This window comes from Terrisporobacter mayombei (assembly GCF_020748465.1).
GTDB classification, from domain to species: domain Bacteria; phylum Bacillota; class Clostridia; order Peptostreptococcales; family Peptostreptococcaceae; genus Terrisporobacter; species Terrisporobacter mayombei.
The window spans coordinates 115,344-173,014 of sequence record NZ_JAHZMP010000005.1; the positions used below are offsets into that span (position 1 = coordinate 115,344).

A 57,671-nucleotide genomic window follows, 5' to 3' on the forward strand; every position below is an offset into this window, starting at 1 on the left:
CTATCATCAAACAGAACAGGTAAAGCAAGATATCCTTTATACGGACTTTAAATAACATTTATAAGAAATAATAAATAAAAGACTTAGTGCTCTTCTATTAATAAAACTAGGAGATAAGTACAGTAAGCACAAAATAGTAGTAAATATACTGTACTTATTTGTGTAAGCGCAAGCATAAGTTCAAATTTAAGCACAGGTTAAGAATTAGTAAGGGCAGTATTTTAACTAAGGTTGTGCTTAGTGTTTCTATATATATATATGCATTTAATTAATTATTATAAAAAATATAGAAAAAAATAGTCGCCTATGTGTATGCGTGCACTTATAGGCAATTTTGCATTAATGCACAACACAAAAGCACAAAATATAAAATAGAAATTTGGAGGGTAAATTATGGATATGGTAATGTAAGACATACTTTATAATTTGCATACAATTGTAGACATGGTAGGAATATAAAACTTATTACTCCATATTTAGGGACTTTTTGCACAACCTGCCGGGGTCACTTGACCACGGCACGTCACTGACTTGGTCTTGCTAATACTTATTCAAAGAGTCAATTTTTTGACGCTTACGTTGGAATAGTAGAAAAATATTTCATGTATAGACATTAAAAAAAGGATGTCTATTTTAATGATTCAAAAAATCATTTTGAGACACCCTCTACTAATTAGATATGGCAGGACGGCGTATCCTTTATCTCTGTTTACTACTTTATTTCTTCCATCTCATATTCGCTACGCGGGCCAAACTTCACTTTCCGACATATTCATCGTTTCCCAGCTTTTTTTCTGAGACACGCAGTGGATCGGTTGCTAATACGGTCCTCAAAAAACATTTGTTAAAAAATTATCCTAAGAACATAGGAACTGAACAAGAAACATGGGTACTACACATTATGTGCGCACATAATACGATATAATTCTTTATGCAAATCCCATCTTTAGTATTATAATGATTAACAAATATACACCAGCTACATTTAAATAATAAAGAGACACATATTAAGTTCCATGAACTTCATAAAACGACTTCATCATTTTCCTATGACAACTTAGTTTGACTATAAGTATTAGCGATATTATTATCATCATATTTCATTAAAAGAAAACATATCCTTTACTTTTTAACACTTATCTTCATTCCTGTTGATTTTTAACTATTATTTTTATGTATTAAAATAATGGTACAAATTTATATCTTATTGATTTACCATGAATATCCATTTAGTATTCACTCTTGATACTCTCCATTTATTGGATTTTGTTTTAAGTCATTAGCTAATATTTATAATATACCTTCAAAATTTTTTATCAATAGACTATCTACATTATTAACTTCAACTCTAGATAAGTCGTATTATCATTTGCAATTACTTTCTACAAAAACTACTGTAGCTTATATTTTAGCTAAATACTCTATAATACTTACTTCCTCTAATCTCTTGTTCACTATATATTCTAATATTAAGCTTTTTATGTTAAACATACAATTTTAATTTATCTTACTCTATCTTAAATTTACGAATTCTCAACTTTTCTTTTATTTTAATTATTAACAAACTTATTTCTTCATTTTTCATAACTATCCCTAAAATTCCGTAAATAAGCATTCCTATTATTATCGAAACTAATAAGGATAACAGTTCTGATGATGTTATTTTAACTAAGTAGCAAAATGAAATTTTAGTTATTACACCCATAATAATTCCTGATATTAAAGATTTGAAAAATACTATTTTAATTTTATCTTGTCTAAAATATCCAATTTTATTTTCTAAACTTTTAAACAATAATAATATACAAACTATAGCTGATATACTTGTTGCCAACGCTAGCCCTGCATATCCCATAATTTTTGATAATATGATATTTAATACAATATTTAGTACAACAGCAATAATACCATTTATCATAGGTGTTTTAGTATCTTGTAAAGAATAAAAAACCTTATTCAATATTTCTCTAATTGCAAATCCTAGCATTCCTATAGAATAAAATAATAATGCAGTAGAAGTCATTTTAGTCGCAATAGTATCAAAAGCGCCTCTTTGAAATAGTATCCTTACTATAGGCTCTGATAGCACTATTGCACCTATTGAAATTGGAACTATTAATATTATCACCCAATTTATACTAGTAGATATCGAACTTATAAATTTTTCTTTATCATTGAAAGATATTTTTGCGAGTGTTGGATATATTACAGCACTTAAAGTAGATATAAACAATCCTATAACAAAACTATTCAATCTATTAGCATAGTTTAGTGCTGAAATGCTACCTTCAACCAATGTTGAAGCTATAGTTCTGTCTATTAGAGCATTAATTTGATTTACAGCAACACCTATAAATACTGGCATAATCAATAAAACCATTTTTTTCACATATTCATCTTTTAAATCAAATACAAAATGATATTTAAATCCATCTTTTTTCACAAAAAAATATTGAAATACAAATTGACTTAATATAGCAACTAATGTTCCAATAGGTAATATATATATATATTTATCATCACTAAACATTATAGAACAAATAATTATTATATTATATGGAATCCCTATAAATCCTGGTATTACATATTTCCCTTTGACCTGTAGAAGTGATGTCATAATATGATTTATTCCTATAAAAATCCCACTGAAAATCATTATCTTAGTAAATTTGACTGCCATATTTAAAGTATTGCCTTTAAAACCAATAGCAAATATTTTTACTATTTGATCAGCAAATAAAAAGCATAGTAAAGACATAATAATACTTATAATCAATACTATATTGATTATATTGTTTGTGAATTTTGCAGCTTTCTCTTTTCCACCCAATTCTAAATTTTCGTAATATAATGGAATAAATGTTGTTGCTAATGCTACCCCTACTGATGTGAATAACACTGTTGGTATATTCATTGCAGTTATATATACATCACTTATTGTAGATACTCCATAAACAGCTCCAAGTACTAATTCTCTACTAAACCCCAATATTTTCGATACCATTGTAATTAACATTAGCCCAATTGTTGCTTTTAAAACTTTACTCATTTTTTCTCCTCAAAATTAATCTTATTACTCAATTAATCGTTATCCTTTCCACATCATCAAATACTTGCTTATTACGCATAAATTACTTCCCTTATACTATCTCTCCTAATTTGTTTTTTATCATTGTTGTTGATATCTCTGGTGTTCTCTCTAAATAAACTACATCACAATATTCATTTAAATAATCAAACTTACCTTCCCAATCACTTCCTATTACAAATTTATCAATTTGATATTTTATAATATCATCCTTTTTTTGATTCCAATTCTCTTCAGGTATAACTAGGTCTACATATCTAATTGCCTCAAGCAATATCTTTCTTTTTTTATAATCAAAAAAGCATTTCTTGCCTTTAATTTCATTAAATTCATTAGTAGATAGTGCCACAATTAAATAATCACCATTTTCTTTAGCTCTTTTTAATAAATTAATATGTCCATAATGTAACATATCAAACGTTCCATATGTAATTACTCTCTTCATAATTAATACTCCTAAATATCTTAATTTTTCTTGACTCTTATTTTCTTACTAATAAACCACAGTATTGTAAAAAATATTGTACTAATAGTAGAATTCATTGTAAGCATTAATTGGTTATTTGCAGGTATAAATATAAATTGAATAAGTAAAAATGAAAATAAAACTTTTGCTATTATATTATCATTAACTATTGCATCCTTATATACCAATGCAAAAAATAAACCTAATAATAACATGTATAATGATACCCCTATAAATCCTACATCATTTGCAATCCACGAATACATTGAAAACCACTGTACTCTAGAGTTCCAACCATATTTATTTTCAACTTTTTTTTGTAAAGTATATTGGTTTATATCATATTTTTCTGAAATTTGATCTACTAAAAAAATAGAATTCCCAAATCCGAGCATTGGTGTATTTTCAACTTCCATTGAAAGTGATAAACCATAATATCCTTGACATAAATAACTACTAAGCAGTATGACTGGCTTTTTTAAAATTGTTGGAGTAAAACTCATTACTATTGAATCATCATCTATACTTACAGTACTAGCCAATTTACTCCCACTATTTAGATATGTACCAAACGCTCTACTTCCTATCATATGACTGAATGTAGTAAATAAAATTGAACATAAAACTATTATTATTGTAAACATTTTAATTTTATTTTTATTTATCGTTGAATTTTTATTTTTTAAATACTTTAATAATATATAAGAAATATAAATTATTACAAAATCAAATATTCCTTTATTTGTTCCAGTAGCAATATACTTAGTTAAATTTAAGCATATAATAAAACTAGCCAATATTTTATATTTTTTATCTAATTGTTTAAAGTAGTATATAATTAAAGGCATCATTGCATATGAAATTGGGCTAGCTATAAACATAATTATAGTCCCAAAACTTCCTAGAAAAACATTTGAATTATTTACTTCTAGTTTACTTAAATATCCACTTTGAGGATTTTTTATTCCAATTATAAGTTTTTCTATAATTTGACTAATACTAATTGATGTCAACCCTAAACTTCTTGTTACCTCAATTAATAAAACAAATGTATAAAAAATCATTAATTTCTTTAATAATTTTATATTAGATTCTTCACAGTTAAACGAAACATTTCTACCTACTTTAATTCCATTTATTCCTATAAAATATCCATATAGCAGAAATACCTGATAAATAAATAATAATAGTATTAAATTCACCATATTATTAACTTTGAAATCCCATGGACCAAAAACAAAAAGTATTAATGTAATAAATAAGTACAATTGTATTAAAATCATTGGCAATAATTTTTTATTTCGCATTTTATAATTTTTCGCCTTCCATATTTTTAAACATACTTAATATTTTATTAGTTTGCACTGTACTATTCTTATACTCGCAAATAAAATTATAATTGACTTCTCCTATCTCATGTAGTTGATCACTATTATAATTGCACACTTTTTCAATTTCATATTTTAATGACTCTACTGTATTATCATTCGGATAGAATATATATTTATCATATTCATCTGGCATACCATCCAATTTATAACCTATAACAGGTTTTTTTAGTGTCAAATATTCGATTACTTTTGAAGGAAAACTATACTTGGTATACTCACCTATATTTTGCCTAGGATTTATTAGAACTGTTGCTTTATTTAAGTGTTCTTTTAAAGACTTATTATCCACATATCCAAAAAATTTAATTCTATTATCGCTTTTACTTTTTTCAGCTATTTTACTTTTTAAATCTCCATCTCCAAATAGCCATAACTGATAATTTGAATCTTGTATCAATTCAAATACATCAAGTAAGTTGTCAACATTATACTGACTAGATAAAATACCTGAATATGCAATAATCTTCTCTTCACTAGTGTTTTCATTTATATCCGCATTACTATTCATTAAATCTGTAGAATATATTCCTTCAATTATGGTAAAGGGCTTATTATTTAACTTTAAATATTCATACATTTGTTTAGTTAGCAAAACAAAACTATCAAATTTTTTAGATTGATTAATTTGAAAATCTAATAACATATTAGCTATTTGATCTTTTATTCTTCCATATGATGCCGTTTTACAAGCTAAATTTCCAGATAAATCAGCTAGTGCCATACATGTTGTAATTTCAGGGTATATTTTTTTCATTTTATTTATTGCTAATACATGAGACAATCTTCGCCCATACGCACATATATACATAGCGTCTTTATTATTAAATTTTATCCATTTTTCTAATTGATTTTTTAATTTAAAATACTCTATTATATCTTTTAATATTGGCAAATTTATTTTACCAATATTAAAATACATACCTATTTTATCATTAATCTCTCTTGTAGACTTTATTAACACTTTTCTATAATTCGGAAAAGATGCTAACTTTTCTGTATTAATAATTGTTAAATCACTGCCTAAATTTTTTCTTAATCCATTTAATAAATTAATATTAAAATTATGAGTTGATACAGATGGAGCAATTTTTGAATTTAATATAGCCTCTTTCTCATCATTTAAAAATGTACTACAAAAACATACTTTCAATTTATACTCATTCTCCTTTTGCTATATTTTTATTCCCATTGAATCTAAGATAAACTTACAATTATTTTCATAATTATATTCATTGAAGTATTTCGATACCTTAATTCTCTTTTCCTCATACTCACTAACAGTAGAACTCAAGTTATTAAAGAATTTCTCTAATCCATCAAATTCATATATATGTTTTCCTGGCATATAATCTAATGGCTTTTCTAAGTTAAATCCATTTTTAGCTTCATAATCTTCTATATCATCTACTATAAAACCTATTGGTCTATTTAATAATAAATAGTCTATAAATACTGATGAATAATCTGTTATTAATGCATCAGTTTTACCTAATATCTCATACAATTGAATATTTTTACTTGTATACTCTTGCTCCTCTAATACTTTAATATTTGTATTACCCTCAACTATTACTTTAGACTCTTTTGAAGTAGTATGCATTTTTAGTAACAGCAATATATTATTTTTCTTTAATATTTCATTCATTTTTAGTATGGCGTCTTGATTAGTTATCAATGGCAGATTGGTATCACTCCAATTTTCATTACTTGTATGGCATAACCTGCCATCTTTAGATATTCTATATGTAGTCATCCACATTATAACCTTATCAAACTTTGTTCTATCTATATTTAATTCAGAAAAAACATCTTTATTACTTAGTAATAAATCATTTCTTGGGTGTCCAGAGAAAAATATTTGATCATTATTTAAATTAAATGATTTTATATACACATCTTTCATGTTGCTACTACTTACAAGAATTTTACTAAATGTATTCATCAAATTACGTGGTAAATCTTTTTCAACATTTTTTGATAGAAATCCTATTGATTTAAACGGTGTTCCATGCCATAAATTCATTACAATTTGATTTTTAGAAGGCCTAATCCTAATATTTCCTGTATCAAAAAATACGTATTTTGCTGTAATATAATGCAACATAGATTTTAATAAACTATAATTTAAATAAATATTTTTTTCTTTTTTTATTACATTTTTAATATTAGGCATAGAGTAATATATTTTATATTTTTCATTTAATTTATTTTCGATAATATAATTATATATTGCATAGTTATTTTGATAACCAGGTTTACTATTATATATAAATATTTTATTTTGTTTTTTTGGTATTATTGGATTAACAAATCCTATAACACCACATAATATTTCAATAAGCTTCCTTATTTTTTTCTTGAATTTCATTTATTAATTATCTCCTCAAAATTATTTTCCCCACACTGTCTTATTTACAATTTGAGTATAACTTTGTATTAATTTAACAACTTTTACTGAAACATTTGTATCTACATAATCATGTGCTAATACTACTTTTTCATTATTTTTTCTCATACTTACCGCAAGCTCTACAGCTTGTTCAACATCGTTTCCTTTTATACCACCTATAACTACAGTTCCTTTATCTAATACTTCTGGTCTTTCTGTAGAAGTTCTTATAAGAACACCTGCGAAATCTAACATAGCACTCTCTTCTGATAATGTTCCACTATCAGAAAGTACACAAAAACTATTCATTTGAAGCTGATTATAGTCCATAAATCCAAATGGTTTTAAACTTCGAACTAATGGATGGAATTTAAATTCTCTTTGTTCTATATACTTCTTACTTCTTGGATGAGTAGAATATATAACTGGCATTTGGTACTTTTCAGCTATATTATTTATAGAGTTCATTAAATCCATGAAGTTTTCTTCATTATCTATGTTTTCTTCTCTATGAGCAGAAACTAATATATATTTTCCTTTTTCAATGTTTAACCTTTCTAATACATCACTTTTTTCTATCTTATCCATATGTGCTTGTAGCACTTCTTGCATAGGTGAACCAGTAACAAATATTGTCTTTCCATCTATACCCTCTGATATTAAATATCTTCTTGAGTGTTCAGTATATGGTAAGTTTATATCAGATATATGGTCAACTATCTTTCTATTTATCATCTCAGAAACATTCCAGTCCCAGCATCTGTTTCCAGCTTCCATGTGGAATATTGGACATTTAAGTCTCTTTGCAGATATTGCAGACATAGCTGAGTTAGTATCACCAAGCACTAATAATGCATCTGGTTTTTCTTTTGCAATAACCTCATAAGATTTAGCTACTATGTTACCCATAGTTTCACCTAAGTTTTTACCTACTGTATCTAAATAGTAGTTAGGTTCTCTAAGTTCTAAGTCTTCAAAGAATACTTGGTTTAAAGTATAGTCCCAGTTTTGTCCTGTATGAACTAATATATGGTCAAAATATTTATCACATTTTTTAATAGTTTCTGAAAGTCTTATTATTTCTGGTCTAGTGCCCACTATAGTCATTAACTTTAATTTTTTCATTATCTATTCACCTCTAAAAAATAAGTATCTGGCTTCTCTGGATTGAACATTTCATTTGACCAGAAAAGAGTTATTACTTCATCTTGTCCTATATTTTCTATGGAATGAGTATATCCTGGTGGTATATCTAATACTTGTGGTTTTTCACCATCTACTATATACTCAATAATTTTGTCTCCATCTATTTTTCTAAATCTGATAGCTGCTTGTCCTTGTATTACTATGAACTTTTCAGTTTTCGTATGATGCCAGTGGTTACCCCTAGTTATTCCCGGGTGAGTTTTTGACACAAACATTTGACCAAACTGTTCTGATTTCACAAGTTCAGCTAACCATCCTCTATTATCTTCATTCTTTTTTAGATAGTATGAGAAATCATCTTCTTCTAAATATGTTAAGTATGTTGAATACAATGCTTTGTTAAATTCATCACTTAAGTCTGGTATTAATAAACTATTTCTCATATTTCTAAACATTTTTAAGTTGTCTACTATATTTCCTAAAGTTTTTTTATAAACTGTAGTAACTTCATAGTAATACTTATTTATTTGTAAACTACTTGCACCAGTAGTTGTTACTGCTACTTCTTCATTTAAATTAGATAACTTAATTATATTCTCATCTTCTATTGAATCCATTATTGACGCTACTACATCATCTACATAAACTAAACTTAGTTCTATAGCTGAATCATTTACCCATACATCCAAATCATGAGCTATGTTATGACAAAATGTTGCTACAGCAGAGTTGTAATTAGGTCTACACCATTTACCAAATAAGTTTGGTAATCTGAATATATAAACTTTAGCATCACATTCATCACTGTATTTTATTAAAGCTTCTTCTGACTGCTTCTTACTCTTACCATAATGATTATCCAACACTGCATGAGTTGACGATGTTATCAATATAGAAGTATTTTTATTATTTTCTTTTAAAAATTCTACTATGTTTTCAGTTAATCCACCGTTTCCTTTATAAAACTCTTCAGTATTTTGCGGTCTATTTACTCCAGCTAAATGAACTATAAAATCAGCCTTTAAAACTGCTTCTTTTAATTCATCTTCTGTATTTTGTCTATCTATTGTAAGTACTTCATACTTTTTAGTTTCTTTAAGAGCTACTACAGTATTTTTCCCTACAAATCCATTTGAACCTGTAACTAATATCTTTTTCATATATTCCACCCTAACTATTAAAATTTTGTCTCTTACCTAGTACTCGCAACCTCTATAAGTGCTTTTTCCTCTTCAAAGTTAGATAATTCTTCCTTTATGTAGTCTAACTTTAATAGTAATTCTTTCATGCTCTCTACATCTAACCTAGTAGTATTATGTGAATGGTAATCATCTAATGCTGATGTTTGTTGTTTACCATCACTGAAGAAATTATCATAGTTTAAATCTCTATTATCTGCACATATTCTGTAATAATCACCACAGTCTTCTGACTTAGCTAATTCTTCTCTAGTTGCTAGAGTTTCATATAATTTTTCACCATGTCTAGTACCTATTACTTTTACTCCTGCATTTGAATCAAATAATTCTGTCATAGCTTGTGCTAAACATTCTACTGTAGCAGCTGGAGCTTTTTGTATAAATAAATCACCTTGTCTTGCATTTTCAAAAGCATATAATACAAGTTCAACTGCATCCGGTAAACTCATCATAAATCTAGTCATATTAGGGTCAGTAACTGTTATATCCTCTCCTCTTTTCATTTGATCAACAAATAGTGGTATTACTGAACCTCTGGAAGCCATAACATTTCCATATCTTGTAACAGATATTAGTGTATCTTCTGGATGTACTTGTCTAGCCTTAGCTATTGCTACTTTTTCCATCATAGCTTTAGATATACCCATTGCATTTATTGGGTAAGCTGCTTTGTCTGTACTTAGACATACAACTTTTTTTACTCCATTGTTTATACATGCGTTTAATACATTTTCAGTTCCTATTACATTTGTTTGTACTGCTTGCATTGGGTAGAACTCACATGATGGCACTTGTTTTAGAGCAGCTGCATGAAATACATAGTCCACACCTTTAAGTGCATAGTCTATACTGTTATAGTCTCTTACATCCCCTATATAAAACTTAAGCTTATCATTTCTATAAGTCCTTCTCATATCTTCTTGTTTTTTTTCATCTCTACTGAATATACGTATTTCTCTTATATCCGTGTCTAAAAATCTATCAAGAACAGCATTTCCAAAAGAACCGGTTCCTCCAGTTATTAAAAGTACTTTATCTTTAAACATATTGTTCATCTCCCATAATATTTTTATTAATATTGTCTAAATACTCATTTAATCTATTTAACAACATTTCTCTTTCAAAGTTATTTATGAAATAATACTTTCCATTATTTCCAAGAATACTTCTTTCTTCTTTTTTCATATTATATAGTTTAATTACATTTTTATATAAGTTATTGAAATCTTCTGCTTCGCATGCGATACCACACTTACTATCAGTTATTGCTTCCATTCCTGCACCGCTTATAGCTCCAAGTATAGGTTTACCCGATGCCATATATGACTGAACTTTAGCTGGTAATGTAATCCTTAATATATCCGTGTCTTTCAAAGTTACTATTAATGCATCCGATTGTGAGAAATATTTCGGCATATCTGATGATGGTTTTCTTCCTAACAAACTTACCGTATCTTCCAGTTTATATTTTTCAACCATGGTTTTTATATTCGAAAACTCACTTCCATCTCCTAAAATAATCCATTTTATATTTTTCTTTTCTTTGCACAAATTAGCTGCCTCAATAATTGTATCTACACTTTGTGCCTTTCCGATATTTCCAGCAAAAGTTACTATAAAATCATTTTCTGATTTTTCTATTACCTTTTCTTTTTCTACTTCCGAATATATATCTTCAGCCCATTGAGGTAAATAAACTATTTTATTGTCATCTACTCCTGCATCAACTAATATTTTTCTATAGCCCTCTGATGCTATAATAAGTTGATCAAAACAATCATAAATCTTAATACATATTTTTTTAAATATTTTTTTGATGTTTTTATTATTGATATTAACAATTGAGTAGAATGTTTCAGGCCATAAATCTTGTATATATATAGAAGAAGGTATCTTCTTTAATTTACTTAATATAATTGCTGGTATAGCTGTTGTTATAGGTGAAACTTGGAATACAAATATATTATCAAATTTCTTTGTCATAAGCTTAGGAATATGAAATAACGAACTCATAACAAAAGAAATATAATTAAGAGCTAACTTAATAGAGCTATTTTGTCCACGTTCACTTAAGTAACATCTATTTATTTTAATATTTTTATATTGTTTTTGTCCTCTCTTAAAGAAGGAATACCCATCAAACAATTTTCCATATGGATAGTTTGGTAAACCAGTTAGTACTTCAACCGTATGTCCTTTTTGTACTAGACCTTCACATATATCATTTATTCTAAATTCTTCTGGCCAAAAATATTGTGTAACTACTAAAGTTTTCATTGTATCTACCTCAAATCAGTTAATCTATATATAAGATTAATATTTTTACATATTTTTTCTGATGAATATATATTATCACTTACTAGTTTTATAGAATTTTCATCTATAAACTGTTTCTTAATAGCAATCTTATTTATCTTGTATAATATACCTATAAGAATCTTTGGTACTACTACCTTTATTTTAGATACCTTGTTCATTTCTAACATATCTGAAAATGAGTATATACTTTTATCTGATATATTATAAATTTCATTTTTAGTAGCTTTATTGCTAATTATTCCTTTCACTGCAATCACAATATTATTAACATTACATAAGCTTAGTTTATTGTCGCCTTTTCCTACTCTATAATTTAAACCTTTCATCTCTGTTCTTCTTTTTATATTAAGCTTAAATTCATCGCTATAAACAGGTGCAAGCCTTAATATATAATAAGAAGATTTGCAATTATCTTGCATATATTTTTCAGATTTTTTCTTAGCTACAGCATAAGGTGAACTCGGATAACATTCATCCCCTTCTGTATAAATACTTTTATCCATTTTTTCTCCATATACGGAGATAGTACTTAAAAATATAAATTTATTAAGATTTAAATATTTATTACTTAAATCTACTAAGTCTTTAGTCACTCCAAAATTAACCTGTTGAAATCTATCAAATGATAAGTCATTTCCTTTATTATGAGCTAATGCTGCGCAGTGAACTATGACATCTATATCTTTGTTATTTTTTATAATTTCTTCTAATGAATTTTTATCTGTTAAATCACATGATATATATTGATTACATATTTCACTATTCTTAGAACGTGATATGCCTATTATATCGTGTTTATCTTTTAATCCATTGTATATATGGCTACCTATAAAACCATTTACACCTGTAATTAATACTTTCATTGATATTTCCTTCTTTCTACTATGCAGTTATTAACTTATATTTTTACTACCTTCAACTACACCTTCACTTTTAAATACTTTAATAAAAGTCATAAAAACTATCTTAATATCCATAAAAATAGATCTTTTTTCAACATACTCTCTATCAAATTCAACTTTCTCCGATATCTCCAGCTCATCTCGACCATTTACTTGAGCCCATCCAGAAACACCTGGATACAACATATGAACACCTTTTTCAGTTCTCAAATCTCTTAAATCATACTGATTATAAAGAGCTGGTCTTGGACCCACAAAAAGCATCTCACCTTTAACAATATTAATTAACTGAGGTAACTCATCTAAACTAGTCTTTCTTAAAAACTTTCCTACCTTAGTTATAAATATATCTGGGTTATCAAGCAAATGAGTAGCCACATCAGGAGTATCTGTCCTCATTGATCTAAACTTATATATCATAAAGTTCATATTATCTTTTCCTATTCTCTCTTGCTTAAAGAAAACAGGCCCTTTAGATTCTATCTTTATTAATAAAGAAACAATTAAGAACAACGGTGATAAAATAATCAATAATACTAAAGCTACAAATCGTTGCAGTAAATTATACATCATATAACCTCCTTTTTATTAGCCTCTTCAGGTCTAATATATGTATCTACTAGCTGTCTCATAACACTATCTATAAGTTCAATATCTTCTTTGTCAATAATTTTTTTTAAAACATCTAAAGATTTTTTAAAATTTTCTGTATTAATATCAATAGGTTTTCCTATAAATATTTTCTTATTTTCTGTACTAGTAATCCCCTCTTCACTCATAAGAAGTTCCTCATAAAGCTTCTCGCCAGGTCTTAATCCAGTAAACTTTATACTAATATCCTCACCAGGTTCAAATCCGCTAAGTTTTATTAGATTATTTGCTAAATCTAAAATTTTTACTGGTTCTCCCATGTCCAAAATAAATACTTCTCCACCCTTAGCCATAGCGCCCGCCTGAATGACAAGACCTACTGCCTCTGGAATTGTCATAAAATATCTTATAATATCTGGATGAGTAATAGTAACTGGTCCACCTTCTTCAATTTGCTTTTTGAATAAAGGAATTACACTACCATTACTTCCTAACACATTCCCAAATCGTACAGCTACATACTCTGTTTTGCTTTTTTCGTTAAAAGTTTGTATTATCATTTCTGCAGCTCTTTTAGTTGCTCCCATTATATTTGTCGGATTAACTGCCTTGTCTGTAGATATAAGTACAAATCTTCTGACCTTATACTTGTCTGCAAGCATTGCAACTTTCATTGTTCCGAATATATTGTTTTTGATGGCCTCACTTGGAGATTTTTCCATTAGCGGCACATGTTTATGTGCTGCGGCATGGAATACCACTTCCGGATTATATTCTTTGAAAATTGCTTCTATTCTTATTTCTTCTCTAACAGAAGCAATAATTGTACTAAGATTTAAAGCTTTTCCGTATTTTCTTATTAATTCTTGTTGAATAGAGTAAGCATTATTCTCATAATTATCTACTATAATAAGGTGTTTTGGTTTAAATGTTGCTATTTGTCTGCATAGCTCACTTCCTATTGAGCCTCCTCCACCTGTTACTAATACTACTCTTCCTTGAACATAATCACTTACTTCCTTTAGATTTGTTTTAATAGGCTCTCTCCCTAATAAATCTTCTATATCTACATCTCGTATTTTCTTAATATCTACTTTGCCGTCAATAATTTCATATATTCCAGGTAAAGTTTTTAATTTACATTTTGTTTTTTGACATTTTTCTATAATTTTTTTTTTACCTTCTTTAGTTATGTTTGCCATAGCTATTATAATTTCATCTACATGTTTTTCTTCTACTATCTTTGCTACATCGTCTGTAGTTCCTAATATTTTAATATTATGTATTTTTCTTCCTGTTTTATTTTTATCATCATCTAATATTCCAACTACTCTTTTTTTCATCTGAGGATTATCTTTTATTTCATTTATTACTACATGACCTGCTGTTCCAGCTCCAACTAGAAGTACATTTGAAACATCATATTTAAAATGATTCATTTTTCCAAGTTTTCTTCCTGTTCGGTAAGCTAACCTAAATCCGCCTGTAGATGCTATTATAAATATCGTATTTACTATATAAAATAGAGGAGTATATTTATATCCTGCTATTTTGTGAAGTAACATACATGGTATAGCATATATTAAACTTGCTAACACTATAGATAGCGCCTCTTCCACACCAGCATATCTCCATAAGCTTCTGTAGCACCCTGCAAAAGTAAATATACTTATATGCAAAACCATATATATACCAACTGGTATAACAATATTGCTCATGTCATAACTGGCTTTACTTCCTGTAAGCATCATTGATGATAAGAATGATATCAGTATAAAACATAAATCTGCACCAACTAAAACGCTTTGTCTTATTCTATATGTATCTAATAATCTTTTTATAGTATTTTGTCCTTGAGGATTAGTTGTTCTTACATCCATTTCGCATCCCCTCGCATTTCTTTATTTAATTTGACTATCTTGCTGCACTCATTTTTTTCTTTTTATTGAATAATCCCCATCTTTTCTTTTTCTTAGCTCCCCTACCACTTCTTACATCATCTTGTTGATAATAATAACCATAATATCCATATGCATTATTTTCCATATCGTATTTGTTTAAAATCGAGCCTATTATATTAACATCAGACTTTCTCATATTATCAATAACTTCTTTAGTATGATTTATATCAGTCTCGTTTGCCCCCACAACAAACATAACACCATCTGTGTATCTAGATATTATTATTCCATCGGATACAATTCCTACTGGAGGTGCATCTATAAATACATAATCATATTTACTTTCAACATCTTTTATAAAATTTTGCATTCTTTTTGAAGATAAAATTTCCGTTGGATTAGGTGGTATAGCCCCTGGAGTTAAGACATGAATATTTTCTTCTACTCTATTAATGCATTTTTCTAAATCTCTTGTATTTTTCAAATAATCCATAACGCCATAAGTATTTCCTATGCCAAACATCTTATGAACACTTGGATTTCTTAAATCTAAATCTACAACTAATACCTTCGTATTTTCCAACCTAGAAAATGCATGAGCTACGTGACATATTGTTGTACTTTTCCCTTCATTTTGCTTTGTACTTGTAAACATAATAGTTATTAAATTATTGTCTATATCAGAAAAACTTATATTAGTTCTGACTGTTCTATATGCCTCTGCCAAAGGTGATTTCGGATCTAAATCCATAACTCTTCCCATATTAATAACCTCCTATTAAAACTTAGGAACTACGCCAAATACTGGTAATCCTAGTTTTTCTTCTATATCTTTTGGTTCTTTTATTTTTGTATTTAAGGCTTGTCTTAAAAATATAACAAATACACTAACCATTGGTCCTAAAACCATCGCTATTAATATATTCATTGTTTTATTTGGTTTAACCGGTTCTTCTGGCACCGCCGCCTTATCTATTACCTCTGTTCCACTTGCCTTTACTATTCTTTGTACCTCTGTAGAGAATATTTCTGGAATAGTATTACAAATTGTTGCTGCTACTCTTGGATTTTCATTTTTTACAGATATTTTTATAATTTGTGTGTTTTCAACATTAGTAATTGAAACTGCTTCTGAAAGTTCTTCATAAGTCATGTCTAAATTTAACTTATCTATAGTAGATGTGATAACTGATCTTGATTTGATTATCTCCCCATAAGTCAATGCTAACTTTTGTACAAAGTTTAAATCATCACTTGTTGTCATCTGTGTAGTTTCGTTTTCCACCTCTTTGTTAACTATCAGAGTAGTGTTTGCTTCATATACTGGTTTTAATACATAAAAACTAACTAATCCACTTATTACTCCACAAATTACTGCAGAAAGTACTATTATCCACATTTTTTTCTTTAGTATAAAGAAATACTCCCTTAAATCAATTGTTTCTTCCATAATTCCTCCAATATAACTTATTTTAAAATATGTTTTTATATTTACATTCGTGTTTTTATATTTGGTCAACCTTTATTTCAAAATATATATTTTGAAATAATTCCATCCTGCTTTACAAAAAAATAATTAAAACTTTAGTAGACCTTTACTTTAATTACACAAATTTTAAATAAACTTTAATTTATGTTAAAATATATTTTAATTTTCATTTTTTATATATTTTTGACTTTTTCTTCACCAAAAAGTTTAACATATATTCCCATGTATTACAATTTTATGAATCATTTTATATACATAAAATGACTTTTGTCACTGTCGACAATTGTCGTAATTTCAACGTTTGTGAATTTTATAATCACAAAAATGCCTTTCTTGCCCTCTAAAAGTCTTACTGTTATTTATGTTAATATGTCTTATTTCAAATTCTGACAATAAATTTGAAAGAAGACATATTACTTTATATGCAAATTATAATTTATATTTTATTTTAATTTTAATTTACATATTCCTTCATTTTTTTCTCATCAGTTTTACACTATATTTTTATATTACGATATAAACAAAATTTTTTTAACATCCTATATAATAAAATAATCTTATTTTCAATTAAGTTTTTTATCTTCTAGAAATTTTTCAAGTATAATATAATAATCATACGAGAAGAATATTTACCTAAATGCATATATTTTAAAGCATCAAATCTAGAGATAAATATTATGAAAGGAAGATACTATTGGAAAATATAAAGAAAAGACATAGTAGGTTTTGGACCCTTATCCTTATAATACTAAGCATTTTTATAATAATAGGTATTAACAATAAAATGAATAAAAATTTTGTTATAAAACAAGAAACTTTAATATACGAAAAGCTACCAAAATCACTTAGCAATTACAAAATCCTTCAACTTTCAGATTTACACAGTAAAGAATTTGGAAAAGACAATAAAGACTTAATAAATTCAATTAAAGAGATTAATCCTGATTTAATTCTAGTTACAGGAGACATGTTTACCGTATCAGATATCTCCATAGATATGAATGAAGAAGAGCTTGTACCTTATCAACTACTTTCTAAGCTAGCTCCTCACTATAAAATTATCTACGTTTCTGGAAATCATGAAGAAGGAAAGGACATAACCTACAATGGTGATGACTACACAACTAGAAATCGTAGTAAAAACAACGCGTATAACCGATATAGAAATAAACTAGAATCCCTAGGGGTAACCTTTGTAGAAAATTCCTCTTTACAAAACTATGATTACTTTATAAATATTTACGGTGTATACTTTGAATCTATGGAGAAAGGCGAATACTATAAATCTATTAATTTAGACAAAAACAAACTCAATATAATGCTATGCCATGATCCTAAGTACTTTGATACTTTTGTTAATATAGGCTTTGATTTAGTTCTTTCCGGTCATGTTCATGGTGGAATAATTAGATTACCTCTAATAGGTGGCCTTCTAAGTCCTGACAGAACGTTTTTCCCAAAATATGATAAGGGCATTTACAAAATAAGTACCTCTTATATGAATGTTAGTGCCGGACTTGGAGACTCTATAGTCAAGAGGATATTTAATCCTCCAGAAATAAACGTTCTTCTCCTGAAAGATGAGTAAAATAAAACCTGCCTGTAACAAATTGCAAAATTCGTTACAGGCAGGTCTTTATTATAACCTTCATAGCTGAAAAGGTTATTTTTTTTAAGAAATAATATGAATATGGTTACATTTCGAATGTCTTTGCACTATAATTATTTTAGGCTCGAATGATAACTATATGATATAGTCCATTCTTAAGTTTACATATTATTTAATATTAAAGGACAACCTCCCCAAGGTTGTCCATTTTTCATTTACATCAATTCACTTTAAAATAAAGGTGAAAATTACAATATCTATTTAACGAGTTACAATCCTCTTTTATAAATTGCCACGTATCTTTATAATCACCTCGTATCGTAAATTCATTACAACTTAAAAAATCCACAAACTCTTTTTCTGATCCCACATATTTATCTACAAAATCATAGGAATATACACGTTTTTTATTATATGGTGTATTATGGCAATTATGAAGTACATGTTCTAAATTACAAGAAAAAAAGTAAACTTTGTATCCAATCTTCCCAATATTGCTAGTTTGATAAAGTTTATTCAAAGTGTTGCTCTTTCTCTCATTTCTCTCTACTATTAAATCTCTTTTATTTGTAACAATAGAGTTAGAAGTATAAAAGGTTTTCTCTTGTTTCATATCCTCTACAACAAAATCTTCCTTTATAAATGCTCCATCCGTATCTACTAGATGAATTATTTCTTTTATATCTGTTTTTTTTAATCCATTGTTTTGCGATAAAAATTTCTTCACTTGACTATCAATTTTCCTAATAATATTTTGACAATTTGAATTAAAGTCTGCTGTAATATCTTGATTTATTATATGAAACTGTACACTGCAATCTTGTACTAATTTTGAAAGAATTAAACTTAGAGAAATCTCATCGGTAATTCCTTCAACTATAAAGAGTATTATTTTCTTCGTCTTCATCATCTGATACTGTACCTGCCATATCTATTTTTCTACGCTCTCTTCATTTTCTTTATCATTATTTCCAATCATCCATGCCTTCCTAAAAGCATAGTTTATCTCATATTTATTAGTCTCATCATACAAATCTTCTTTCTGTCCTCCAAGCATAATACCTCTGTAGTAAAAATCTCGAAGATTATTACCAACTCTTGCATTGTTAAAGCTTATATATCTGTTGTTTTCATTTGTCGTTGTAAATACTACTAAATCCTTGTTTAACTTCTCCAAAGCTCTTAAGTTATGTGATGTGAAAATAAGTTGACCCTTGGCACTTTTACTTAAAATTTCAAGTATCTCACCTAGTAAATATTCAAAAATACCAGCGTCTAACTCATCTATTGCCACCAAAATATTTTCATTATTATACATTCCTATTAATACGCTTAATATGGAAATAATCTTTTTAATTCCTTCTGATTCATATTTTAAGGGGATTTTTATTCCATTTTTTACTGATAAAAGCTCCACCTTAAATGCTTCTTTTGAATTATTCAAAGTTTCCTTACCATAATTTTTTATTTCTATCTTTAATTTTGGAACTAAAGTATTTAACACTACATTTATTTGCTCCAAAATTTTCTTAACTGTTTCCAGCTTATCCATATCAATAACAGAAACATCAAATAAGTTTAGCCCAATACTGCCTCTCATATTTACTTTTCTATTTTCAAGCATAAAGCTAATAGGAATCATCCTGTTACTTGTTATAGCTCCCAACTCATCATTTTGTATGACAAAAAGGTTGACTATTGCAAAATTCCTTAATATAGCCATAATCTTGCTGTTTTCTGGGCTAGTTTTTGCAAAAGAAGTTAACAAAAGAGAAAATGTCTTTGGACTAAAAATAAATGATGTTGAATTTTCTTGAGAAAGTCCCTTTGCAATGCCAAATCTTACCTTCTTATCAGTAGAGTTTGCCGCCTCTTTATAGTTTTTTATGGGTCTAAAAGTATAATCCTTATCATCCACATCATAGTCCACAATTGTTATACTCTTTCTCCACTTATTCTCCTCCAATTTAGAATAAGTCAACTTCTCTTTAAAAATTTCTACTGTTATATCTTTATCTTCCTCTATGCTAGTACCTTTACTTTGGTTGAATTTTAGTATTTTATCGTATTCTGTACTTAAATCCTGTGAAAAAGCACCGCTTTTATAAGTTTTTCTTAGTTCAAATTTATAAATTACCCTATATATTTCCGTCTTGTCAATCATTCTAAATTCTAAGCTAATTCCTGCAGATTTGGCACTACAAGAAATAAAGTTGCAAAAATTAGGATTCAATGATTGACCTGAAATAACCATTCTAAAAAGGTATAATGCATTTATAACAGATGTCTTTCCTGATCCATTTTGGCCATATATTCCTAAGATATTAGAAATATCTCCTGACTCCTTATCTTCTTTAAAATCAATCTTTCCATACTTTACATTTTTAAAATTTTCTAACTCTAATGTTTTTAACTTTACAATTCTGCTATCCATAAAATCACCTCCATACTACAACAAAACACCCACCTCAAGGGTCGGTGTCCTGATTTATTTTTTTATTACGTATTTCATCACAAAAAAAGTAATGGGAGTGGCAACTAATGCTGTAATCACAGGCGCCAACTTACTATTCATATTAATTTTATCTACTAATAAAATTATGCCAAAATACTGAATAATAAAATTAGGCACATAAGTCAAAGGAAAAAGTAAAAACTTCTTCAGATTAGGCTTTTGTTTGTATGTAAAATAAGTATTAAAAAAATATGATCCTACAATACTAACCACGTAACCCAAAACAAACGAAATCCTGTATGAAAATTTGAATATATCCATAAAAATCAAATAGGACAAATAATAGTCCGCCGTATTAATGCATCCTACAATTGTATATTTCATAAACTCAACTAAATTACTTCTATCTTTTATAGTTATAAAGGTTTTATCCACAAAGTTGTCTCCTTCTTTTCATAATTTGACTATTATTTATGGTTACCTTTTATTTTGCAATTTTTACACATATTTTATTCTCTTTTTCCTACTTTTCTTCATTTCTAATAATTTTATAAATATTAGAACTATTGCAATTCCTACAAAACTTCCTGATGAATCAATTATAACATCTTTTAATTGACCTGTTCTTCCTGGTACAAAAAGTTGATGAATTTCATCAGAGATGGCATAAATTACACATATCAAAAATGCAAATAGTGGCTTTTTATTTATATTTTTAAACTTTAAAAGCAACAACATTGATAAAACTCCAAGCATCATGTATCCAATAAAATGACCACTTTTTCTACCTATAAATTGAAGACTTTCTACAATATTGTCTTGGACTTCCTTTGGCTGCTCATTAAACTTTGGTACTATCGATAAAACAACTTTGATAGTGCTTCCACTTGTATTTGATGATACTTCTCCATTTTGTGACGACATGGAAAAAATAAATAACATCCAAATCACAATTAACACGGCGAAAATACTTTTTTTCACTATTATCATCTCCTTTCACAAATTATATTATAGACTATTTACATACAAAAAGAGACTACCTTTTTTAGATAGCCTCTTTGATAAAATTAAAAATACTTATTTTCTTTTCTTCTTTTTCTTTTTTTTCTTCTTTTTATTTATACCTTTTATTTCTGGTTCTTCTTTTTTCTCAATCTTACAAGATTTTCGTATATTGTAATACATAATTGCACCTATTATAAATAGTACTGCTATACTCGCTTTGTTTAAGGCATCTCCTACCTTATTACCAATTGTAAAATATCTACCAACTAATAAAATAATACTAATAAATCCATATGCCATAATATGAGTTCCAGCTACTTTAGCTACTTTTTTATTATCATATTTTTTCTCATTAACAAAAATTATGTAACGGCCCAGGTTGTATCTTAATGTTGCATAACCTAAAGCAATGGCAAGTAATCCTATCATTAAATCTGTATATAATCCCGTCATATTTTCCCTCCTCCTTGTCCAAGTTTATTATATCATTTGTTGCTGCAAAATTATAACAATATGATTATATAAATATATATAAAAAAATTCACTATTTAACTTTTACAGACTTTACATTACTGTAATAACTATGTATGTTTCCTATATCAGCTGTCCTATATGTATTAATCTTGTAATAATATGTTTTTCCTGTTTTTAATCCTTCATCATAAGTGCTTAAAGTCGAACCACTCTTAATAGTTTTTATTCTTTTATAATATCCATTTTCACTATCTGATCTATAGATTGCATATCCATATGCTCCATTGATTTTTTTCCAGCCAATTTTTACCTTTCCATTTTTGTTAGCATCATCTTTTATACTAGAACTAGTACAAGATGTAATAACTGGTGTATTACATCTTGTACTAGCTTTTAATATTGTAGAATATGAACCGTAATATCTATTCTTTCCAACTTTTCTATAAGCTCTTACTTCATAATAATATGTTTTTCCTGATGATACGTTTTTATCCGTAAATTTTGTATTTGTACTACCACTAAGTTCGGCAACTCTTTTGTATGTTCCATTTTTGCTAGTTGTCCTGTATACTCTATATCCACTAGCATAACTTGCTTTATCCCAAGACAGCTTTACTAAAGTTTTGTAAGAAGAATTCTGTTTTAAGTTTTTAACTTGGGATGGATATTTTGTTTTTCCATAAAAAACACTAGAATAATCACCATAAAGCTTTTCTTTATCTACTGTTTTGTAGGATCTTATCTTATAATAATATGTTTTTCCACTTAATCGTCCTGTATCTGCGTAAGTATTAGATGATTTATTGGAAACTGTAGCTACTTCAGTGTACTTCCCATCTTTTGATGTAGCTCTATAAATTTTATATCCTGTTACACCACCTTCTTTATCCCATCTAATTTTCAAAGAATTAGTAGTGCTACTTAATACTTTTACTCCAGAAACTTTATTGGGGTAAATTTTAAATGTAACATTCTTTTTCCCCGTATAATTACCTATTCCTACAACAGTTGTAGTTCCTTTGCCGCTTAACATGTTTTCTCCATAATCTAAGGAGTAGTCCTTACCTTCTTCTAATATTTTATTATTATATACAGCTACAACACTCGGTTTTAAATTGTCAGAATAAGATATAAATTTTTCTCCATTACCTATTTGAGTTACTTTGCAGCCACTTAAATCATATCTTACTTTCACATTACAAGTAGCACTTTCACCTTTTTTAGTCTTAGCAGTAATTGTGGCATAACCCAGATTTAATCCCGTTACATTTCCTTTTGAATCTACCTTTGCTACATTTTCGTTGCTGCTAGTAAAAGATTGAATTTCATCATCATAAGATAGTTGTATACCTTTTAATTCAAAAGATTTTCCAACTCCTATTGTTTTTTGTAGCTTATTTAATGAAAACTTTTCGTCATTGTAATCAACTTTATTATAGGATGTTTTCGACATAGGATATGATGTATTAAATTCATCTGTAACAAATTGATACTCTCTTTTATGATCAGGAAACTCAACATTATTTCTCAGGAAATATGTATAATTAACATAATTATTATCACCATTAGCCGCATCCCAGGTATTATCTATGTTGTACCATTTTCCGCCTATTTTCCCTATATTCCAAGCATGAGAACCATTACCAGCTTCCCCTGTAATACATCTTACTTTTACACCTAAATCCTTCATCATTTTGTAAGTTAGAGTTGCATATCCATTACATACAACATTTTTCGAAACAATACCATCATAAGCAGAGAATTTTTTCAAAGCATAATCGTACACTATATTTTCAGTAATAAAATCATGAACAGCCTTAGTTTTTGTGTATTCATCTTCATTATAAACATTCAACTCATCTAAAACTTTTTTCACCTCATAATCAACACGTTGCTCCTGCTTATATGTTGAAAGATATTCCATTTCAAATATAAACTTTGTCTCATTAGACTTACTATCATTCCAATTAACATAATAAGAACTCCAGTGTCTAAAAAGATAGTCTCCCTCACTAGAATTACCATTTTCGTCATCTGCTACTGCCATGGCAAATAAATCTGTATATAAATTACTATAATTCTTCTGTTTTATTGTAAATTCAATAGTACCACTTCTTTTTACCATTTCTTGTTTTAAATAATTTGCAGCTTCTTTTTTTGTTGAAAAAACTTTATTTGAATAAAGTTTAAACGAAGATTTTGGTGAATAAGTTTTTATATTCTCATCTTGATACAAAGGATTTACTATTTTTCCATCTGACTCTTCTACAACTTGAACTTTATCCTGTGATGTACCAATAGAAATAATTTTCGGGTTTCTTTCATATGCAGAATTTAAATTTTCTGCAAAAACATTAAAATCTCCTATTGAAATTAAATTAAAAATCAATAGGGCGCATAAAAATAAACTTATTGTTTTCTTTAAATTTTTCATCTCTTTTCCCCCAGGTAATTTATTCTTGAAATGTGGAGTAAAATTGCCTTACCCTTAATTATTCTCTTATTTTTTTTTAAATCCTTTTTATATGTTCATTTTTTTGTACAACAAAAAGGAACACTAATTTCCAATTAATGTCCCAATTTTTTACTACTTACCTTAATATTAGACTTTCTTTTCCTATTTATTGGGATAATAAACTTTTTTCGTTTTTATATCATAAATTGGGTAACTATTATCTTTACTTAAGTATAAATAAATTTTATTATTTACAATACACCCTAAAGAATTTTTACCTGACCATTTTTTTAAGGTAGTTTTTTTACTTCCATCCAAATTACATCTCATTAAAGATCCATTTTTAATATAATATATTTTCCCATCATATAGTCCATAATTTTCTATATCATCAAGCTTTATAATTGCCTTTTTACTACTTCCATCAGCCTTCATTCTATAAATACCATAGTCATTTTGATAGAAAATATAACCCTTGTAATAAACCATATCTAACATATATGAATTGTACGAAGATGTTGAACTTGCAATTTGTTTTGCATATTTTCCATCTGTTCTTACCCTAGTTATAGTATCTTTACTTCCTGGCCAATAGGATTTATTTGTTTCATTTAAAATATATATATAATCTCCTGAAATTGAAAATCCACCAGTGTAATATTTTGAAGTATATATGGTTTTTTTATTTTTACCGTTTGTTGATATTCTCTTTACTTTACAATCTCCATCTAAATAGTAAAGATACGAATCCTTAAGTATCATCCTGAAAGTGATCCTCTATAAGTCATCATACTAATAGACGTTATCCATGTCCTCTTTGTTCCATCTGTTTTGACTTTGTAAATTCCAGTATTACCTTTACTCGATATTCCCACATAATAAATCCATCCAGACTTGGAATTTAAACTAGGTGCTGCCACTGCATTTGTTGCAATAGATTTAACATGTTTTCCTTTACTGTCTTCTTTGTAAATAGTATAGGAAGACCATGGCCATAGTCCATCAATACTATATTCATATTTATAGTTCGGCTTGTGACTTACTGAGTAAGTTGTAGAATTATATCTTAATACTTGACCGCCATTGTTTATATTTGAGCTTGTATTTCCATAATATGATGCTGCCTCTATAGTACCTACACTAGAAAATACAACTCCTATTCCTATTATTAATGCTAGGAATAAAGAAAGCTGTTTTTTTAATAATTTCATATACCCCTCCTTATTAAAAGACAAAATTCCTTCTTAGCAATTATTTCGTCTTTATTGCTTAATTTTTATAAATTAACCTTTTAAATTGTATCAGTTTTCTTATTTGAATGAAACATTATGAAATTTATTTTATAAATAATTGATATATAAATGCTACATATATGACAAGTAAAAAACCCTCATAAAATGTATTTATTGAGGGTTTTTTATTATTTTAATTTTGGTTTTTAAAAAAATTTATAATTAATTAGGTTTTGAGGCTTAAACTGTTGCTTTGTTTACAACTTTTACTCCTAGTTCTTCTAAACGCTTTACAACAAAGTCTCTATCTTTATTTACTTCTTCTATTAAATATAATATATCTTCTTCATCTATTTCTTCCAACTTGTTATTAACAACTGCATTTTTTATAAAGTTATTTTTTAGTCTATCTAAATCTAAATCATTTGATTGGATGTCTCCCATATTCCAAGGTATTACTATATTTTGGCCAGGAACGTTTTCTCTTGGATTTCCTCTTCTTATTTCTATTCCATTTTGTTTAGCAAAAGTAAGCTGTGGCATCGGATGTTTTCCTGCTCCTGTGTATTCTGTTTCTTGTACTACTATTATTTGATCTTCATCCATTTCTTTTGCTATAGATATGGCTGCTGCAAGAGAAGTATTTCCTGCTGGTCCTCTTTCTGTTCCTTCCACTTGAGCCAATGCTTCTGTTACGTAGAATACTTCTCCTTGCGTAACTGTTACATATCTGTCCATGTATCTTAAAACTCTAGCTGCGTTTCTTGGTACGTCAGATCTATCTGGCCAAGTTGCAAATGGAACTCCAAATCCTGTATGGCCTGTTGTAAAAGACTTTCTATTAAATGCATGATCAGATGCCATGTGTAATCCGCTTAAATCAACAGATGCACCTATTATTTTAGTATCTTTTGCTCCAGCTAAATTTAACCCTCTCTTTGTTCCAGTTAAGTTTCCTCCTCCTGCATGTGTTGCTACTACTACATCTGGGTATTTACCTTCCATTTCCATCATTTGATTAGCTAATTCATATCCTAAACTTTCCACGCCAGCTATTCCAAATGGTGTATATAAAGAAGCATTGAAATATCCTGTTTCTTCTAATAATTTTAAGAATGTATAGAATAATTCTGGTCCAACTGTTAATTGTATAACTTCTGCACCTAATGCCTCACATTTTCTAGTTTTTTCAAGTATTTCTGGTTGACCTACTTTTTTAGAATCAAATACTTCTTGAACTATTATACATTTTAATCCAAGTTGAGCCGCTTGTGATGCTACAGCTGCACCGTAGTTTCCACTAGTTGCTGCTATTACACCTTTATATCCCATTTTTTTAGCATGATAAACAGATATAGCTGCTCTTCTAGCTTTAAATGATCCTGATGCATTTGCTGCTTCGTCTTTTACAAATATTCTAGCCCCCTTGCCTTCTTTTGAATATTTTCTAACTAAAGCAGTTATATTTTTAAGCTCCAACAAAGGTGTTCCACCAACTTTTGCTTCTTTTTGTATTTTTACTATATCTTCTATTGAATAATCAACTGATGCCATCATCTTTTCATAATCAAAAGCTATTTTTCCATGTTCAAAAACACTATAATCAAGTCCTACTGCTTCCTTCATTATGTCATTTTTTCTGCCCATTACGGCTAAGTAAGACATATCCTTCATATCTACATCCCCTTCTCTTCTATGATAAATTAAATCTTTCTTTCACTCTTTTTTATTTACTATTTAATTCTTCTATTTCTTTTCTAAGTTCCATTCCAACTTGAATTAATTCTTTTACTGGTTCCCCAAAGTCGTGTACGTGTCTAGGATTTATTGCACATAATTGTCCTCTTACACTTCTTCCTATTATTGTCTCTATCTCAATTTGATCACCTATAGTTGCTTCTTCTGTTATCATTAATCCTCTTATCCATTGAACTAAAGGTACTTCTTTTGTATCATCTGGCACTTGAGGTGCTCTTTCTTCTGGCTTCAAAAGTACTTCTTCTACCTCTACCCAATCACCTTTTTTTGCTATAATCATTTTTAATTTAGCTCCTTTCTCAATTTAGGTTTCTTATATTTCATAAACTCTAGGTCTATGGCTAGCTAAGATAAACCTAGAATTCGGCTATCATTTAAATTTATTTAAGCCTCTGCTTCAGCTAAAGTTTTTACTTCTTCACCTTTACTGTTTACATATGTTCTTCCCCAACCACTTATCATGGCAAATAACATTACTACAAGAAGTGCCCAACAGTAAATTATCCATGGAGACATTTGAGTTGTTGTAAGTGCAGGTACCATACTACCAAATTGCTCACTAGCTTGAACTGACAGGTTCTTAGTAAGTAATAAAGCTGGTGTCCAAGGTAGAGAATAAACTAATGTACACGCTGTTGCATCTAGTAGGTTTGCTCTTCTATATGGAGATATTTTATATTTTTCTCCTAAAGGTTTAGCAAAAGATGTTCCTATTGCAAGGATTGGTGGTGCATTTAATCCCATTATTCCAGACATTGCAAGTGCCAAAGCCCCTATACTCATTTCCACACCACGAGCAGTATGTACAAATTTTTCTGTTATACCTATTAAAGCTTTATCTCCTCCACCTTTTTGCATAATTCTTACACAAGCTAGAACTAAAAGTGCTAGGATACATATATCAACCATTCCACCTATTCCATCTACTAGTAGACCTTGAACTGTATCTCCTTCTATAAATAACAAGTCTGATAGACTTATCATTCCAAGTACACATCCAAATATTGCTGCTGCTATTGTTCCTATAGTTGTTGCTGCTATTATGTGATAACCTTTTATCGCTAAAGTGATTGTTATTGCTGCTGGTATTAACATTAATAATCCTTTTGGATTCATATATTGAGAAACTAAATCATAAGGAATATCATGAGCTGCTCCTCCACCACCAAATAACATAATTACTACTAAAGTTGCTGCTCCAGCTACCAAGGAATACTTTAATCTTGATTTTACGACTCCACCAACATCTGCTCCCTGAGTTGCCGCGGAGCATATAGTAGTATCAGATAGCGGTGCCAAGTTGTCACCAAAGGCTCCTCCACCAACTATAGCTCCTGCCATAACAACTGGGTTTGCTCCAAGTAAAACACCTGCTGGGTATAAAACTGACATACCTGCAACTATTGTTCCGAATCCTGTTCCTGCTGCTGTTGCAAATAATGCACTTGCTATAAATGTAATTGCCACGAAAATTCTTCCACTGGCTCCAACATTATATGCAAGCCAGATAATTCCTTCAACTAAACCAGATGCTCTAAGAACTGATGCAAAAACACCTGCAAATATCCAACATGCTATAGGCGTTACTGCTATTGGATCTGCCATACCTTCTATAACTGTGTCACAATAAGTTTGTTTATCTGTTGCGAAAAAATAAGTTGCCATAATTCCCAGTAATGCACCAATCCACATTCCTCTTATATCTGGCGCATTAAGAACTGATATATAGATTGCTATTAATATAAATACTCCAAAAGGTAAAAAGGACATCCATCCTCCACCATGAAACCTAAGCGTCTTTTTTTCTTCCATATATAAAACCCTCCATTTTATAATTGATTATTATATCTGCCTTTTTATATAAGCAATTGTTATGCCAAGTTTTCAAACTTTTACAAAATAATTAATTTTTCCTAAAGTAACGGTATTTTATAACAGTTTTTTCTGCTTTCTTACAATAAAAAAGGAAAAATACTTCCAGCAAGTCACATAATTTATTAAATAAATGTGCAACTTTTTTCCACCTGGAAATATTTTTCCTACTTATGTATGTAATTTTTTTCACACTATAAATCTTCTTTCACATTGTACTCCACTATTTTATTAAAAAGTTGCCTTCTACTAATTTCTAAGTACTCTGCACTTTTTGTAATATTGCCATTAAATCTTCCTAACACTTTTTTTATATAATTGGCCTCAGCTTCTTGTTTAATTTCCTTTAAAGGTTTAATGTCTTCTAACTTTATAAAGCTTCCACAGTCTGGTTCTATACTAGGTTGGACATTTGCTGAAACAAATTCCTTGCCAATGATTCCATTTTCTGATAAAACCACAAGTCTATCTAAAATATTTTTTAACTCTCTTATATTTCCTTTGTATTCATAATTTAGCAAATGATTCATTACATCATCTTCTACCTTTACTATTTTTTTATTATATTTGGCAGAAGATTTTTTTAGAAAGAAATCAATTAACATGGGTAAATCTTCTTTTCTTTCTTTTAATGATGGTAAATGAATAGAAATTGTGTTTATTCTATAAAATAAGTCTTCTCTAAATTCTTTATTTTCTATTGCTTCATAAAAGTCCTTATTGGTAGCACAAATTAATCTAAAATCCACATCTATAGGTTTATTACTTCCGATTTTTTCTATAGTTCTGTTTTCCAAAACTCTAAGTAATTTGACTTGAGTATTTAAATCAATTTCTCCTACTTCATCTAAAAATAAAGTTCCACCATGGGCTTCTTCAAATCGACCAATTCTTTTATTTACTGCCCCTGTAAAAGATCCTTTTTCATGTCCAAATAACTCAGACTCTAATAAGCCACTTGAAAATGCCTGACAGTTAACTGGCACAAATTTTTCATTTTTCCTTTCACTATTTTCATAAATAAACCTGGCCATTACTTCCTTTCCTGTTCCTGACTCCCCCGTTATTAAAACATTTACATCAGCAGAAGCTGCCTTTTTAGCAATTTCTAATATTTTTCTAAAATTATAATTTTTAGTATCCAATAAAAACTTGTTATTTATTTTTTCAACTTTTTCTGTACTTTCACATTCTTTCTTAACTTTTTCAATCTCTCTTATAAGCTCTCCTGGATTGTTTCCCTTTATAAAATATCCAAAAGCGCCTTTTTTCATTGCCTCCACTGCATTTTTTATTGTGCCAAAACCAGTAATTAACATTACATAAGTATTAATATAGTTATTTTTTATTTCTTCCAACAAATGAATTCCATCCATACCATTCATTTTTAAATCTGTTAAAACTAAGTGAAATTCTTCTTTTTTCAATATTTCTAGAGCTTCTTCACCACTACTAGCTACTTTTGTTTTGTATCCTTCACTTTGCAAAATCATATTTATAACTTCTTGATATTGTATTTCATCATCTACTACAAGTATTTTAAAATTATCCATCTAAATCAATTCCTCCTTTGTAGGTATTTCAATCCTAAATGTTGTCCCTATATTTATTTCACTTTTAGTTATTTCAATATTTCCACCTAGTTTTTGTACTTCATTGTAAACTATAAAAAGACCTAAGCCAGTTCCCTTTCCTGGGTTTTTAGTTGTAAAAAATGGATTAAATATATTATCTAAATTATGTTTTTCAATACCAACTCCACTATCAGCAATATCAATTTGTATAATATGACCCTTATCAACACAAGTAATTTTTATAGTTCCTCCATTTGGCATAGAGTCAACAGCATTAGTAATTAAGTTTATAAAAATATGTTTTAAGCTTTCTTCATTAGTATAAATAAATACATTTTCACAAAATAAGATTGGTTCTATGTTCATCTCCTTCATGGCCTTTTTCTCCAATTGTAAAATGAAAAGCAAGAACTCCCTTATATTTATTTCTCTATATTCATCTCCCGATATGGAAGAGAAGTTAAGAAGATTATCTATAATTCCACTAGCCCTCTCCACTGATAATTCAATATTGTCTATGCTCTTTTTGTATATTTCTTCATTTTGTCTAGCATTTTTCCCTTGAAGAAGATAGCAGTAGTTTCTAATAATACCTAAAGGATTTCTTATTTCATGGGCAACACCTGCAGCAAGTTGACCAATGGCAGCCATTTTTTCTGATTGTAATAATTGTTTTTCTGTGGCCTTGGTGTTTGTAATATCATTTATCGTAATCAGCATATCATAGGTTTTATTTTCTTCACTTTTATTATCTAACTGTTCTATATCTTTTATATTTCTTACATGTATTCTATAAATTCTATTATTATAATTAAATTCAAAAGGTGCTTCTTTCATGCTTTTAACATCAAGAGTTTGCCAAATATATTTAAACATCTCATCTATTTCATTTACTTTTTTACTAGAAAGCTCTTCCTTAGTAAAATTACAGTAATTATAAAAAGATTTATTTCCATTTAAAATTTTTCCTCTTCCATCTACAATAATAACCATTCTATTTAAAACATCGAAGGCTGCCTGTAACTCATTTTTACTTCTATTAAGCTCCTTTGTTCTATCTGCAACAGCATTTTTCAAAGATCTATTAATTAAATAAAATAAGTATGTTAGTAAGATAAAAATAAAAAGTATGCTTAATAGAATTTTGAATGAATAAGCTTCCTTTTCTCCTGTATAAGTCATGGTAGCAGAGATTCCAAACCATTTTTGTTGCATTTTTTCCATTATATTATTTTTATTTAAAGAATAAATACCCTTATTTATAATATTCACTAAAGTTCCATGACTTTTAGGAACTGCCAAAACAACATCATTTTCGTATATTTCCTTTTCCACTATTTTTAATTGACCTTCATAATGATTTTTCTGTATAAAATAACTACAAACTGGTTCATCACCAACTACAGCATCAGCTTCTCCACTTTTTAATACTTTCAAAGCTTCATTAATATCCGCTACATAAACATATTTTGCATTTTTTACATTCTCTTCTAAAAATTCGTTAGTATAGTCTCCCAACTGAACTGCTATTGTTTTATCATTTAAATCCCACAAATTTTTTATATATTTATTATTCTCATTAGTTACAATAACTCCCCTTAGTTTGTAAATAGGGTTACTAAATAAATAGTCTTTTGATCTTTCTACACTTGGAAACATATCACATATATCTGTTTTTTCATTTTTTAATTCTGATAATGCCTTGTCCCAAACTAAAGGTCTAACCTTAATCTGCAAACCACTTTCTATTGATAGAGAATTCAAATAGTCAATAAAAATCCCCTTATATTGATTATCTTTATCCACATATCTAAGAGGTGGAGCATTTTTGTCAGCGCCATAAATTATATCTCCATGATTTTTCAGCCACTGTTTTTCTTCCTCAGTTAATGGCTTTGATATTGTGGAATATTCTATTAAGTTTACACCATATTGATTTTCTACTATATAATTAATTAAATTAATTGTAAAAATTAATATCAAAATTCCCGATATGTATATCTTTTTCTTCATAATAACCCCTTTTTTTCTTTATTTAGACTCAATATAATTATATATCATTTTTTAAAACCACCTAATAATAGTTTTCAATGTATAGTAAAATAATAAATAGATGTAAATTTTTATTAGGAGTGAAATCAATGGTAATAGTTTTATAACTATTTTTGTACTTTACCAATTATAAGAAATAAAAACTGTTATATAATTCAAGAATTTTTCCCATACTCCTAGTACAACTATTAGTAAAAGGAGGAATTCTCTTGTTTAAAGTTTTTAAAAAGTTAAAATTTATCATTATATCAACAAGTTTAATTTTTATAATAATTGGGATAGTGACTTATGCTGATTTATTTACACAGAAAAAATCAAATATCTTACCTTCATCAACAAAAGTAAAAGAAACTATCACGGATAATAATACTTACACAGAAGGTTCAACTAAAGATAAAGCTTCACAAAATACTACAAACATCTTACTTTTGGATGATAAGTCAGACTCCATGGTAGTGGCATCACTTGATCCAACCAACAAGGATATAAAATTGACAGAAGTTGCAAACACAGGTTATTTTGACAGAAGTAATATGAATAATTTACTAAATACTGTTGAGAAAAATCTAAATATAAATTTAGATAAGTTTTTAAAAGTTGATACATCTCAACTAATGAATGTAATTTCAATTTTAGGCGATATATCCGTAAATATTAAGCCAGAAGATATAAAACTTATTAATAATCTAATTCCAAAATTTTATTCTCAGCTCCAAGGTAAAAATAAAGTAGATATGAAATTAATAACTTCTCCAGGTATTCAAAATATAAATGAATATCAATCATTGGCTTATATTAGTGTAATTTCAAAAGACAGTAGTAAGCAACAAGATACTATTCTTACTTTAGTTAAAAACGTTAAGAATCTAGGTTTTAATAAATACTTTGAAATTTATAATAAAATGAAACCCTATGTAGAAACAAATTTAACTATTCCTGATATGTTAAAACTTGCATCAACTAAATATGAATTTAGATAAAAACAAAGCCGAGCCCAGAGTCGGTTCTTTTTTATATTCAGTTTCTGTATCTTTTAACAAAAATAACTTAATATTGGACAACTAAAAAAATTTAGTTCAATATTATTTTTTCTTGAATAAAATAGTGATTTAGTAGTATATCCATATGGTATAATTATTTATTATTGAAAAGGAGGCTTACTTTGGCAAAAACACAAAAGAACTTTAACTTAAAAACTATTACTATAGTATTACTTTTACTGCTTATAGGCATACCTTGTATTACTTTCTGGGCCTTACAAAATAATAAAAGTTCAAGTACAGATAATTCCTCATCTCAAAATACTTCAAATAATATTACAAATATTTTATTACTTGGAACTGATGGGAGGGATAAGGAAGATGCATTTAGATCTGACTGTATGATTATTGCCACATTGGACATGAAAAACAAGAGTATAAAATTTACATCATTAGCTCGTGATACTTATGTTGATATTCCTGAATTTGGAAAGGGTAAGCTTAATGAGGCATATTTCTGGGGAAAACAAGATTTGTTATTTAAAACTATAAAGAATAATTTTGGAATTGAGCTATATAAGTACATACAAGTAGATTTTGATAATTTAATGAATATTATATTTATATTAGGTGGAGTTGAAGTAAATGTGGAGCAACATGAATTAGAAGCTGTAAATAATCTAATTCCTGCTACTTATGAAAGTTGTACTTATGAAAATAAAGGTGATATGAAACTTTTAGGCTCAACAGGTGTACAAAAGCTAAATGGATACCAAGCTATAGCTTATACTAGAATAAGATATTCAGACAATGCCATTAATAGAGATTCAAGACAACGAGAAGTTCTTATGTCAGTTCTGAAAGATATAAAAAGTAAAGCCAACGACAAAACTCTTAAAGAGTTGGATCCATACTACTCAACAAATATTACCTCTTCAGAAATTTTGAATCTGTCTGCCAATGCCTACTCTTCTGGGGCAGTTAACAATGTTAAACAAGGACAATTTCCTATTATAGATAATGTTCATGTTAAAGGTGGTACTTACAAAGATGCTGGCTGGGTATGGTTATATGATGTGAATTCTGTCTGTGTCTTGAAAGATTTTATCTTTAAAGATATAGATATGAAAGATAATGATTATTTAAAAGACAATAGTAAAATTGAACTAAATTACTAAAAATATAAAACCGACCCAATTGGGTCGGTTCTTTTTATAATAAACTTATTTTGCAAATCCCTTAATTCTAAATCTAATTCTCTTAGCTGATAATAGCATATTTGTACATACTACTGATAACATAGCAGATATAAATATAGATAATTTAGCTAAATTTATAACATCTTTATTTCCTAAAAACGCTAATTCACAAGTAAAAATAGCCATAGTAAATCCTATTCCTGTTAGCATTGCCACCTCAGTTATAGATCTCCATGAAATATCTTTGGGTTTTTCTGCAATGTGAAGCTTTGTAGCTATAAAACTAAATAGTACTACCCCTAAAGGCTTTCCAATTACAAGTCCCAAAATAATTCCCATTACAAGATTAAATGAGTTTGGAACAGCCACATTAAGAGTTAACACTACAGATGTGTTAGCAAAGGCAAATAAAGGCAATATAATTAGATTGCATAAGTACATTAATTTATGCTCTAACTTTTCTGCTATGGATCCCTTACTTCCCAGTCTTTCTGATGGTATTGCCATGGCTAAAAATACGCCACTTATAGTTGCATGAATTCCACTTAAATAAATGAAATACCACAATATCAACCCAACACCTAAGTAAACCCATATATTTTTTACCTTAAATATTTTATTTAAACATATAAGAACAACCATTATACCAATTGAAATTAGTAAAGCCATGTAATTTAATTTAGATGAATATAAAAATAGTATTGCTATAATAGCGATTAAATCATCTACTACTGCTAAAGATAATAAAAATATTTTAAGTTCACTATTTAATTTAGATTTAAAAATCATAAACATTCCTACAGCAAAAGCTATATCTGTGGAAATTACAGCTCCTAATCCGTCTGAATACCCGCTTTTGAAATTGAATATTAAATATATTATTGCAGGAACAATAACGCCACCCAAAGATGCCAAAATAGGAAAAGATGCCTTTTTAAAACTAGATAACATTCCATATTCCACTTCTTTTTTTATTTCCAATGTGACATATAAAAAGAATATGGCCATTAGAAAATCATTAATTATCATATGAAAATTGAAATGTCCAAATATATATGTGTTATAAAATAAATCATCGTATAAACCTTTAAAACTACTATTTGCTATTATTACAGAAATCAAGGTCGCAATCATTAAAGCTACGCCTGGTATACACCTCTGATTTCATTATCTTTTTCACGCTTTGCAACATAATAATCCTCCATTTTTTAAAAAAGTAAACCTCAATATAATTGAGGTCTACTAATTTATTACTTCTTTAGTTTTTATATAATCTTGTTGAAAATACTCTTTTGTCAATTTTCTTACTTTAGGTAATAATATTATTAGTGCTAGAAGATTTGGTAATATTAACAGTCCAAGAGCACAATCTTGTATTGTCCATACCATATCTATACTTACTAGCGACCCTATTATTGTAAACATTGGGAATACATATTTAAAATTCAGTGCTATTTTTTCACCGAACACATAGTTTAATCCTACATAACCAAAGTACCATTGACTTATAAGTGATGTAAAAGAAAAAGATATGAGACTTATTGATACTATATAGCTTAATAATGGGTTGATTGTTCCAAATGCATTAATTACTAATACAGAAGGATCAGCTCCACTATCTAAAACACCTGTACACCCTATCACTAAACCTGTAATTGTGCAAATTATTATTGTATCTATAAATACTTCCGTAACACCAAAGATAGCCTGCTCTACTGGATGAGAAACGCTGGCAGTTGAATGGATTACTGGTGCTGATCCCTCCCCAGCCTCATTAGAATACAAACCTCTCGCTACACCAAATCTCATAGCTTCTTTCATAGTGTGACCTGCTATACCACCTATGCCAGCTTCTACTGAAAAAGCACTTTTAAAAATATCTACAAATACTACAGGTACTTGCTCTATATTGATTAGTATCAATATAACACCAGATAAAATATAAAATATTGCCATAAATGGTACAATTTTTTGAGTTACACTTGCTAGTCTTTTAAATCCTCCAGATACTATAATAAAAATTACTGTAAATAATATTGCTGCTGTAACTATGGGAGTCACATTAAATGAATTTTTCATTACTCCTGAAATAGCGTTTGACTGAATAAAGTTTCCACCTATTATTTGTATCGTCATAAGTATGGCAGTGATACTACCTAATACTGGTAACCTTAATCCTTTAGAGATATAGTACATAGGTCCTCCCACATACTCTCCTCTATGATTTTTCTCTCTATATAAAATACCTAAAATTATCTCTCCATATTTTGTTGCCATTCCTAAAAATGCAGCCACCCACATCCAAAATATTGCGCCTATTCCTCCTGAAACAAGTGCTGTGGAAACACCTATAATATTGCCACTTCCAACACAACTGGCAAGGGCTGCACACATTGCTTGAAATGGTGATATTGTAGTACTATTAGAGTTAGATTCTTTATTTTTTGACTTTTCTTTAATAGGTTTTAACAATGTTTCCCTCATTATATAGGGGAATTTTCTGAATTGTATAAACCCAGTTGCAAAGGAGTAAAGCACACCTACTGATAATAAAGTATATAAAAGCCAGTCTCCCCATAACATACTAGCAAGTTCTTTCATAAAATTTCCCATACTCTCCATATTTACCTCACCTAAAATATAATTTATTAACCTTATAGTTCATCTATAAATATAGGATTACTCCAAGCCTTTTTCCCATATTTATCAACACACTCTATTCTTATATAAGTTTCGTTACCTCTTAGTTTAAATTCTGCTTTTGTAACTCTATCTTCTTTTGGCTCTCCCCAGTATGAAAAACCTCCATTTATTGCATTTCCTGACATGAAGTGTACATGATTTACCGGTGAGCATTCCACATAAGCTACTCCATCTTTTATACCAAAATCATATATTTCTGGCCCTGATGAAGAGTAGTAATTTCCTTCTAATAATGCATTTATTATATTATCATGCTCTAAAGATTCAGCCTTAACCATTATCCATCCACCACAAGAATCTGGTAAAAAATCTTCATTGTGGTTATCATCTGATGCGAATCCAAAGACTCTGTTTCCTTTTCTTAACATAGTATCCCAATGAGTTGTATCATAACCTGTATTGCTTTCAAGAACTGTTCCATGATTGTATATCTCAAGAGCAAATATTCCTCTAGTATTTATAAAGTCTTCTTGGTCCACTCTTGACCATAATGGATGATTATAAGTAGCTATACAACCTTTTGATTCCATTAAATCAGCTATATCTTGAGCTGTTTTAGCCCCTTCCCATGATGCATGATCCAATGTTTCCATATGTTTAAACAAGTTATCCTTTGCTTTTTCTTGCATTTCACTTGTTCCTAATATTCCATGTAAATGATGTATTTTTTTTCTTTCATTGTTTTCGTCATATAAAACACTAGAACATTCTATACCTGGTAATAATATAAATTCTTCGCTATTTAACTCATCTCTAAAATCTGTATATCTATCATGCTCACTTAAGCACATGAATGAATATCCATTCTTTTTATATAGTTCTACTGCTTCTTTAGGTTCTAATCTTCCATCTGACACTGTAGTATGACTGTGTAAATTTCCTTTGTACCACTTACCATCTGTTTTGAATCCTCTGATATTTATACTTTCCATAATTATTTCTCCTTCTATGCATTTCTATTATAATATAAAGCACTATTTGTTGTATAATAAAAATTTCGTATTAATTGAGCATAAACCTGTGAAAAAATTCACAGGTCATGTTAAAGCAAATTTATTTAAATTATTATTATTAGGCTTGTTGTTTCTTTTTAATTACGTGTACTAAGTAAGAACTTATGAAGAATCCTACTACTGAGAACGCTATCATTGTCATAAATACCATTTTGTATCCTGCAATCCCTGGAGTTTTGTCTAACATACTTCCGTATAATGTGTATGCAAATGTTGATGGGAAATATCCTACTAAAGATCCTATTGACATTGCTGCACCACTTATTTCTATTGGAACTTTTATTTCATCCATTGGAGCAAAGAATACTGCTCTCATTGTGAATATTATAGCTCCGAATCCTAATGTTAATGTCATACCTACATATATATTCATATTTTCATGAGGTAACATTACTATTACAGTCATTGCAACTGCTGCTACAACAAATGCTGCTCTTATATATTTAGCAGTAGATTTAGTAACCTTATCAGCTAAGAATCCACCAACTGGCCCACCAATCATTTTTAATCCATATTGGTTGATTATTCCGTAAGCTCCAACTAAAGCTGCTGGCATTGCATATATATCATTTAAGAATGGTATAAAGTATGTAAGTCCACAGTAAACACAATATACTGAGAATATTGTGAATGCAACTACCCATATTTCTTTCATTTTTACTGCTTGCATCATACCTTGGAATGCTGCAGCATTTTTACCTATTTTTTCACCAGAATCATCAGTTTCTCTTATCTCATCATGTGGTACTAAGAAGAATGATATTATTCCAACTACTATAACAACACCTGAGAAGAATAATATACCACCTTTAAGTCCAGCAGCGCTTGATCCCATAGCACTAAATATTGCTAGAGCTGAGAATGCTACTATAGTATCAACTACTCCACGTCCAGCTTCTAAGAAACCAAATATTCTTCCTTGTTCTTCTTCTGTAGCAGTAAGTCTAACTGCTTTTAAAAGAACTGGCCAATAAACAACTTCACCAAATATAGCAAGTATAGCAAATGCTGCTAAGAATCCTGCATATGTAGGGAATGTAGATAAATAAATACCTGTTAAACCTACTCCTACTAGTGAGAACGATATCATATACTTTTTAGAAAATCTGTCTGATAAATAAATAGAAAATATTAATCCTACTGTTTGTACCATTCCATACACTGATAAGGCCATACCTATTTGTGTATGAGTTAGCCCCATATATTGTTGCATAGGAACATAAAATGCATCCTTTAAAGAACTAAGTTTAAATATAGTTCCTGCACCTAACACTAATATGGCAAATGTGAACCATCTGTTAGCTGCATACTTTCCTGTTTGTATACCTTTTGTGTTTGTTTCCATTATAAACCTCCAATTAAATTGTAAATCGTTTTCAAGTGTGACTTAACTTGCCATTCCTTGTTATATTTTTAATTATACTTGTGTTTTTTTGGCATTGCAAGGTTTTTTTTGTTATTTATTGCGTTTTTTTGTATTTAACTTTTCGAAAATTGTTTTTTATTGTATTTGCCATTAAATATTTGCAATAATAATACATATATCCTATAATATTATATACATATGCAACATAATGCAATTGGAGGTGAAATATATAATAGCAGAACAAAGATATTCCATCATATTAGAAAAATTGAGAACTGATGGAATTGTAAAAACAACGGATTTAAAAAAGCTCCTAAGTGCTTCTTCAGAAACTATTAGAAAAGATCTTAAGTATCTAGAAGAAGTTGATAAATTGGAAAGAGTCCATGGAGGGGCAATTATTAAGAACAAAAATCAAACCTCTAGTGATATAAGCGAAGACAAGTATATTTCTTTCAATGTAAGACAGTGCCAAAATCCAGAAATGAAACACTCTATAGCACTTTCTGCTGCAGAGTTAATAAAAGAAGGTCAATCTGTAGGCCTTGACTCTGGAACTACTTCATTTGAATTAGCAAAAGTGTTAAAGCAAAAATTCAACAATCTTACAATTGTAACTAACTCTTTAGTAAATGCCCATGAGCTAGTTGACAAAAAGGGCTTTACTGTAATTGCAACAGGTGGTGTACTTACACCAGACGAAAACTCATTTGTTTCTGATTTTGCCACTTTAATACTAGATAAGGTGAACCTTGATATAATGTTTTTAACAGCTTGTGGTGTATCTTTAGATAATGGCATTACAGACCAAAGAATGGCAGAAGTTATGATTCACAACAAAATGATGAATTGCTCAAAGAAGGTTGTTGTCTTATCAGATAGCACTAAATTTAATGAAGTCTCTCTTTATAAGGTGTGTCCATTGGATGTGGTTGAATGTATAGTTACAGATTCACATATTGATGATGAATTAGTAGATAAATTTAGCAAAGAAGGACATAATATTATAGTTTCAAATTAATATTTATTCTTAATCATAAAAGTGCTTACAAATTATATTTCATTTGAAAGCACTTTTTTAATTACTGTTATTTTATTAGTTTATATTCTTTTAGCAAATCTATTCTTATGTTGCCTACTTCAATAGTTTCCTTTGCAGTGACTCCCATATTGAACAAGCTGCCTCTTTCTTTTGAATAAGTAAAAATTCTGCTTCCCCATGCAACTGGCAGTAATATTGGATATTTTTCTAAGTATTTGTATCTTCCTTTCAAATTTTCTGCTTTTGGGAAGATTGCTGCTATGTTGGACTTAATTTTTGATTTCGATTCTTTATTTAGAGCATCCAGAGACATATTTGCTGAATTTAATCTTGCTTGTGTGCTTGATCCATATATTCCACCCTCCATTATGTCTTCTATAAGATCTTCTGTATTTATGTAGTATTCATTTTTATCTTTTAGATATACTATTTTATTTCCTTTTAATCCCAGATAATCTATAGCTATTTGGAGTAAATTTACTAATAAGGTGTCGTAGTCTAGAATAGTTATTTCTTTCCATATGTATTCCCAGTTGATGTTTTCATGGTATTTGTTTATATATATGGATATGTCACAAATTTGCCTTATTCCTGTTCCGCAGGAAACAAAATGTTTGATTGCATGGCAGATGATGTATAGAAAATGCTTGTCTATGGAAAAAGTGTGTACGTCTATGTTGTTGATGTTTATAGCATCTGAGTCTTCAAATACTGTGGAGAATATTTGCTCCATTTTTTTGTAAACACCTGACTTTCCACCAAACAAAATAGTATGTAGTTCTAGATGAAGACCTGTTTTATGACAAAAATAATGATACACATCTTCCTCTGGTTCTTGAGATAAAACTCTCTCTAAACCCCTTGCTTGCAATATTTCTTCTGCTTTTTTTAAGTCTGTTTTTTTTATTAATAAATCCTCATCTCCAGATCTTCTCTCATCTGGGATTGGATATAGCTCTCTTAGTATAATTCCTTTAAACACAAGAATTTCAAGCCCTGCTTTGTTGAACTCCTTGTATAGTTGTAAAAATCTATCACTTCTTTGAATTTGACTGTAGACAATTTGCATAGATGTGGTTTTGGAGTGTTTGATTAAGTTTTGGTCTTGTTCTTTGAAGGATTCTGTTTTATATGCTGATTCGTATATTAGTGGCTCTACTTTATGTATAGATGCTAGTCTAAATATTTCTATCCAGTTTGGTGATGATAGGGCTGTTGTGTTTTGACTTTGTAAACTTGATTTTAGTAGTTGTAAAAAATCTTCGTATATTTTTCTCATATTTCTCCCTCTTATAAGGGTGTAACATTTTGATACACCCTTCATGTTTCTATATTTTGTTTTATTTATCTTGATAGTGGATTTTAGGTTTTAGAAATTTTTTATCAGTTGTTCTACTTCTTTATGATCTATCTCACTGACAGTACTTTTGTCTATTTTGTAAACTCTATCACATAAATTCAGCACGCTAGGTCGGTGAGTTGTAACTATACAAGTTCTTGCATAGCCCATATCCATTATGTTTCTAAGTACTACTCTCTCTGTGTACACATCCAAAGCTGAGGTTGCTTCGTCTAAAATTAATACAGGACTTTTTCTAAGAAGTGCTCTGGCTATGGATAGTCTTTGAGCTTGTCCTTCTGAGAATACCATGCCCTTTTCTCCCACCGGACTGTTTATTCCCTCTGGTAATTGTTTTACAAAGTCAAAGGCACAGGCTGTTTCTAGTGCGTTTATAATCTCTTCATCTTTGGCATCTTCTTTTACCATTCTCATATTGTCTGCTATTGTTCCTGAAAATATGGCATTTCCCTGTGGTACATAGGCAAAAAATCTTCTACTGTCTGCTGAAATATTACACTCTATTCCATTAATATCTCTTAAAACAGCTTTTCCTTTTTTAATATTTATAAGTGCAAGTAAAATCCTTACCATAGTAGTTTTTCCCTCTCCTGAAGGTCCAACTAAAGCAACAATTTCCCCAGGATTCGCTACTATGCTAGCATTTTCAAATACTACTTTATTTTCATCATAATTAAACATTACATTATCCAGCTCAACAGTCAGTCCTTGATCTTTTGTATTGTTATAAATATGCTGAATTTTTTCATCATCTAATAATTCCTCATTGGGAAGTTTGAAAAAATCCATAAGCCTTCCTGCTGAAGTTGTGGCTGAGATGGCTGAAGGAACCATTCCCACCAAGGCATTAAAAGAGCCTGATAAAGTTCCTGATAATTGTAAAAATAAAGTCATAGTTCCATAAGTAATGTGTCCCGTCCACAAACGATAGACTCCCCATCCAAAACATGAGTAAGAAACTAGCATTCCCACCAATGACATAAATGATGAAGTTGCTATGGAAAATTTATTGTAATCTAGTGATACTTCTTTGTACTTGTTCTGCATGTTGATTAACTTATTGTTGAAATGTCCTATTAGATCAAAGGCTTTTATTGACTGTATATTTTGAAAAGATTCCTCGTTAAATGCCATAACTTCACTTGATACTTCTCTTGATTTTTTGTTAAAGTAGCGCATCTTTGTCATTAATAATTTTGATACTATCATCATTATAGGTGTACTGATAAGGGCCAAAATTGCCATGGTTGGGTCATAGTAAAGTATGATTGCTAGGGCTCCTATGAATTGTACTGTTTTTGTGATTAGACTAGGTATCCATCCTACAACACTGCCTGATACAGTGCTTACATCTCCATTTAATCTGTTTAGTATATCCCCACTGTGGAAATTTGTCATGGACAGCCAATCGCTTCTCATGACTTTGTCGTAAGCTTCTTGGCGTATTTCGTTGTTTACTTTTATGCTTATCTTTGTGGAAATTCTTGAAGTGATGGCATTTATAATAATTCCTCCAACTCCCATACCTACTATTCCACCAATAATCCACCCCAGGTTATTTTTGTCTACTCCTGTTACTGCATCTATTAGGTATTTGGAAAGTACGCTACCTGCTAGTCCCATTACTGTGGAGAGGATTCCTAGGATTAGGTAGAAGAATACGGCAAATTTGTATCGGTTTATGTACTGCCACATCCATTTTGCTTCCTTCCACATTTCTTGGAGCAGACCTTCTTTGATTTTTTGTATTACTTTTTTCATGAAATTCATTTATTTCTCCCCTGTTAAAAGATTCACTTCTCAAATATGGCCAATGAGCTCCCTTCGTTTCAACCTAAGGCAACCACATTGCTTAAAATTTACCCCTTTATATGATAATTGTTGTTTTATTTAGACATTTATGTCAATATTTTTCTTTTTAATTTACTTGAATTTGAGTAAATTTTTAGCATAGTTCCTCTTAATGGTAGAAGCTTCATCCATATATAGAATATTGACTTCCAGTATTTTGAGTTGCAGTCTATTTCTTTGTTTTTTCTTATTATTTTAATCACAACACCTATTATTTCATCCTTTTTAACATATCCATCGAAGTGAAGATTTCCGTCACCTATAGTTAAATACCCTTCTTGTGATATGCTGTAAATTCTATGCAATATGTAGTTATTGTATTTATTTTTAAATAGTATGATATCTCCTACTTTTAAGTTAGAGAAGTCTTTTTTATCTAATACTACTTGGTCTCTGTTATCCCCTATGAAAGGCAACATGCTTCTTCCCTTTACAGTAAAAATTGCTTGCCTATCCATGGCAAGCAATTCTTCTATTATAGGGAATAGGTCATGAGTAGAAACTTTTCTTGTAGTTTTTTCCATAACATCCCCTCCATTTTTAATTAAAGTTTGTCTATTTCTTTTTTTAGTAACTCTACTGCTTCTATGTCCGGTGTACATTTTAGTTTGTATACTGGTATTTCATTTACCATATCTTCTAGATAGTCCATGGCTTTACTTAAGAGATTTTTTTCCCATGTTGGCGCTGTGATGTTTGGTATCATGTGATTAAATGCTTGTAATATATTTAATTTTTCCACTGAGTTTTCTTTTGCTTGTTCTAGTACTACTATTGCACTTATTTCTACATCACGATTTATATATTCTCCAGATGTTCCACACCATGGCATCCCAAAGCCTGTCCACTTACCATATATCTTACGACATAAGGCCCTATCACCATTTATTATAAGTGCTCTTTCTTTATCTCTCCACATTCTTGCATGTGTAGTTTTACCTATTCCTGACGGTGCAGAAATTATTATTCCTTTATCATTATATTCCATAAGTACACTATGTAATACAATTCCACCATAGTTTATTACAGAATAAAAAAATATTCGTCCTAGATACTCAAATAGAAATTTATCATCTATATTTTTACTGCTATATATCAAGTTTATTTTATCCCAAGATGGATTAATTTTATATTTGAGTAAACAGTTTTTATTTAAATCATCTTGTCTCCATATAAAATCATTATTTTCATCTTGAAACACATTATAATTATGAAATACTTTTCGTGCATCATAAATTTTATTTTTATCTAATATATCATGACTCAATGTGTATTGTTTTAAATCAAAGTAAAACTTTATATTATCTATATTTTTTTCTTTTTTAAACGAATCTAATTTCCATGGAAAAGAATAATAATTTTCTTTCTCTTCATAATAATTAGATTCTATAGTCCATTTGCCAATCTCTATTGTACTCGTTTCATTCATTTTAAGTTGTACTCCAGTCAGGTCCAGGACCTACTTCACTAAATCCATTTCCATTCCATGGATTACCATTTGCACCTCCTGCGTTTATTAATTGATTATAAACTTCTTGTTGAGTTATATTAACATTGTGATACTTTACAATAGTTATATCTGCAACTGAATCAAGTTTACATGCATCAGCCCCAGCAACAGTAAATTCTACCCATCCTGCATTTTTAACATCAAAATACATTACTCTATTTGTTCCATGATTACCCCAGCATGTCTTAGCTATAGACTCTGCTGGCTGTATTTTTTCAAAAGCTATTTTTGGACATTCATATTTTTTCCCCATATTTATACCCCCAAATTATTTATTCTTCATTAAAGAATTTAACTACTTCCTTTGTACAATTACATATATAATTAGGTATTTCTCCAAATTTACCTGTTTCTGTGTACATAGATATATGACATATAGAACACCTATTTCTATATTTGCAATTAATACATTCACTATTCATATTTGGTAACTCTACATGAATTGGATACTGGTTCCATGCATCTATGAAACTATTATCAAACGGCTCTGAGTAAAATTTATCAAACAACTGACAGCCTACCAATTTTCCATTCCAGGTAATACTATATGAGCTAATCCCTGCATTACATCCAAATAATGTAAATCTTTTATTATTATGATAATTTAATATCTTCTTCGTTTCAAATTTAACTTTTTCCATATCAAAGTTTTGACTTCCTACAGTATCCTTTATTATTTTCATACTTCGCCTTAGCATCAGATTAGCATTATCTTTTGGATTCAATCTGCATAATTCAGCTTGTGAATTTCCTCCCCTAACAGACTTCATTACCGTTTTGGTAATTATTAATTTCTTATCCTCTCCAAATTTGTCATGTATAAGATTTTCTATGTGATCAATATCTCTGTAATTATCTTTTATAATAGTTGTTCTAAACTCAAGTTTAGACGGCAGATTATTCAGTAATTCGATTCCTTTAATAGCTTTATTAAAAGCATTTCCATTACCACATACTTTTTTATAAGTTTCAAAAGATGCACCATATAATGTAACACCAATTTTATGAGGCGGATATTTTCTTAAAGTATCCATTATCTTATCACTTACCAAAGTTGCATTAGTAAATAACTCAATAATAAATCCTTGCTTATAAATACCCTCATAAATCTCACAAAAATCTGGTCTAAGCATTGGCTCACCACCAGTAATCAGTAAATTCATAGTCCCTGCATCAGCCACCTGTCTGGCCATATCAATCCAATCTTCAGCAGTCTTCTCCTTAGCCATAATCTCAGGATTCTCACTATCATCATGTATAAACAAACACATCTTACACTTCAAATTACATCTAACAGTCAACTCAAAAGTACCATTAATAGGATTTCTAGGAGGCATTTCTTTTAAAACTTCCATCTTAAACACCTTCTAATGCATTATTTTCTTCTAATATTTTTATAAAATCTTCCACATCATTAACTGCCAATTCTTCCCCTATGTCATACTCACTTTTTAATTTATTTACTAAATCCTTCTTAGAAATCTCCTCCTGCAACTCTCTCCATAAAAATGCTGCAGATTCATTTAGCCTTATTACCCCATTAAAATCAGCAATGTTATTTCCAATAGGAACTACTATATCTTCTCCTGCAATTTTTCTAAGTATAAAACCCTCTTTAATCTTCATACTATCCCCCTAATTTTCTGCTATTTATTTCATCATACATTACCACAGTGAATACAAAATAATCCTGCCTACTATATTCTACATATTTTTTTATAATCCTTTTTATAAAATATTTTCAAATAAATATATTATTATAGTAGCATAATCTAACAAAAATATGATTACAATATGAATATATTTTGTGGTTATTTACTACATAAGAATAAGCCAAAATTTTATTCTGGCTTGTTTTTATCATATTTATATAAACTGTCTAATTCTATCTCTTCAATCTTCTCTTCACCACATCCGTAACGATCCTAATCTCGTCAACCTTAAATAATATAACAAGAGCACCATACACAGCAGTAGCCAAAATAACAGCTATCATCAGCACAATAAACTCTGTTTTTCCTCCAGTATTAGCAAATAGCATCATATAATGATAAGAATAATAAGCTACAGCACCCATAATCAAAGATGCCACAAGACTTTTCACTGTAGCCTTAGCAATCTTATCTTGCCCATAGTATCCTATCTTCTTTCTCAAACTTCTAAACAACAACATAATACAAGCTAAGGAAGACAAGCTTGTCGCCAAAGTAAGGCCTGCCAGTCCCCAAAACTGAATAAACACAACGTCCATAACCATATTAACTCCCATGGCAATTACACCATTAACCATTGGTGTTTTTGTATCTTGCAAAGAATAAAAAATCTTACCAAGGACGTCTCTCAGACCATAAGCCACCATTCCTACAGAATACATAGCCAATGCCATTGCTGTTAAAGAAGTCCCCCTTGCATCAAATGCTCCTCTTTCAAAAAGCACCCTAACTATGGGAAGTGACAAAACTATAGTTCCCACAGTAATAGGTAAAACAAGTATTATAACGCAGTTTATACTTTTTATAACAGAGGCAGTAAATCTCTCCTTGTTATTCTCATTGGACAACTGTGATAAAATAGGATAAATCACAGATGAAATTGATGTTATAAATATGGCTATAACAAATGATATAAGTTTATTTGAATAATTTAGTGCAGAAACTGTCCCTGCTGGTAATGTAGATGCCAAAGTTCTGTCTACCAAAGTATTCACCTGATTTACTGCCACACCGATTAACACAGGAGCAATAAGCCAAGCCATCTTTTTAATATATTTATCTTTTATCTTAATAATTGGTACATATCTATATCCAGCCTTAACAGCATAAGGTACTTGAATAAAAAACTCACTCACCATTCCCAGCAAAGTTCCCCAAATCATTATATAAGGACCATACTTTATACTAAGTAAAGTTGCCACAATAATAATTACATTCTTTGGTACACTACTAAGTCCTGGCGTAATAAAATCATTTTTTATTTGTAAATAAGAAGTCATTACATAACTAAGGCCAGTAAAGACAATTCCAAGAATAGTTATTCTAGTAAAATTAATAGCTACCTGCAGCGCCTCTCCTTCATATCCCATAGCAAATACATCTACAATTTCTTCTGTAAATATAAATCCAAGAATAGAAAGAACTATACATCCTATTACAACTAAGTTAAACACATTATTTACAAATTTAAGAGAACCTTCTTCTCCTTCGTCTCTATGTACTTCCATATACATTGGTATAAGCACTGTTGCTAAAGTACTTCCGATTATTGCAAAAATAACCTGAGGTATATTCATGGCTGTTACATAGGCATCACTATATATGCTTGTTCCATACCCAGCAGCAAGAACTAATTCTCTACCAAATCCCAATATTTTTGCTATTATAGTTGCCACCATTAGTCCAAAAGTGGCTCTTGCTAATTTGCTCATTGTTTTGCTCCTTTGTATTTTTTTCACATATAACATTATAGTATTTTTTGTTAGATTTTAATACGATATTCTAACATTTTTTTCTATATGTTAATGATTTTTAATAATTTTAGTTTTTATTATGATTTTTGGTGTCCTAGGGACCTTTCCTTTGGTATTACTTTATTAGAGGTTGGTCGCCAAGATTTTTCTTGCCGCCCTTTTTATTTTAACGGCCAATTTTTCTGCTAAAAAATAATATTTCATAAGTCCAAAACACTTATACAAGTTATAAAGGACATCAAAACATGTAAAAATAAATTAGTAAATTCTTATTAATTTTGGACATATATAACCTCTTATTCCACTTCTTTTGGTAAAGGTTGCACCATAAAACGCCATAACACTTTTCAATCATTTATCACTTCTTTGAAACATGCAAATTTCTTTTGCCATGTCTGCATTTAGCATATAGTTCTTAAAATCTTGCATTCCCCTTAGGTTCGGTATTTTTGCATTACTATTTCGTAGTCTTCCTTTTCCTCAAATCCGTACTCTATCATTCTTAGGATCCATATTTTAAAAGGTGTTTTAATTTGAAGAAAGTCGTGTAATTCTCTTCCACTTACTATTACTTCTCCACTTTCATTAACAATGTAGGGTATTAATTGCTTTTCCATTTTTGTTACCCCCTTTGAGATTATTGATAATATTTAATTTTTTACATAAAAAATGAGCTTATTTATAAGCCCTAATAATTGTTTTACTTTTTAGATATATGCAAATTTACTACCTCTGGTGGATTATTAAATCTAGGTAGTTTTTGTTTCCCTGATCCTAATCCACTAGTCATAAGAATTTTTATTTTGTTTAAATCAAAGAGCCCTTTGTCATACTTTGGGAACCACCCTTGATCTCCTCCGTAGAGTCCCCCGATAAAAGGCAGTACTACTTGTCCACCATGGTTGTGACCACTTATTACTAGGTCAATATCCCATACTTTTGATGTATTTCCAAATATAAAACTGTCTGGTCTGTGTGCCATCATGATTTTATAACTATCTGTGTCTTGGAATTCAGTTAGAAAATCATAGACACCATCTTCCATAGTATCTTTATCAACATCATTGTTATCATTTAATCCAAAAGCATAGGCATACATTCCACCTATTCTTATATTATTTCCATTTATATTTATATCCTTGTACTCATAATCAAGTACTGTTACTCCTATATTCTCTAGTTCTTTTACTAAATCAGAAGTTCCTGCTTCTATGTAATCTATGTCTGTATTTCCCAGTGAATAAAATACTTTATTGTCTTTAGATAGCTGTTTCATAAGGTTTGTTACTATTTTGCTGTCTTTTGAATCTGAGTTCACCGCATCACCCACAACAAGTATGATATCTGGTGATAGTGAGTTTATTTGATTTATTAAGTCTTTGTTGTTGTCTCCTAGCTGATTGTCGTGAAGGTCTGATATTATGACTACATTCACTGAGTTGTTGATTTGATTTGTTATTATACTGTAATTAGTTATTGTTAATTTATTATATGATATGTGTACTTCGTATACACCAATTAAGCACATTGCCCCCATAAATAATAAAGCGAGGACTATTCTTTTTTGTTTTTTAATCATATCATCCTCCTCACTTATTATTACATTATGTTAACTTATTTTTATTTGAATCTCGATCCCTATAGGATTTACAATAGTTTTGTCAAAAACAAACTTTTTTCTATTTAAAATAAGCCAATAAAATTGAAACCTACAGTTAAATATCCTTCATTCTATAATACTGAACTATATAAGTATGACAAGGATAAGAATGTAAATTAGAATTATATACTTTCATAACAAAATTCAAATATCATGTTACTTTTGAAAGCAATAATGGAAAATGTAATCCTACTATTAAACAGCTATCTTCTGCTTTTATATACTATATATAATCTGAAAAGAAAATATTTGCTATAAATAGATTTAGCATAATACAGTAATTAAAACTATTAACTTATATCATTTACTTAATAACTTAACTTCTACTTAAATTTGTGTATTAATTATGCATATCATGAAAAATTAAATTGAGGTTTGTCATATATTAATTGAATAAATATCCTAAGAAGCTTATAATTACTTTAGAAAATAGTAATTTACAAATAAAGTTAAATCTTACTTTGAGCTATATAATATTATTTTTGTAATTGATTTAATTTCAAACATAAATTTTTTAATAAATATAAATAATTTACTATTAGGATTATCTTCAGTTAGCTCATAAATAAAATCCGTGAAATTATTGTCTTTATAATTATCCATAAACAAATCTCTTTTTTTATTATAGATACATGATTTAATCGCACAAGGATTAAATACTATTGACTTTTCAATATGTACATTTTCATATACAACATCATTTTTTATTTTATCAAACAAGAACTTTCCTTTATCTGAGTTTATAAATATTAATGATGTTCCTTTATTATCATCTAAGTTAGGCAATATGCCCTCAACTCCCCAAAAATCTGCAAGTGTTATATCACTTTGTCTATTAAGCGTCTTATAAGCACATTCATAGCAAGATGGTCTTAAGTACAAATTTTTTATAAATCCTTTTATATAAGCGTTTTCATTTCCAACCTCTTCATAACTCCGTCCTCCTATAAATTCTAATTTTAAGGAGTATTTCTTCCATCCTGTGGATTTATCTCTAAAATTTATCTTCTTAATATTTCTATCTTTAGAAATTAAATTTTTATAATGCTGCCATACATATTGAGAAGGAACTCCATGGCATATTATATCTTGACAGATTAAATTACAATAATCTTTTTTTAAATAGGATTTAAGTCCGCCTATTTGACACGGTGTCCCAGTAAATAAAACCATTTTATCTTCTTTTAACAACTGCTTTACCTGTTTGTATGTATCTCCTATTTTACTTTGTACATATTTAGCCCCTCTAAATTTTTCTATTCCTAATATATCATCTGCGCTGTTATGTCTTACATTATAGTTTTCATCAAATTCTGCACCAAATACTATTCCTCCAGAGTTAATCACATGTTCGGCAATCAGCGTAAAAATGCCACCAGATGTACTTTGACTTCTTATCTCCTCATTTTTATTGTGACATCCATAAGCTAACGGATTATTATCTACCTTTTCTTGATGGATAATTGGACATATTTTCTCGCATAAATTACATCCAATACATTTTTTAGTATTAATATTAGGATATAAAAATCCTTCTACATCATGCTCCATAGTAATACACTCTTTTGGGCAAACATTGTAACAGGCATGACAACCTGTACAATCTTCCTTCTTAATTATCTCTATCATTATTTGCCCCCTAATCTACGCTTGTAATTTTGACTTTATTTTTAAATAAAGATCCAATAAATAATTGCTTTTCATACTCATTCATTGACAATTTATAAATAGATATTAAAAATACAATTATATAAATAATACCCATGACTAAAAATCTACCTATGCTATTAATTCCTATAAATGTCATTATGACTCCGATAGTTGCAGGTATTATTAATCCTGGTATAAAAGTAACTATATTCTTCCAAAAATATATAACATCTAAGCCTATTTTTGTATGGTAATACCAATTCATCAGAATTCCATTTCCTAAAATCATAGTCACACTAGTCCCGATAGCGCATCCTACAACTCCATAATATTTACAAAGAGGAATACTCATTAATAAATTTCCTATGGCTATTAAAAAATACAATATAGACCTAAATTTATGCATATTTTTAGCTTTTTGGATTTCTATACCTAAATTTTGAATTAAAGGTACAGTTACTGTAAACATAAGTAAGAGCGCTACTGGATAAGATAGCTCGTATCCTGCTCCAGCAAATATCTCTTCTATAAAATATTTTCCAAAGAAAACAAATCCGCTCAATATAAAAGATAAAATTATAAATTGTATTCTCCCTACTTTAGTAAATATCTCAGTTAAAATTCTGCTATCATTGCTTTCGTTAACCATCCTATTTATTTTAGGTATAAATACATTAGAAACTGAAGTCGAAAAACTCATATAGTATGTATTAAATTGAGAACCTATTCCATATATAGCTACAGCGCCAGTTCCCTTATACATACCTAATAAAAATCTATCTACATTCCAATTTATTTGATCAACAATCATATTTAAAAATATATATGAAGAGAAAATTGATATCTCTTTCATAAGCTCAAAATCAAACCTTCCAAAAGTGAACTTCATTCCTATCTTTTTAAAACAGTACCATATATTTAATCCAGAGTTCACTAATCCAAGTACAGTTGTTACCACTACCATACCTACAGATTTATATCCCATAAGAAGTACTGGTAACATTATAAATGGATTTATTACTGTATTAATCGATCCTATAATCTTTTGAAAGAAAAATTTTTCATTAGCAGTTATATTTGATATAAAAACACTCATAGGGAACGATATTGCTAAATTAAATACCATAAATGACATAAGTATTCTAGATTTATAAATTTCATCTGATGAAAGTCCGTTTTTAAAAATCATATCTACATTCTTAATAAGTACCATTCCTGCTAATAGTGCAACTACTGCTATTATAGAATATACAATTAGAAAAGTTCCATTCAGTCTACTTATACTAGTGTCATCTTTTTGGGCTTTATATTTAGAATAATATCTAATATATGCACTTCCAAAACCGAAACTTAGAAGTCCTAAATACGATATCGCTGAAGATGATAAATTATATAACCCATATTCATTTTGACCTAACAATCTAAGCATTATCGGTGTATATATTATAGATATTATATTACCAAGAATCAATTGAACATATGATAGTATAGCACCTACTTTTAACTCATTCGCCTTCACACTACTCACCTAACAGTTTTTCTAGCTCTGTTCTCCCTTGTAAAGCTCTTTCTTTATAACTCGGTATAAAATTGTTTAGATGATTCCTAATTTCATATTCATTCGTTTTCATCCACTCAAATATATTTATCAAATCATCTTTATCCGATAATGTTTGAACTGGCAATACATAATTTTCATATGTTCCAAATATATCTTTAGCTATACCTTTAGCTTTCACAGAGTATCCAATTGCTAATGTTGGTACACATGTAGAGTAAGCCGCAATAGTTGAGTGAGTTCTAGCCCCTATAAACATTCTACATCTTGATATAAATCCTTTTAACTCCATACAGTTATAATCACCTAACATAATAACTCTATTTGTATCTTTAAATTTATCATATAATGCTTTAAGTGGTTTTCTATCATCATTTTGTTGCCAAACTACATGGGGTATTAATGCAATTTGTATATCAGTCGTGTCAATTATATGTTGTATCAAATTCTCATAATTTTTCATAGCTGAACCATCTGATGTTTCGTAGCTCATTATCATAGGGCTCATGTTTATTCCTATAGTATTATTTACTTCAAACCCTTTAGGCAATGGGAGTTCTATTTTTTCTAGCTGAAATGCTGGATCAGGTATTAATTTTGTGCTTTTATTTACTTTTTTAACAGCTTCATATGATATACTTTCCCTTGTAGTTATAAGTGAATATTTTGCTAAATCCTCCTCCATTTTTTCGTCTATAAACTTAGGCTCAACAGAACATCCCCATAAAACTGTTTTTGTGCCATTTTTGTTAAAGCTTTTATTTAAGGTTTTATATACTTCATAACTATCATAACAGTAATTATCTCCACCAATAGATATTGCCAAATCATTTGAGCTATATTTACTAAATAAATGATCAAATGGTATCTTTTCAGCATAGCTACCATCTTTAAATAATTTTATTTTTAAAGATGCGATTATTCTTTTTATATTGAATCTAGGATAATCTATTCTTTGACTTCCTAAATTAACAACTTCATCTAATCCATATAACTTGTCTTCTTCTTTATTAAGAGAATATACCATCATGTTCTCTCTTCCTATTATCTTTTGTGTTCCTCTTACTATAGCCTCACATCCATGGTTTCCGCTTCCTCCATGAGAATATAAAAAACAATTTTTCATAACTTTCTCCCCTATTTATGTCAGATTTTATTTATAATTTCTTCTATATTTAAAACAACACTTTTATATGTATAATTTTTCAATACATTTAAATCTTTATTACTTAGTTTATTATATAATTTATTATTATCTAATAGGCATCTTACCCCATCTACTAATCCTTCTACATCTGAATTTACTAAAATTCCGTTCTCTTTATTTTTAATAAACTCTGAAGGCCCTATTGATTTTGCAACTACTAATGGCTTGTCCAAACACATAGCCTCTAAAACTGTTATCGACATCGACTCTATATAAGATGGATGAACATAAATATCTGCATTTTTTAAATAGGAATAAGGATTTTTCTTACTTCCTAACAAGTAAACTTTATCCTCTAAATTACTTGCCAATATTTCATGCTTAATTTTTTCATACTCTAAACCATCACCAATTAAAAACCACTTAACTTTATAACCTAAATCAATCAGTTTTTTACAAGCAAATACACAATTAATCATACCTTTCTCTGAAGATAATCTACCTATACTTACAATATTTATATCATCTTTCTCATATAAATTATCGTCAATTTTCTCCAGTGATTTATTGCATATATTATTGAAATCTATTATATTAGGGATAACTACAATCTTATTTTCTGGAACGTTAACATTATCTAATATCATTTTTTTGCACCCTTCAGATACTGATACAATATGATTAAAGTTTTTATAAACATTTTCAATTTCTTTAGTCTGTTTTTCATTGTAGTCATAACTCCCATGATGCCACCATGTTATTTTATTTTTTGCACTTACAACATAAGCTACGAAATCTGTACATATTCCCATTCTATATGCAATGGCACAATCATATTTGCCTAAACTTTTGAATAAAGGCTTCAGTAATTTCTTCACCTTTGCCCCAAAAACTCTTTCTAAGTAGAATATACTCCTAATAAGCACATATTTTCCTTCTCTATTTTTAAAATTATTAAAAATACATTTGAAAAATGATCCATATGTCTTTGTCAGATTATAAAATATTAAATTTACATCCTCTGGAATCTCATCTATGTAATCTCCTAAATCTTCAAATAAGATTAGGTCTACTTCATATTTATGATAGTCAATATATTTGAGTAAATCCACAAGTGACCTCTCAACTCCACCCACATTTAAATGACCATTTACAAATAATAATCTCTTTTTTATATAGATCCCTCCCATACGGTTACTTTCTACTCATATAAAGTATAAGAGCCGATATAAAAACCTTATTTTTGTAACAGTAGGTAATCAATTGTTGTTTTTTACTTAAGTTCAAGCTCTTTATGTCTATATTATTAAACATTTCTCTGACTTCTTTAGTATTTAATATCTTTAATATATCTTTTTTTTTAACAGATAGTTTTTTATTAGAACTATATATATTTCCAATTGAGTTATATATGAAAAACAATAGACAATTATATATCTGCATAGAAAAATCAAAGTCTTTTTTATCTTCGAAGAATAATCTTATCTCTACATAAAGACTAGTAAAGTTGTCCCATTTTTTTTCATAGTATGTATTAGTTGTGGATGTTGGATTATTGATGTAATTGTAATAGCATTCATTTTTTAAATAATAAAAACTGTTTGCATAGTACATAGCTTTGCTGCCAAATAATAAATCTTCTGAAAACTTAATTCCTTCTTTATATTTTAGTTTATTAGTTTTTATAATATTTGCCTTTATAAGCATCACCCAGTTAGATATGGTCGGAGGATAATTTATAGAATCTTGCATAAGTAATTTATCAAAATATTCCTTATATAGTTGCTCTTTATCATAAA

General features: G+C 29.0%; 50 protein-coding genes (1 of these 50 only partly in view). 4 read left to right on the top strand and 46 right to left on the bottom strand.

Annotated elements, in window-relative coordinates; all coding sequences use genetic code 11:
• Positions 1-1,507 precede the first annotated feature (1,507 nt).
• The 14 genes from murJ (K0039_RS15555) to K0039_RS15620 all read right to left on the bottom strand — a co-directional run bounded on the left by murJ (K0039_RS15555) (position 1,508) and on the right by K0039_RS15620 (position 16,842).
• Entirely contained in the window at positions 1,508-3,049 is a 1,542-nt protein-coding gene (gene murJ, locus K0039_RS15555; protein WP_228105990.1) for a murein biosynthesis integral membrane protein MurJ, read from the bottom strand.
• A gap of 91 nt (positions 3,050-3,140) precedes the next feature.
• Entirely contained in the window at positions 3,141-3,533 is a 393-nt protein-coding gene (gene tagD / locus K0039_RS15560; RefSeq protein ID WP_228105991.1) for a glycerol-3-phosphate cytidylyltransferase, read from the bottom strand.
• Between the two features lie 20 nt (positions 3,534-3,553).
• Positions 3,554-4,861: a hypothetical protein gene (locus K0039_RS15565; RefSeq protein WP_228105992.1), complete on the bottom strand. Its 1,308-nt coding sequence runs from the start codon at positions 4,859-4,861 to the stop codon at positions 3,554-3,556.
• A 1-nt stretch (position 4,862) separates the two neighbouring features.
• Complete coding sequence (locus K0039_RS15570; protein WP_228105993.1) at positions 4,863-6,095, bottom strand: glycosyltransferase; 1,233 nt, start codon at positions 6,093-6,095, stop codon at positions 4,863-4,865.
• 21 nt (positions 6,096-6,116) lie between these two features.
• Positions 6,117-7,313: a CDP-glycerol glycerophosphotransferase family protein gene (locus K0039_RS15575; RefSeq protein ID WP_228105994.1), complete on the bottom strand. Its 1,197-nt coding sequence runs from the start codon at positions 7,311-7,313 to the stop codon at positions 6,117-6,119.
• Positions 7,314-7,334: 21 nt separating this feature from the next.
• Positions 7,335-8,459: a non-hydrolyzing UDP-N-acetylglucosamine 2-epimerase gene (gene wecB / locus K0039_RS15580; protein ID WP_228105995.1), complete on the bottom strand. Its 1,125-nt coding sequence runs from the start codon at positions 8,457-8,459 to the stop codon at positions 7,335-7,337.
• Positions 8,459-9,640: a polysaccharide biosynthesis C-terminal domain-containing protein gene (locus K0039_RS15585; RefSeq protein ID WP_228105996.1), complete on the bottom strand. Its 1,182-nt coding sequence runs from the start codon at positions 9,638-9,640 to the stop codon at positions 8,459-8,461. The genes wecB and K0039_RS15585 overlap by 1 nt, the downstream gene beginning before the upstream one ends.
• Before the next feature lie 32 nt (positions 9,641-9,672).
• Positions 9,673-10,725: a polysaccharide biosynthesis protein gene (locus tag K0039_RS15590; protein WP_228105997.1), complete on the bottom strand. Its 1,053-nt coding sequence runs from the start codon at positions 10,723-10,725 to the stop codon at positions 9,673-9,675.
• Complete coding sequence (locus K0039_RS15595) at positions 10,718-11,956, bottom strand: glycosyltransferase family 4 protein (protein WP_228105998.1); 1,239 nt, start codon at positions 11,954-11,956, stop codon at positions 10,718-10,720. Before K0039_RS15595 ends, K0039_RS15590 begins: the two co-directional genes overlap by 8 nt.
• Before the next feature lie 5 nt (positions 11,957-11,961).
• On the bottom strand, positions 11,962-12,861 hold the full coding sequence (locus K0039_RS15600) for an NAD-dependent epimerase/dehydratase family protein (protein ID WP_228105999.1): 900 nt from the start codon (positions 12,859-12,861) through the stop codon (positions 11,962-11,964).
• Between the two features lie 30 nt (positions 12,862-12,891).
• Complete coding sequence (locus tag K0039_RS15605) at positions 12,892-13,473, bottom strand: sugar transferase (RefSeq protein WP_228106000.1); 582 nt, start codon at positions 13,471-13,473, stop codon at positions 12,892-12,894.
• A complete protein-coding gene (locus K0039_RS15610; RefSeq protein ID WP_228106001.1) occupies positions 13,470-15,371 on the bottom strand; it encodes a polysaccharide biosynthesis protein in 1,902 nt (633 codons plus the stop codon). The genes K0039_RS15605 and K0039_RS15610 overlap by 4 nt, the downstream gene beginning before the upstream one ends.
• A 34-nt stretch (positions 15,372-15,405) precedes the next feature.
• Positions 15,406-16,155, bottom strand: coding sequence for a CpsD/CapB family tyrosine-protein kinase (locus K0039_RS15615; RefSeq protein WP_228106002.1), 750 nt, complete (start codon positions 16,153-16,155; stop codon positions 15,406-15,408).
• Between the two features lie 15 nt (positions 16,156-16,170).
• A complete protein-coding gene (locus K0039_RS15620) occupies positions 16,171-16,842 on the bottom strand; it encodes a YveK family protein (RefSeq protein ID WP_228106003.1) in 672 nt (223 codons plus the stop codon).
• Between the two features lie 733 nt (positions 16,843-17,575).
• Here K0039_RS15620 and K0039_RS15625 point away from each other — a divergent pair.
• Positions 17,576-18,469, top strand: a complete 894-nt coding sequence (locus tag K0039_RS15625; RefSeq protein ID WP_228106004.1) for a metallophosphoesterase — start codon at positions 17,576-17,578, stop codon at positions 18,467-18,469.
• Positions 18,470-18,710: 241 nt separating this feature from the next.
• Here the strand turns inward: K0039_RS15625 and K0039_RS15630 are convergent, their stop codons facing one another.
• From K0039_RS15630 to K0039_RS15680, 13 genes are all read right to left on the bottom strand, one after another.
• Entirely contained in the window at positions 18,711-19,400 is a 690-nt protein-coding gene (locus tag K0039_RS15630; protein WP_228106005.1) for a hypothetical protein, read from the bottom strand.
• Positions 19,401-19,421: 21 nt separating this feature from the next.
• Positions 19,422-20,924 (bottom strand): AAA family ATPase, encoded by a 1,503-nt coding sequence (locus K0039_RS15635; protein ID WP_228106006.1) that lies wholly within the window; start codon positions 20,922-20,924, stop codon positions 19,422-19,424.
• A gap of 54 nt (positions 20,925-20,978) precedes the next feature.
• Positions 20,979-21,329 (bottom strand): GtrA family protein, encoded by a 351-nt coding sequence (locus K0039_RS23900; protein WP_369123853.1) that lies wholly within the window; start codon positions 21,327-21,329, stop codon positions 20,979-20,981.
• Between the two features lie 114 nt (positions 21,330-21,443).
• Positions 21,444-21,926 (bottom strand): VanZ family protein, encoded by a 483-nt coding sequence (locus K0039_RS15640; RefSeq protein WP_228106007.1) that lies wholly within the window; start codon positions 21,924-21,926, stop codon positions 21,444-21,446.
• A gap of 96 nt (positions 21,927-22,022) precedes the next feature.
• Entirely contained in the window at positions 22,023-22,403 is a 381-nt protein-coding gene (locus tag K0039_RS15645) for a hypothetical protein (RefSeq protein ID WP_228106008.1), read from the bottom strand.
• A 91-nt stretch (positions 22,404-22,494) separates the two neighbouring features.
• Complete coding sequence (locus K0039_RS15650; protein WP_228106009.1) at positions 22,495-24,858, bottom strand: transglutaminase domain-containing protein; 2,364 nt, start codon at positions 24,856-24,858, stop codon at positions 22,495-22,497.
• Positions 24,859-25,041: 183 nt separating this feature from the next.
• The gene (locus tag K0039_RS22040; protein ID WP_265589506.1) at positions 25,042-25,641 is read right to left on the bottom strand and encodes a DUF5050 domain-containing protein; all 600 of its coding nucleotides are present in this window, start codon (positions 25,639-25,641) and stop codon (positions 25,042-25,044) included.
• The gene (locus K0039_RS22045) at positions 25,638-26,090 is read right to left on the bottom strand and encodes a DUF5050 domain-containing protein (RefSeq protein WP_265589507.1); all 453 of its coding nucleotides are present in this window, start codon (positions 26,088-26,090) and stop codon (positions 25,638-25,640) included. Before K0039_RS22045 ends, K0039_RS22040 begins: the two co-directional genes overlap by 4 nt.
• 261 nt (positions 26,091-26,351) lie before the next feature.
• On the bottom strand, positions 26,352-27,785 hold the full coding sequence (gene ortB / locus K0039_RS15660; protein ID WP_228106010.1) for a 2-amino-4-oxopentanoate thiolase subunit OrtB: 1,434 nt from the start codon (positions 27,783-27,785) through the stop codon (positions 26,352-26,354).
• Positions 27,786-27,837: 52 nt separating this feature from the next.
• Positions 27,838-28,149: a 2-amino-4-oxopentanoate thiolase subunit OrtA gene (gene ortA, locus K0039_RS15665; protein ID WP_228106011.1), complete on the bottom strand. Its 312-nt coding sequence runs from the start codon at positions 28,147-28,149 to the stop codon at positions 27,838-27,840.
• 104 nt (positions 28,150-28,253) lie between these two features.
• Positions 28,254-29,681 carry a Na+/H+ antiporter NhaC family protein gene (locus K0039_RS15670; protein WP_228106012.1) on the bottom strand — a complete coding sequence of 476 codons (1,428 nt, stop codon included), beginning with the start codon at positions 29,679-29,681 and terminating at the stop codon, positions 28,254-28,256.
• 254 nt (positions 29,682-29,935) lie between these two features.
• Positions 29,936-31,294: a sigma-54-dependent transcriptional regulator gene (locus tag K0039_RS15675; RefSeq protein WP_228106013.1), complete on the bottom strand. Its 1,359-nt coding sequence runs from the start codon at positions 31,292-31,294 to the stop codon at positions 29,936-29,938.
• Positions 31,295-33,328, bottom strand: a complete 2,034-nt coding sequence (locus K0039_RS15680; RefSeq protein ID WP_228106014.1) for a transporter substrate-binding domain-containing protein — start codon at positions 33,326-33,328, stop codon at positions 31,295-31,297. It abuts the gene before it with no gap.
• A 248-nt stretch (positions 33,329-33,576) separates the two neighbouring features.
• Here K0039_RS15680 and K0039_RS15685 point away from each other — a divergent pair, with 248 nt between their 5' ends.
• Together K0039_RS15685 and K0039_RS15690 are read left to right on the top strand one after the other, a co-directional pair.
• Positions 33,577-34,347 carry an LCP family glycopolymer transferase gene (locus K0039_RS15685; RefSeq protein ID WP_228106015.1) on the top strand — a complete coding sequence of 257 codons (771 nt, stop codon included), beginning with the start codon at positions 33,577-33,579 and terminating at the stop codon, positions 34,345-34,347.
• A 182-nt stretch (positions 34,348-34,529) separates the two neighbouring features.
• Positions 34,530-35,525, top strand: a complete 996-nt coding sequence (locus K0039_RS15690) for an LCP family protein (protein ID WP_228106016.1) — start codon at positions 34,530-34,532, stop codon at positions 35,523-35,525.
• 45 nt (positions 35,526-35,570) lie between these two features.
• Here the strand turns inward: K0039_RS15690 and nhaA are convergent, their stop codons facing one another.
• The 4 genes from nhaA to K0039_RS15710 form a co-directional block, all read right to left on the bottom strand.
• On the bottom strand, positions 35,571-36,698 hold the full coding sequence (nhaA, locus tag K0039_RS15695) for a Na+/H+ antiporter NhaA (RefSeq protein ID WP_322789392.1): 1,128 nt from the start codon (positions 36,696-36,698) through the stop codon (positions 35,571-35,573).
• Between the two features lie 90 nt (positions 36,699-36,788).
• Positions 36,789-38,168 carry an alanine/glycine:cation symporter family protein gene (locus tag K0039_RS15700; protein ID WP_228106018.1) on the bottom strand — a complete coding sequence of 460 codons (1,380 nt, stop codon included), beginning with the start codon at positions 38,166-38,168 and terminating at the stop codon, positions 36,789-36,791.
• Between the two features lie 32 nt (positions 38,169-38,200).
• A complete protein-coding gene (locus K0039_RS15705) occupies positions 38,201-39,181 on the bottom strand; it encodes a PHP domain-containing protein (protein ID WP_228106019.1) in 981 nt (326 codons plus the stop codon).
• A gap of 139 nt (positions 39,182-39,320) precedes the next feature.
• The gene (locus K0039_RS15710) at positions 39,321-40,607 is read right to left on the bottom strand and encodes an MFS transporter (protein WP_228106020.1); all 1,287 of its coding nucleotides are present in this window, start codon (positions 40,605-40,607) and stop codon (positions 39,321-39,323) included.
• Between the two features lie 241 nt (positions 40,608-40,848).
• On the opposite strand from K0039_RS15710, the gene K0039_RS15715 reads away from it, so the two are divergent.
• Entirely contained in the window at positions 40,849-41,649 is an 801-nt protein-coding gene (locus K0039_RS15715; protein WP_228106021.1) for a DeoR/GlpR family DNA-binding transcription regulator, read from the top strand.
• Positions 41,650-41,716: 67 nt separating this feature from the next.
• Here K0039_RS15715 and K0039_RS15720 read toward each other — a convergent pair whose 3' ends face one another.
• The 15 genes from K0039_RS15720 to K0039_RS15790 all read right to left on the bottom strand — a co-directional run.
• Positions 41,717-42,949 (bottom strand): nucleotidyltransferase domain-containing protein, encoded by a 1,233-nt coding sequence (locus K0039_RS15720; protein ID WP_228106022.1) that lies wholly within the window; start codon positions 42,947-42,949, stop codon positions 41,717-41,719.
• 90 nt (positions 42,950-43,039) lie between these two features.
• On the bottom strand, positions 43,040-44,800 hold the full coding sequence (locus tag K0039_RS15725; RefSeq protein ID WP_228106023.1) for an ABC transporter ATP-binding protein: 1,761 nt from the start codon (positions 44,798-44,800) through the stop codon (positions 43,040-43,042).
• A gap of 128 nt (positions 44,801-44,928) precedes the next feature.
• Positions 44,929-45,405, bottom strand: a complete 477-nt coding sequence (locus tag K0039_RS15730) for a signal peptidase I (RefSeq protein ID WP_228106024.1) — start codon at positions 45,403-45,405, stop codon at positions 44,929-44,931.
• 20 nt (positions 45,406-45,425) lie between these two features.
• Positions 45,426-46,310 (bottom strand): hypothetical protein, encoded by an 885-nt coding sequence (locus tag K0039_RS15735; protein WP_228106025.1) that lies wholly within the window; start codon positions 46,308-46,310, stop codon positions 45,426-45,428.
• A gap of 1 nt (position 46,311) precedes the next feature.
• Complete coding sequence (locus K0039_RS15740) at positions 46,312-46,644, bottom strand: hypothetical protein (RefSeq protein ID WP_228106026.1); 333 nt, start codon at positions 46,642-46,644, stop codon at positions 46,312-46,314.
• Positions 46,645-46,663: 19 nt separating this feature from the next.
• Positions 46,664-47,746 carry a radical SAM protein gene (locus K0039_RS15745; RefSeq protein ID WP_228106027.1) on the bottom strand — a complete coding sequence of 361 codons (1,083 nt, stop codon included), beginning with the start codon at positions 47,744-47,746 and terminating at the stop codon, positions 46,664-46,666.
• Position 47,747: 1 nt separating this feature from the next.
• Complete coding sequence (locus K0039_RS15750; protein WP_228106028.1) at positions 47,748-48,017, bottom strand: PqqD family protein; 270 nt, start codon at positions 48,015-48,017, stop codon at positions 47,748-47,750.
• Positions 48,018-48,276: 259 nt separating this feature from the next.
• Positions 48,277-49,815 carry a murein biosynthesis integral membrane protein MurJ gene (gene murJ, locus K0039_RS15755; protein WP_228106029.1) on the bottom strand — a complete coding sequence of 513 codons (1,539 nt, stop codon included), beginning with the start codon at positions 49,813-49,815 and terminating at the stop codon, positions 48,277-48,279.
• Positions 49,816-50,291: 476 nt separating this feature from the next.
• On the bottom strand, positions 50,292-50,474 hold the full coding sequence (locus K0039_RS15760; protein WP_265589509.1) for an antA/AntB antirepressor family protein: 183 nt from the start codon (positions 50,472-50,474) through the stop codon (positions 50,292-50,294).
• Positions 50,475-50,557: 83 nt separating this feature from the next.
• A complete protein-coding gene (locus tag K0039_RS15765; protein ID WP_228106030.1) occupies positions 50,558-51,436 on the bottom strand; it encodes a metallophosphoesterase in 879 nt (292 codons plus the stop codon).
• 537 nt (positions 51,437-51,973) lie between these two features.
• Positions 51,974-53,146, bottom strand: a complete 1,173-nt coding sequence (locus K0039_RS15770) for a Coenzyme F420 hydrogenase/dehydrogenase, beta subunit C-terminal domain (protein WP_228106031.1) — start codon at positions 53,144-53,146, stop codon at positions 51,974-51,976.
• Positions 53,147-53,156: 10 nt separating this feature from the next.
• Entirely contained in the window at positions 53,157-54,686 is a 1,530-nt protein-coding gene (locus K0039_RS15775) for a lipopolysaccharide biosynthesis protein (RefSeq protein WP_228106032.1), read from the bottom strand.
• A 1-nt stretch (position 54,687) separates the two neighbouring features.
• Positions 54,688-55,851 (bottom strand): polysaccharide pyruvyl transferase family protein, encoded by a 1,164-nt coding sequence (locus tag K0039_RS15780; protein ID WP_228106033.1) that lies wholly within the window; start codon positions 55,849-55,851, stop codon positions 54,688-54,690.
• Positions 55,852-55,871: 20 nt separating this feature from the next.
• Positions 55,872-57,062, bottom strand: coding sequence for a glycosyltransferase (locus K0039_RS15785; protein WP_228106034.1), 1,191 nt, complete (start codon positions 57,060-57,062; stop codon positions 55,872-55,874).
• A gap of 4 nt (positions 57,063-57,066) precedes the next feature.
• A protein-coding gene (locus K0039_RS15790; protein ID WP_228106035.1) for a glycosyltransferase family 2 protein crosses the window boundary here: on the bottom strand, positions 57,067-57,671 show its 3' portion. Its footprint extends 412 nt past the window's final position; only the last 605 of its 1,017 coding nucleotides appear in the window; its start codon lies beyond the right edge, outside the window — the gene reads right to left on this strand; it ends in the stop codon at positions 57,067-57,069.

What these genes read in the sequence shown, in the direction of transcription:
- K0039_RS15725 (WP_228106023.1), bottom strand. Translation starts at nt 44,800, where the DNA reads ATGAATTTCATGAAAAAAGTAATACAAAAAATCAAAGAAGGTCTGCTC.
- K0039_RS15630 (WP_228106005.1), bottom strand. Translation starts at nt 19,400, where the DNA reads ATGATGAAGACGAAGAAAATAATACTCTTTATAGTTGAAGGAATTACC.
- K0039_RS15635 (WP_228106006.1), bottom strand. Translation starts at nt 20,924, where the DNA reads ATGGATAGCAGAATTGTAAAGTTAAAAACATTAGAGTTAGAAAATTTT.
- K0039_RS15780 (WP_228106033.1), bottom strand. Translation starts at nt 55,851, where the DNA reads ATGAAAAATTGTTTTTTATATTCTCATGGAGGAAGCGGAAACCATGGA.
- K0039_RS15575 (WP_228105994.1), bottom strand. Translation starts at nt 7,313, where the DNA reads ATGAAATTCAAGAAAAAAATAAGGAAGCTTATTGAAATATTATGTGGT.
- K0039_RS15705 (WP_228106019.1), bottom strand. Translation starts at nt 39,181, where the DNA reads ATGGAAAGTATAAATATCAGAGGATTCAAAACAGATGGTAAGTGGTAC.
- K0039_RS15610 (WP_228106001.1), bottom strand. Translation starts at nt 15,371, where the DNA reads ATGGATGTAAGAACAACTAATCCTCAAGGACAAAATACTATAAAAAGA.
- K0039_RS15740 (WP_228106026.1), bottom strand. Translation starts at nt 46,644, where the DNA reads ATGGGGAAAAAATATGAATGTCCAAAAATAGCTTTTGAAAAAATACAG.
- K0039_RS15765 (WP_228106030.1), bottom strand. Translation starts at nt 51,436, where the DNA reads ATGATTAAAAAACAAAAAAGAATAGTCCTCGCTTTATTATTTATGGGG.
- K0039_RS15710 (WP_228106020.1), bottom strand. Translation starts at nt 40,607, where the DNA reads ATGGAAACAAACACAAAAGGTATACAAACAGGAAAGTATGCAGCTAAC.
- K0039_RS15600 (WP_228105999.1), bottom strand. Translation starts at nt 12,861, where the DNA reads ATGAAAGTATTAATTACAGGTGTAAATGGTTTTATAGGTAGCCATATA.
- K0039_RS15720 (WP_228106022.1), bottom strand. Translation starts at nt 42,949, where the DNA reads ATGAGAAAAATATACGAAGATTTTTTACAACTACTAAAATCAAGTTTA.
- K0039_RS15750 (WP_228106028.1), bottom strand. Translation starts at nt 48,017, where the DNA reads ATGAAGATTAAAGAGGGTTTTATACTTAGAAAAATTGCAGGAGAAGAT.
- K0039_RS15595 (WP_228105998.1), bottom strand. Translation starts at nt 11,956, where the DNA reads ATGAAAACTTTAGTAGTTACACAATATTTTTGGCCAGAAGAATTTAGA.
- K0039_RS15565 (WP_228105992.1), bottom strand. Translation starts at nt 4,861, where the DNA reads ATGCGAAATAAAAAATTATTGCCAATGATTTTAATACAATTGTACTTA.
- K0039_RS23900 (WP_369123853.1), bottom strand. Translation starts at nt 21,329, where the DNA reads ATGAAATATACAATTGTAGGATGCATTAATACGGCGGACTATTATTTG.
- ortA (WP_228106011.1), bottom strand. Translation starts at nt 28,149, where the DNA reads ATGATTATAGCAAAAAAAGGTGATTGGGTAGAGGTAGAAGAAGTACTT.
- K0039_RS15760 (WP_265589509.1), bottom strand. Translation starts at nt 50,474, where the DNA reads ATGGAAAAGCAATTAATACCCTACATTGTTAATGAAAGTGGAGAAGTA.
- K0039_RS22045 (WP_265589507.1), bottom strand. Translation starts at nt 26,090, where the DNA reads ATGAAATTATTAAAAAAACAGCTTTCTTTATTCCTAGCATTAATAATA.
- K0039_RS15745 (WP_228106027.1), bottom strand. Translation starts at nt 47,746, where the DNA reads ATGGAAGTTTTAAAAGAAATGCCTCCTAGAAATCCTATTAATGGTACT.
- murJ (WP_228106029.1), bottom strand. Translation starts at nt 49,815, where the DNA reads ATGAGCAAATTAGCAAGAGCCACTTTTGGACTAATGGTGGCAACTATA.
- K0039_RS15605 (WP_228106000.1), bottom strand. Translation starts at nt 13,473, where the DNA reads ATGATGTATAATTTACTGCAACGATTTGTAGCTTTAGTATTATTGATT.
- K0039_RS15700 (WP_228106018.1), bottom strand. Translation starts at nt 38,168, where the DNA reads ATGGAGAGTATGGGAAATTTTATGAAAGAACTTGCTAGTATGTTATGG.
- wecB (WP_228105995.1), bottom strand. Translation starts at nt 8,459, where the DNA reads ATGAAAAAATTAAAGTTAATGACTATAGTGGGCACTAGACCAGAAATA.
- K0039_RS15620 (WP_228106003.1), bottom strand. Translation starts at nt 16,842, where the DNA reads ATGGAAGAAACAATTGATTTAAGGGAGTATTTCTTTATACTAAAGAAA.
- K0039_RS15585 (WP_228105996.1), bottom strand. Translation starts at nt 9,640, where the DNA reads ATGAAAAAGATATTAGTTACAGGTTCAAATGGATTTGTAGGGAAAAAT.
- K0039_RS15650 (WP_228106009.1), bottom strand. Translation starts at nt 24,858, where the DNA reads ATGAAAAATTTAAAGAAAACAATAAGTTTATTTTTATGCGCCCTATTG.
- K0039_RS15785 (WP_228106034.1), bottom strand. Translation starts at nt 57,062, where the DNA reads ATGGGAGGGATCTATATAAAAAAGAGATTATTATTTGTAAATGGTCAT.
- K0039_RS15730 (WP_228106024.1), bottom strand. Translation starts at nt 45,405, where the DNA reads ATGGAAAAAACTACAAGAAAAGTTTCTACTCATGACCTATTCCCTATA.
- K0039_RS15680 (WP_228106014.1), bottom strand. Translation starts at nt 33,328, where the DNA reads ATGAAGAAAAAGATATACATATCGGGAATTTTGATATTAATTTTTACA.
- K0039_RS22040 (WP_265589506.1), bottom strand. Translation starts at nt 25,641, where the DNA reads ATGATACTTAAGGATTCGTATCTTTACTATTTAGATGGAGATTGTAAA.
- K0039_RS15675 (WP_228106013.1), bottom strand. Translation starts at nt 31,294, where the DNA reads ATGGATAATTTTAAAATACTTGTAGTAGATGATGAAATACAATATCAA.
- K0039_RS15670 (WP_228106012.1), bottom strand. Translation starts at nt 29,681, where the DNA reads ATGGAAGAAAAAAAGACGCTTAGGTTTCATGGTGGAGGATGGATGTCC.
- K0039_RS15590 (WP_228105997.1), bottom strand. Translation starts at nt 10,725, where the DNA reads ATGTTTAAAGATAAAGTACTTTTAATAACTGGAGGAACCGGTTCTTTT.
- K0039_RS15645 (WP_228106008.1), bottom strand. Translation starts at nt 22,403, where the DNA reads ATGACGGGATTATATACAGATTTAATGATAGGATTACTTGCCATTGCT.
- K0039_RS15615 (WP_228106002.1), bottom strand. Translation starts at nt 16,155, where the DNA reads ATGGGAAGAGTTATGGATTTAGATCCGAAATCACCTTTGGCAGAGGCA.
- K0039_RS15770 (WP_228106031.1), bottom strand. Translation starts at nt 53,146, where the DNA reads ATGATAGAGATAATTAAGAAGGAAGATTGTACAGGTTGTCATGCCTGT.
- K0039_RS15735 (WP_228106025.1), bottom strand. Translation starts at nt 46,310, where the DNA reads ATGAATGAAACGAGTACAATAGAGATTGGCAAATGGACTATAGAATCT.
- ortB (WP_228106010.1), bottom strand. Translation starts at nt 27,785, where the DNA reads ATGAAGGATATGTCTTACTTAGCCGTAATGGGCAGAAAAAATGACATA.
- tagD (WP_228105991.1), bottom strand. Translation starts at nt 3,533, where the DNA reads ATGAAGAGAGTAATTACATATGGAACGTTTGATATGTTACATTATGGA.
- murJ (WP_228105990.1), bottom strand. Translation starts at nt 3,049, where the DNA reads ATGAGTAAAGTTTTAAAAGCAACAATTGGGCTAATGTTAATTACAATG.